We start from the raw sequence: 55,727 nt of genomic DNA, 5'->3' as shown, positions 1-55,727 counted from the left end.
GGCTTCAAGAACAAGCAGATAGCCAGCATCGGAGTCTCTCCGCTGAGGTGGTTATCAGGCTTGAATCAACCCGCCCCCAAGCGCCAGAAGCGCAGAAAGGAACCCCATGAAAGTGACAACAGATAGCACCGTGACCCCGCAGATCACGGTCGATACCGAGCGAGACGATGCCTTCAAGCTCGGCGAAGAGACGGCCCACGAAACTTGGATTCAGCACTGCGAGGGCGACACCGTGGATGAAGCCTCGTTTCACATGGCCACCACTGTCATGGAGCAATTCGTGATGGAAGACCGGGAGAACGCGACCGCTTACGCCTATGGCCTGATCCGCGAGCTGCTGCGCAAGTCCCGCAAGCCAGAAGGCACCCCCGCAAACCTGGAAGGAGCACCGCAATGAGCAATATCGTCAAGATCAACGACACGGACCTGCAGGTGATCGAGTACCGGGGCCAGCGCGTGGCCACCCTCGCACAGATTGATGAGGTGCATGCCCGTCCGGAGGGGACAGCCCGTCGCACATTCAATGAGCACAAACATCGTCTCGTGGAAGGTGAGGACTACTTCGTACGTAATACGTCCGAAGCCCGCGAGATGGGCTTTACCGCACCTAACGGACTGATCCTCATCAGCGAGCAGGGCTACACCATGCTGGTCAAGCCCTTCACGGACGACCTGGCCTGGCAGGTTCAACGCCAGGTGGTTACCGGCTACTTCCGCGCCAAGGAATTGGCAGCCCCGTCAAAGCCTGCCCGCATTCGCGGCCGCACCGCCCTGGAGCAGGTGAAGCTCATCAACTTCGTAGGCGATGCCATCAAGAACGTACCTGGCATCCGTCTTGGCCGACTGGCGGCCGCCAAGCTCAAAGCATTCTCCGAGCAGACGGGCCTGGACTTCAGCGACTTTCGCCGCGCCCTCCCCGCACTGCCGCTGGATCAGATGGTTCACTTGAACCCTACCCAGATCGGGCAGCGCATTGAAAAGCAGACAGGCAGGGCCAAGGTGAGCGGCCAAGCAGTCAACAAGGTGCTGCTGGCACTGGGTCTGCAGCGCAAGGTAGAGGACGGCTACGTTCTGACCGCGGCCGGCACCAAATATGGCGAGATCCACGACTACAAAGCCGAGAACGATCATTCCGGCCTGCAGATCGACTGGTATGAGTCTGTCGTCAACGTGGTGCGCGACAACCTGCCCGCCGAGACAACCAAGCGCAAGACCTCCAGCAGCCCCGCACAGTCTGGACCGCACGGCTCTGCAGCGTGACCCACCAAAGCGAAACCCCTGAGCGCTCTGACCTGCTCAAGGGTTTCTAGATCCGAAGCTTCTCACAAGGAACGAATCATGTCCGAGATTATGACGCCTCCCAAGGTGGAGGCCAAGCGGAGCCCTGCGCGCCAGCAGGCGAAGCACAGCGATCCAGTGCCAGCGCGCCCAACTGAGGCCGAGCGCCTGCAGACTGAAGCACTTCAGATCCTCCACTATCTCTGCACCGAGTTGTCGCAGGCTGAACTGCGGGACATGCCACAAGCGCAGGCAGAGGCAATTGAGTGCGATACGGTGCTGTTCAACTTGCTCAACCCGGAAGAATCGGACTGCCCTCAGATGGGCACCTTGGCAAGCCTCGTGATGTTGCGCCAGTGCGTGCAGAACACCTTCGCTTGCCTCGAAGCTGCTTCTGGCCCAACCGTGCCGGTGGCAATCGCCTCTGCGGCACTGCTGGAGCACATTGACGGGTTCGCCGCTCACCTGCACCAAGCAATTGCAGGCCTGCCAGGCACTATCGAAGATCTCCGCACTTTGACCACCTTTGCAGGCATCAAGACTTTCCGCGACCGGCCGACACCGCCGATCCGTCGTATAGAGCAAGCACCACCACCAGGCAAGACCCATGCGCAGCTGCGTCGAATTCTCGAGTTTGTCGCCCAGCAGGCTGGCACGGTGAACGAGCTGCTCATGCAGATGCAGACCGACTCCCAGATCAGATATGAAAGCCAGGTGCTGTTGGGTGGTGCCCAGGCCGTCACCCAATACATTGGCGCAGCTGCAGATGATGCATTGGGCGGCTATGTCGTAGGCGGCTTTGAACGCTGGACCTATGGACCTAACTTCGCGGACGCGGACAAAGGAGCATCAGCATGAACGCAGTTCTTGAAAAGCCTCCAGCAAAAGCTCGCGGCCGCAAGGCGGCGCCATCCGCACCAGCCCCTGTGCCAGTTCCACTTGCTTCTACTGATGCGACCCTGTTCGCAGAAGTGGGCGACTTCCTGGCTCAAGCCAGTGGCACCGATGAACCGCATGGTTTCAGTGGCGACTCAGATCGTCTGCTGAGCATTGGAGCAATGATCGCGCTTGATGCCGCAAAAGCTAAGTACTCGAACACGAACGCAGAGAACACAGCTTATGACGTAGCGGCATGCATCAACGCTGCTCGCCTTGTGCCTGACGATACTGAGTCAGTCGAACGGACCATAAACATCTACTGTGCATCCGAGCGTTTAGCAGCCATAACAGGAAGTGCTATTCATCAAATCATCTTCACCGATGTGCCGCGCCCTGCTCGAGATCCTGCGCTAACACCTCCAGCTGAGCCTGCAATCAGCCACAAACGGTTCACCGAAGACCAGTTGAACGATTTGTACTTCAGGGCCTATGTACACATGGATTGCGCCCGGATGGTGATCTTCCAGTACGCGGAGCATGCGAACTCTGAGGAAGTATTCGCCTTGCGTGATCTGCTGGACACATATTGCGAAGCTGCGAAGACTTCCCTGGACACGAAGGACGCCGGAACGCTCTTTTCGGGTCCACTGCCCGACCTGTCTGCGGACCTTAGCAAGATCATCCACCTGTTCCACGCGGTCAACCACGACGAACGCAGCGACCAAGTCCTGCATAGCGTCAACTACTTGCTGATGAGCGCAAAAAGAATCGTGGATGGTGACCTGGGGGTGCTTGATGAGTAGGCACTACAGCCCACCACCCCCACCACCGGCGCCACGCAGCGGCTCGCCCTTCGACATCCTCAAAGAGATTGCGGAGCGCCGGGCGAAGCTGCACAGCCCCGCCTGCTGGTGTGAAACCTGCGATACCGCTGCCAACAACGGGCTGCGCTCACGCATGAGCCTGTGCCCTGATTGCGGCAACAAGCGCTGCCCAAAAACCACCCACCACGACAACGCTTGCACCAGCAGCAATGCGCCAGGGCAGCCTGGTTCGAGCTGGGAGCATATGAAAGGTCCGTCAAATGAATAACCGAGCGCTAGCGCCTATGCTCCTCACAGGAGATGCAAACATTCCAGCCATGCCGATGACTGAAGGCCAGGTGAACCATCTGCGCCGGCTGCTGGCCTGGCTGCGCTGCGCCTACATGCTGGATGAGCACATGCAACGCGGCTTCATGCAAGGCGCGGCGCTATCCGTGCAGCACGGTGCGGCAACACCCGAGCGAGCCGGCGAGATCCTGCAGCAGCAGGCCGACAAGATCAACCAGGTGCCCGCATACGTGCGTCAGGCCCACAAGATGCTGAGTAAGGCCCTGCAGGAGCACGATAGACAAGCAGGTGTGGTGGAAACGCGCAGGCCAGACGAAAACCTGCAGGCCATGCCGGTGAGCGAGAAACCTGCAGGTGCTGCAGGTGCAAGGAAAGCGAAGGAGAAACGACCATGACAGCCCGCTGGGTCACATTGAAGAAGGCTGCAGAGCTCACCGGCCTACCGGTGACGTTCTTTGACGAGCGCACCGGCAAATCTGGCCGCTGGCCAGAAGGTGTGGTGTGGAAGTGGTTCGAGAAGCGCAAGATGATCGACATCATTGCCCTTGATGAGTTCATTGACGAAGAAGAAAGCGCGCCCAGCGCACGCGGGCGCAGGAAGGCTGAGCAATGCCCGGCGTGATCAAAAAGGATCAGCATATTCAGATTGACCTGCGGACCGAGGGCTATGGCAGGGAGCGGCTGGAGTTGAAGCCAACCCCTGCCAATCTGCGCTATGCCGAGAAGCTGCGCAACGAAATATTGGGGAAGATTGAACGAGGGACATTTGCGCTCGCCGAATACTTCCCGGACAGTCCACGGGCGAAGGATGATGCGCAGAGCATGACTTTCGGTGCGTTGTTCGATGAATGGCTGGCGACCAAACGACTTGAGCTGCAGCACAGCACGGTTCACCACTATGAGCAGACGCTCAACAGCTACCACTTTGACGGCCTGCGCACCACACTGGTAAATGAATTCGGCTTCAGAGAATTGAAGCGGCTGATTGGCGCGATGCCAAAGAACCCCAAGACCTTCAACAACGTAGCCAGCCCGCTACGCATGGTGCTGGAATATGCGTACAAGGGGAAAATATTAAAAGAGAAACTCCACGAGGAAATAGGTTCCAGAAAAAACCAGAAACCCGAACCTGATCCGTTTCAGATGGATGAGATCGAGCACCTGTTAACGTGCTTCAAATCTACTGCGGCAAGAGACTATTACGAGTTCGCATTCTTTTCAGGTTTGCGCCCCTCCGAACAAATATCTCTCCGCTGGCAAAAGGTGGATCTGCGATCTGGGAAGGTGCTCATTGATGTCGCCCTGACCCGAGGCGAACTCAAGGGCACCAAGACGGGGAAGGCGCGCCAGGTGGAGCTGACCAGCCGCGCACTGGCGGTGCTGGAGCGCCAGCGCGGAGTCTCTCAGCTGGCAGGCGGCCCAGTGTTCCTAGACCCTCATGGCGAGGCCATTGCCAACTCTGACATTCCACTGGATGGATGGTGGAAGCCTGCGGCCAAACGCTCGGGCATTCGCTACAGGGATGCTCGGCAAACCCGGCATACCTTTGCCACCATCTGCCTGATGGCCGGGGTAAATCCGGCATGGGTAGCGCGCCAGCTGGGCCACTCAGTGGAGATGTTCTACCGGGTCTATAGCCGTTGGATTGATGGTGCTGACAAGGGGGTGGAGCGCCGCAAGCTGGACGCCTTCCTGGGGTCGGAGGCTAATGGTGAGAACGGGACAAAAAACGGGACAAAAGGGCAGATTTAGGCGGAATTTAACGGGTGTCCTACAGTGAAAACTGTATGTATCCTCAGTGGAATTCTGTCTAAATCGGCCTGTATCAGGTTCGATTCCTGTCGGGGGGACCATTTTTTCCTTAATGAAATCAATTGGCTCTCTTTTAAAGTCGCCCCCGGGGACATTGCGGGACATCGACAGCCGATTTCATTCTGATTCTTGAGGCTCCTTTTGGGGGCCTTTTTTGCGTTCCGGAGACCACTCTTCTGTCGCTTCTTCCAGGCCGCAGCGCGAGGCACCTACAGCCTTAACCCGGCGAACCCCCTACCCTTAACCGGGATGATGCCGCCAGCGGCGCGATGCGAGCTCGCCGGGCCTTCTGCAAGTTGGCGGTCAAGGGATGCGGCGTTATCTGCAAGGCGGCTGCTGGCAGCCGCGTTGGCTTGGGCTTGCGCAGCAGGATCGAGGTGTACAACGCGCCCTCACCTTTGTAGCGGATGAAGCCGATGAATACAGCCTGCTGCAACGGCATAAAGGTGGTCCAAAGGCGAAACATAGCCATGGCGAGGCGCTTGGTCGCCAAGTAGCGGCTGCCTTCGAGACCGCAGCAGTCGGTCAGCGGCTGGCCCTTCGTAGGCTTGTCCACCTAAGGCGCGCCAGTGGCGCGGTAGCGGCTCTAGTGGTAGCTGCCCATCAACATGGCGGCTTTGAACGCTTGGAATGTGCCGGTCTCGGCGGCCACAGCCTGGACATACTCGCTGTGCTTTGCAAGCGTATGGGCTGCTGCCTCGCCGCGCTCGGCTACCATGTAGCCGTCACGACCACGAGGGGCATCGGGTTTGCGCGTAGTACGCCTGGAATCTTGCGCACGTTAGGTCACCCCTTCGTTTCTCTCATCTCGCGGTACTCGTCAAACATGATGATGCGCGACCTCGTCGTGGTTTGCTCTAGCCCCAGCGGTTAAAAGCCAACCGTCATTGCTTTTCCAAAGCTAGCCATAGGCGATGAGTTCCGTATAGACAACGCCACGGTAGAAGCGTTGGGTCCTGGCTTGCGCGGCCATGGCTACCGTCACCGCAATCACTGCCTTTGCAATCGGCTTTCTGATATCTATGCTCTGCATCGAGAGCCTCCTTCAGAAATGAGAAAACCCGCCAAAGCGGGTTGGTATCGAGGCCGGAATCCAAGCCGAATAAGATTTATCAGTTCGTTGGGCAAAGTCCACTAGGGCTGATGACAGCCTGACAGAATCCCAGCAACCTCCGAGAACTGGTGAGTTCCATTTCTTGGCCGCCGATATACCAGAATTCAACATAATGGTTTTTATTGTCTATCAGCGATGGATCCACTTGCCAGCTGGCATCAAATCCATGAATGGTTCCGCCACCACATGCATTGCTAACTGCGGCTTCACGCGCCACATTGATTTGCGCGGTACCCACCCACTGACCATCGTCACGGTACATCATCACTTGCCCTTGGTAGAGCGGAGAGTTTGGGTCGCACGCCCAACCGCGCATATGGTTCATAGAAGCACTTTCGACATTACCGGCCGCCTGGGCACCTTGGGTAACACCAGCCAGTCCGCATGTGATAGCTACGGCCGCAAAAAACTTTTTCATTAAATCTCCCTGTCTATATGCAGCGATTTGCTGCAAAATCATTTTTACCGCTCTGTAAGACATGCGAATCATCGGAAACCCTTGATATGAAAAGTGTGCACACTTACTTATACATTACTAATTGTTAATAATGCTACACGGAAACCATTGTCGATCCCCCGATGACAGCAGACGAGGAACTAGCGCATGCTGAGTCCTAGGTTTGTTATTGGCGCGCGGATTGCATCCAGAGCAGCACTGCGGAGCGTTCCTTTCGCCACGACATAGTGAGAGCCGTACGAAGCCTACCCCAATAATCCCGCCCGCGCTTGGCAAGCGTTCAACCAGTTGCCCGCATGCCCCACTTTCTGCAAAGCTGCATTGACTGGCTATTTTTGCTGCGCCACTTTATGTGAATTGACTGGCTCGCCCGTCCATTTTCAGCAACTGCTGGCCACGCAGCAATTGCAGCAATACTAGGAAAAGGGCCTGGGAAAAACACCGAGAAATTTTGACATCCAAGGCCCGCCCGAATCGCTTCAAGAAGTGTCTCTGTTTGCCTGTTCTTGCTGCGCCGCGCGCTACTACACCGCCCAGTTCAGCTGAGCCCGCTTGTGTGCAAAGAGAGCACATCTGGGCAGCAAAACTATGAATGCGCCGGCAGGCGCTTGGAGCGGGTACCCAGCGGCTGCATGCAACGGACCAGATAACCATCCGGATCCGCGACGATCATTTGCCGCTGCCCCACTTCATGATCCCCTTGCCGGTACCAGCGCTCCTCCATCGGCCAGAAGAGCGCAATGCCCTGCCGGGCGCAGCGGTTGGCGATCTCGTCCACCGATGGCACCGCCAACTGGAAATTGATGCCACGGCCAAAGGGTTGCGCCAGCGCACCATTGACAAAGCTGCGGTCGCCCGGGCAATGCTGCTCCAACATGATCTGCGCCTCCCCCCAAGCTAAGGTAGGCAAAGTGTTCTTCCGGGCGGTCATACCACACAGAAAACCCCACAACACCACACCAAAACTGAAGACTGGCGTTGATGTCCGTCACCACCAACTCTGGCACCAATGCAGAGAACCCCATCTGACCTCCCCGGTATGCTGCAGCTCACCGTTCACGGAGGCATCTCCGCACCGTCCAAGCCGCAGCGATTGCTGATCGGGGCGCCCGTCGCTCACTGCTAGCTCAGCAGCATGGCCAGCAAGACCCCGCACAGCAATGCAATATAGACCTTGGCATGGAGGCCATCGGGGATCTTCCCGATCCACCGGGAGGCCATGTGGATACCGAACCAGGAGCCAAGCACCAGCACGGCGCAGGCGCGCAGATCGATAAAGCCCAGATGCCAGGCGCCCAGAGACGCGGTGTTCCAGGCCATCAGCGCATAGGTGGCGGTGCCTGCGATCGCCATCGGCAATGACAGCGGGTTGGCTGCCGCTGTCGCCGCTGTCATGCTCGCGCCGCGCCGCCGCATCAGCGGCACCGTCATCACACTGCCGCCCACGCCCAGAAAGGCGGCAATAGCGCCTATCGACAGGCCTGCCGCAGCCGCAGCGGGTTGGGCCATGGCGCGCATCTCGCTGCGATGGCTTTGGGTAAAGCCAGAGCGCAGCAGGCTGTCCAGAATCGTCAAGCCCAGATAGACGATAAAGGCCCAGCGGATCCAGCTGCCGTTCAGCATCAGCGCCGCGATTGCGCCGGGTATCGCGCCTACAGCGACATAGCCCAGCAGCGGCCGCACCTGGCGCCAGGGCAAGGTTCCGGCCCGGTGGTGGCGCCAGCTGGCCATGCCCGCGCCAAAGATCATCACGCAGGTAGAGGTGGCGACCGCGATATGCATCGCAGCGCGCCCCATCTCGCTATCGGCACCGTAGACCCCTAGGAGCACCGCGTACAGCAGCGGCACGACCACAAAGCCCCCGCCAAAACCAAACAGCACGGTGGTCACACCGGCAAGAACACCAAAACACAGCAGCAGCAAATACATGAGAAGCGCAGTTCCAAGGTTGCAAAGCGCCACGATAGAAAAATATGCAGCGGCTGACCTTCAACAAATAGCCAAACATCCTCGCATTTGGGCCAAGATGCCGGGATGCACAACATTGCCCTCGATGCGGTGGACACCGTGCCCCGCCCTCTGCTGGCCATCAGCACCGATTACCGCCCCGGCACCCTGCTGGACACCCACACCCACCGCCGTGCGCAGGTGCTGTACGGCATGAGCGGTTTGATGGAGGTGGAGACCGACGATGGCGCCTGGGTCATTCCGCCGTTCAGCGGGGTGTGGATTCCGGCAGGTAAACGGCACAGGGTGCGCATGCAAGGCGTCAGCACGCGCAGTTTGTATATAGAGCCCGCAGCCGCGCCGCGCGAAGGCGAGCACTGCGAAGCGCTCGTGGTCAGCCCGCTGCTGCACCAGCTGCTGCTGGCATCCATCGCGCTGCCCGCGCTCTACGACGAACAAGGCCGCGACGGTGCGCTGGCGCAATTGCTGCTGCATGAAGTGCGCCTGGCCCAGACCATGCCCTTGTTTGCGCCCATCCCGCAAGACGCGACGCTGGCAGCGTTGTGCAAGGCGTTCCTGAAGGCGCCCCAGCTGCAGGACGCGCCGGAGGACTGGGCCGAACAACTGCACAAAAGCCTGCGCAGCTTCAACCGCTTCTTTCGCCAGCAAACCGGCATGAGCTTTGGCGCCTGGCGGCAGCAGGCCTGTTTGCTCGCGGCCCTCCCCAGGCTGTCGGGCGGGCAGTCGGTCACGCAGGTGGCGCTGGACCTGGGTTATGACAGCCCCAGTGCCTTTTCAACCATGTTCCGCAAGCGCTTGGGCAGGGTGCCCAGTGCATTCAGGCAACGGCACGGCGCAAAGAAAATATGAGGCCTGACCGGCAATGCCAGAGAAAAGGCTGCAGCCTGCGACAAAATAATGCAGGCCCTCAATTCCATAACAACTGATGAAAAATTCCGTCTTCGTCTCGCTCGGTTTTCTGCTGCTGGCACATACCCCCTGGTCACAGGCAGAGAACAGCAATGGCAAAAATATCTTTGTGCAGCGCTGTGCCATGTGCCATGGCGCCGATATCAAAGGCACAGGGCCGTTGGCGAACAAAAGCAATCCGCCCACCCCCGACCTCACGACCGCCGCGTTCAAGAGGCGCTTGAATGACTACCCGGGCGTCATCGTCTCATCGGTGGTGCTGAGGCCCAATGGCGATTTGATTCCCAGAACCCTGCGCGAGAACGGCGTCAAGCTGCCAGCTTTTACGTGGCGGGTGAAGGATTTGCGCGACCTCAACGAGTACATGAGCGCCGAGATCTCGAAAAAGCGCTGACACGCATAGAGCAAGATGGCCAGGGAGTGCCCTGCCTTGTGCCTGCATTGCCCCACCTCCAGTACCAGCGCGCGGCGCCTGCTCGCGCGTCGTGGGGCCATCATCCCTACCGCCATGTCCGGTAGGTTCACCACCGCCCGTGTAGCGCGGCAGATTCCGTTCTCAGCTATGGGCCTCCGCTACAAAAGCCTGAGCTTTATGGTCGCGCGCAACGATGGCAATGACCCGTCACATCCAAACTGACTAGACTGAACGCCTCACTCCACGAGGGCGCAATGCAGCAAGAACCCGATTTCGTACAGAACCTGAGACAAGAATTCGGGGAGGGCTGGCGCTGGGTGGAGCGTGGCATTGTGCTGGCCTATGCCGCCGCTGCGGGTTTGTGTGTCGTGGGTTTCACGATGGTGGCCGAGAAGGCGTTTGACTGGTTCATGCACATCTACCACTGGCAAGGTGGCTGGGCCGTGCTGCTCTGGACCCCCTGCCTGACGGCAGCGATCGTCTGGGCCACACGGCGCTGGGCCCCGGGGGCTGCGGGCTCGGGGATTCCTCAGGTCATGGCTGCACAAGAGACGGCGCTCCATGACCAAGAGCGCAGTCGCTTCGTATCGCTGTGGTTGTCCGCGTCCAAGATAACGCTGGCAGGCTTCGGGTTTCTGGCCGGGCTGTCCATCGGCCGCGAAGGACCATCGGTTCAGGTGGCCGCTGGTGTCATGCACCACGCCAAGCGCTGGTTCGGTCCGCGCTCGGGCATCACCGGCCACGCGCTGCTGGTGGCGGGCGGCGCAGCGGGTATTGCGGCGGCCTTCAACGCGCCACTGGCGGGGATCGTGTTTGCAATTGAAGAGCTGTCCCGCAAGCTGGAGTCGCGCGCCAGCGGGTTGATCATTGCGGCGATCGTGCTCGCCGGTCTCATGGGGGTGTCAGCCTTTGGCAACCTGAATTACTTCGGGCGCATCCAGGTGCCGAGCCTGGATTGGCACGCGCTGCTACCTGGCATCTGTGTGGCCTTGAGTTGCGGCGCGCTGGGGGGTCTGTTTGCCAAACTGATGGCCGCATCACTGACAGGAGCCCCAGAGCGCCTGAACCGCATTCGCGCGCAATACCCTATCCGCTTTGCAGCAGCGGGGGGTCTGCTGATCGCGGTCATCGGCCTGGTCACCAGCGGCGCAACCTTCGGTGCCGGTTCTGAGGAAGTCAAGCACATGCTCGCCGGCGAAGCGGAAATGCCGACGCTCTACGTGACGCTCAAATTCATCGCGACCTGGCTGTCCGCCTGGGTGGGTGTGCCGGGCGGAATTTTTGCGCCGTCCTTGTCCATTGGCGCGGGTGTCGGTCACAACGTGTCGCTGATGATGGGCAGCGATATTGCACCCGCGTTGATCGCGATGGGCATGGCTGCCTTCCTCGCTGCCGTCACGCAAGCGCCTCTTACCGCCTTCATCATCGTGATGGAAATGGTAGATGGGCACTCGATGGTGCTGAGCCTGATGGCGGCCGCGATGCTGGCCAGTCTGGTCTCGCGGATGATCGCCCGACCGCTGTATGAAACCTTGGCGAACTACATGCTGGCACAGGTACGGCCAGCGGAGCCTGCCAGCACGCAAGCGGCAGTGCAGCCACCTGCGTCTTCGCCGTAGATCTGCCCCAATTCGAGGCTGCGGCTACCCCCCATGGCCCTGCACCAGGCCGCCGCATGCCTACCGCTCTCCGTGCAGGGCTGCACGGCATGACCTGGGGGCCGAGGCCGCCATCCTGCAAAACTACAATTCAAAATAGCTTTATTTTCTTTTTAAAGCCTGCAATCGCTGTTTCAGCCCTCGCCGCAACATCGCCCAACGCATCACATCGTCGTTTCGGAGGTTCAATAATGGTCCCGACGAAGCCTCAACAGCGCCGCGTGAATACCGGAAGGCACCATAAAGATATTCCCTCGGTCTCCATCCATGGCACTTCAAACATCGATAGCCACCAAATGCATCGATGACACCTCCTTCCGATGGAACCACCGGACAGCCGAGAATATCAGCCACCTGCCATCGCCAAAAAGCTTGCGCACCACACTATTTACCAGCTTGCTGCCAAGCGCTGAAATAATCATCAAAAACTAAGACCATGCATTGGTAGTTGCTACTGACTATCCATCCGCTACTTTGGTTTTTACGGCAAATGTCAACAATATAAACACCCGCCTCGATTCTGGAAAATCACCCAGCACATTTGCATAAAAGCAAATATCTTTGCAAAAAACCAAAGCATCGAACATTTAGACACGCTGTATATTTTCTGCATACCTCTCCACCTGCCTGGGTATCACCCGGCTCGCGGCCGTTATCCAGCCCGTTCACCCGTGCCTGTGTTAGCGAGCTTGTCTCAGGTCGGCGGTGATCCGCAGATCCACGGCAATGGGAGACGGTTCAGCACTCCAACGGAGGCGGAGCGGTGCCTCAGTACAGCAAATGGAAAATACGATGCGAACACAGATTCTGACCCTTGCCGCCATGCTTGCGATGGCCGTGCCCGGCTTGTCCAGCGCCGCGGCCATATCCGGCCCGGTGACTTACGCCGGAAGCGGAATCTATTCAGGCACCTCTACATCGCTGGCTTATGATCCCGATGGACCACTTTATAGCGATGACGAAGTGCTGCTGATTTGTATTGATCACCGCACGAATCCGCCTTTTACCTATGCCACACCCAAAGCGCAGTTTGAGACGGAAGCGGGGGCGACGGCGATCCGGGGCCCATCGGGTGCTGCAGGGGAAGCGGCCATCTATTGGCTGCTCGACCAGTATTATCTGACTTTCTACAAAACAGGCACTATTGAGCAGCGGCGCGCACTGCAGTATGCCTTGTGGGAAATCGGTAATGATTATGACGGCAGCGCCGCCAGTATCAATACCAGCACAGGTTCCTCGCGCCCCGCGCTGGAAAACGTCATTGACTATGGTGGCACGGACCAGGCGGCATTCGTCACCGCCTATACCACCTTGTACGACGCGATGAAGGCCAACCTGCCCACACTGCGCACGTCCTACCGCTCCACCACCTACACGATGGACCTGTTCCGCAACCTGGATCCTGCCTACCAGCACATGGTGGCCCTCATCGAGCGCGCCCCTCCCAATACCGTGCCGGTGGCCGAGCCTGCCATCACCGGCACGCCCCAGGTCGGCTCCACCGTCACTGGCAGCTATACCTATACCGACAACAATGGCGATGTCGAAGACCCCAGCGGCACCGGCACCAGCTATCAGTTTGTCACCAGTCCCAACCCCAGCATCGCAAGCGCCAGCGAAGGCACCGTCGTCGCCAGTGGCACAACCGGTGGTGCGGGCCAGACGGTCAGCTACACCTTGCAAGCCACGGATCTGAACCAGTACGTGTTCTTCTGCGTCAAGCCGGCCGCCCAAACCGGCGCCAGTCCTGGTGCAGAGGTCTGCACCAGCCCGGTGGGACCTGTCACCGCCCGTGTGGTGCAGCAGGCCCCTACGCCGGTGCCAGGTCTGGGCCTGTGGGCGCTGCTCGGACTGACACCGCTGATCGCATGGCTCGGAATCGGCCGTCAGCGCCGCGCCTGACACCCGAGCGCCGTCAACGGGCAAGCCACCGCAGGGTGGCTTTTTTATGTCTCGGTGCCAGGGCCTTACGGATACCGCTCCGAGGCGGCAGTCCTGCCGGGCATGGACGGCAGCGCAACCACTGCCGCACTGGGTCCGGGCCAGTTCGGCAAAAGCGCCGCAGCTGCGATGGACAGCAACGGCGCTCAGCGTGGAACAGCGGGTGGGCGCGCGGGCGCCAGGGCTTAGACGGTGGCCTTCGGATAGACAAACTGGGGCAAGCCCTGCAGGGTCTCCTTGCTGGCATCGGGGAGCAGCAGTCCGTATTTGCCGAGCTTGAAGCGGGAAAACTCAATCGCAACATCATAGGTCCCCAGCCCCATGAAGCCGCCGATGCCGACGATGGCAAAGATCAGGTTGTCTTCTCTGCCAACGATCACATCGTCGACCGTGCCAATTTCCTGGCCGTTGGCATCGTGCACCGGCTCGCCGATGAACTCTTTTCTGACACTCCAGCCGGTGGCCAGCACTTCGGCGCCACGCGGAGAGATGGCAAAAGGGGTGTGAATCGTGACTTTGTCTTGGTTATCCATACACTCACCACAAAAAAAATTTGGAGCAAAAGCAAATGTATCAAGATATTTGCCCATTGCAGCGGCTCCGCAATGGCAAGCATCCAAAGAGCGCCGCGTCTGACAGACTACCACCAGAGCAGGAGTGCACCGCAAGCGGCAGCGATTGCGCCAGCGCAACTGGAGATTGGGATACATTTGTTTGCATTCAAACCCCTTTGGAAAATGACGATGAGCAAACTTCTATGTGCAGGCGCCCTTGCCCTGGCCTTTGCTGGCTTTACCTCAGCCTCCCATGCAGCACTGGTGCAATGGACATTGACCGATGTCAGGTTTGCGGATGGCGGCACCGCCAGCGGCTCTTATGTGTTTGACGCGTCCACCGGCAGCTACAGCCGCATCGGCATTGCCACCACGGCGCCGGATGGCTCTGCGGCAGCCAGCTTCAGCAGTACCTGTGATGGCGCCAACTGTGCCGAAGCGTCGCCCGACCCTGCGCAGTTCATTATTTTTGCACCGCCGGACACCAGCGATATGACCGGCAAGCAGGTGCTGCTGATCGACCTGCAAAGCCCGATGACCGATGCGGGCGGCACCATCCCGATCAATCCGATGGCGCAGCCCGTCCTGGCCCTGCGCAGCAAGGCATTCTCCACGGTTTGCCCCGATGCACGTTGCACCATCCCGGGCGACCTGCGTCTGATCGAATCAGGAGAGGTCGTGGGCCAAGCCTATGTGCCTCCTGCCGCGACGCCGGTGGCGGTACCCGCGATGTCCCCCTGGGGCCTGGCCCTGCTGTCGTTGCTGCTGGCCCCACTCGCCTGGTTGCCCAAGCGCCGCCAGCGCTGAAAGGCAGCGCCGGCTCGCCGGCCACAGGCGCGCCGGCAACTTCTGTGGCCCACCGCCGCGCGCAGCGGGGTGGGGCTTTGCAAGCGAGCACAGGCGCCGCGGTGCGCACTGCGCCGGGCGCTCCAGCCCTTACCCTGCGTTGCGGCTCGATTCGAACAGGAACCAGGTGCGGCGCTCGGTTTCGTCGATCCAGTTTTCCAGCAGGCTCGACGACGCAATGTCTCGGTGCTCGTCGGTGACGTTGTGTGCCTCGCGCAGCCGGGCGGCCATCTGCTGGTTGTCCTCGCGCAGTTCCGCCAGCATGTCCAGCGGTTCGACATAGTCGGCGTCGTTGTCGCTGATGCGCTGCAGCCGGGCGATATGGCCAATGGAACGCAAGGTCGTGCCACCGACCTTGCGGATACGCTCTGCAATGGCGTCCGTCATCGCATAGAGCTGGTCAGCCTGTTCGTCGAGCAGCAGGTGGTAATCACGGAAGTGCGGTCCGCTCATGTGCCAGTGGAAATTCTTGGTCTTGAGGTAGAGCGCAAAGACATCGGCCAGCACGCCGTTGAGGGCCGCGCTGATGTCCTTGGTAGCCGCCGAATCGAGGTCACTGGGGGTGACCAGCGGCGCCTTGCGGCGCGCCTTGATATCCGTTTTGGTGCTGCGGTCAGATTTGGCCATGGAATACCTTTCAAACAAAGCGTCGAAGACAAACGAAGCGAAAGCGGCTGAACCTGCAAGTATCGGGCGCCAGCATGGCAGCCAGATGGCAGCGGTCCATCCGCTCTAACAGACTCTGCTATTCAGAGGCTGTCTAGCTTCATACCAAAGCAGAAATATTGCAAACAAATCCCTGTCAGCCAGTGTTGATGATGTACGGGAAAGCACCGGATGTTGACGCACCTCAGTGATCGCCGGAAGCAACCGCCCACGGGCATTCAGGACCCGTCGCGGCGGTAGGGGTTGGCAAAGATCGCCTCCACCGGCAAGCCAAACACCATACTGATGCGGTAGGCCAGATCGAGTGAAGGATCGTGCTTGCCCGTCTCGAGCGCATTGACCGCCTGGCGCGATACGCCCAGGCGCAGGGCCAGATCGGCCTGCGTCCACTGGGCCTTGGCACGCAGGGCGCGCAGATGGTTATCCATCAGCCCCGCACCCGCATCACTGCGCTCACCAGCGCCCACACCAGCCAGAACAGCGGCACCACCAGCCAGACAGGCAAATGCGGTGCGGCGGCATAGCTCTCGCCAAAGCCCCAGACCGTGCATAGCATCAGCAACAGCCCACAGGCCATCACCACACTGCGGATGGCCTGCGCACGCTGGTATTCGTCGGCCGCCTGGATCCACAGCAGCGATGCGCGCAACTGCGCTGCAATCGGCATTGCGACGGCCAGTGCCAGCAACCAGGCGCTGGGCGTACCGAGGATGGCGTCGAACCAACCCAGGATGACCCCCAGATGAAGGGCGCAATAAATGCCCATCCATACCGCTGTGCGGATCAGGTAGCGGCGCAGCGAGGCGGACGGCGGATGCGAAGAGAGCGCGTGGTGCACGGTGAAGTCTCCAGAAATGTAAAGTAAACCTGACTTTAGCAATGTCAGGTTTACTTGTCAATCGCGGCAGGATTCCTGCTTCCGGAATGCCGGCAGCAAGCATCTTTCCAGCCTGGCCCTCATCGATATCTCTGCCCGTAAAACAATCTCGGCTGCGACGCAGACGCATGGAAATGTCACAGCTTTGTGGACAATTTTCAACGGCTATAAATGTTTCGCTGTACTCAACAGATTTTTCTATTGAATTTGAAATAATGAAAATTCAATTGATTTATTGAATACATCGACCATGTCCCATCGACAAAAACACCCGGCACGCCACTGGGCGGCCAGCGCCCTTCTTGCCGCCAGCTGGGGCGTATGGAGCCTGGCACAGGCCCAAACCTCCGTCACGATCGATTGCAGCCCCAACTCGCTGGCCCAACTCAATACCGGCCAGCCCAGCCCCGGCAACGCACAGGTCGACAGCCGTTGGCGCTTTCAGTACCTGTCTGCCTATGCGGGCAGCGATCCGGCCAACTGGCGCAGCTTTGGGGATGCCACGATCGTCACCAGCCGCGTGTCGAGCTGGACCAGCACACCAGCGGCCAGCAGCACTGCGCAATGGATCGCTGCCAATGCCTGGGGCGGCCAGCCCTATGTCGACGGCGCGAACTTCGGCAATATCGATGCCCTGTTCCAGGTGCAATTCAGCATCGACCCGGCAGTATCTCTGGGCAGCTTTGCGCCTTCGATGACCTACAGCGCCGACAACTCGGTGGTCGATATCTTCATCAACGGCAAATCGCAGGTGGCAAGGGGCCTGGGCACCTGGGGCCTGCCGCAGGCAGGCAGCACCAACCAGTTCAACTACAACGGTTTTGGCACCAACCGCTGGCTCTCCATCGCCAGCATGGCCTCGCCCGACTGGCAGGCCGGTGCAAACACCATGACCGTCTATGTCAAAAGCGGAAACCCTTACATGGGTTTCGCAGCGGCTATCTCAGGCAGCAATGCCTGCCTGCCCAATGATGCACCGGCCGCCACCCCTGCCGTCAGCGGCCAGCCTGACGTCGGCCAGACCCTGACGGGGACCTATGGCTACGCCGATACCGAATCCGACCCCGAAGACAGCAGCGCCACCGGTACCCGCTACCAATGGGTGCGCAGTGACAACGCCAGCCTGACCCAGGCCGCCCAGGGCACCGTGCTGCAGTCGGGCAACACGCTGGGCGCCGCAGGCACGGTGACCTACACCACCCAGGCTGCCGATGACAAAGCCTATCTGTACTACTGTGTCACTCCCGTGGCCGTCCGGGGCACCTTGGTGGGTCCCGAGGTGTGCAGTGCGGCCTTCGGCCCGGTCAAGACGACCACCACACCGCCACAACCTGCGACGCCCCAAGCGGTTCCCGTGTTCGGCATCTGGGCGTTGCTGGGCATGTCGGGCCTGGTGGCAGGCTGGGGCCTGGCGCGTTCACGCAAACGGGTCCGGGCCTGATGGCTTCCTGGTCTGGTACAAGCCACCTGCGGGTGGCTTTTTTTGGGGTCTGCTGCGGATCGGCGCTTCACAGCTGGAAGGCAACGCCCCGCACCAGACCCTCTCCGACATCCCGCCACCACCCCGGTGCACGGTAGGCATAGGTCGTGCTTTCTGCCATCTGCTGCCCGCACCAATGCTGGAGCCAGGCGATCTCCCGGGCGCTGTAGAACGCGGTCATCGCCTCGTAGTTCAAGAACAGGCTGCGCCCGTCGAGGTTCGCCGAACCGCACAAGGCCATGCGGTCATCGACCACCACCACCTTCGCATGCACCATGTGGGGTGAGCAATACACCTGGGCACCGGCAAGCACCAGCGCCCGCAATGCGCGCTCACGGGCCCAATCGGCCAGGCGGTGGTTGGAGCACTGGGGCACCACCACGCGCAGGTGCACGCCGCGCCGGCAGGCCAGGCACCAGGCCTCCAGCAGCGCGTCATCGGGCACAAAATACGGGCTCACCAAGGTGATCGATGTCTGCGCATGGAAGGCGCTGGCCAGGTAGAGCGCATGCAAGGTGTCATCGGCATGGTCGGGGCCGCTGGGCAGCCACTGGGCCCAGCCCTGGTCGCCACCCCCCAGCGCCATCGCTGGCGACAGCCACATAGGGCGGCGCCGGCCTCTGGCCGCGCGCCAATCGGCCTCGAACTGCGCAGCCACCACGCCGGCCAGGGCCCCTTGCACGTTGAAGCTCAGGTCGACCCAGGCCGGGTGCCCGGCACTGCTGGGCAGAAAGTACTCATCGGCCAGATTGCGCCCGCCGCTCCAGACATGCACGCCGTCAGCCACTGCGAGCTTGCGGTGGTTGCGCAGATTGCTGCCACCGCGAATCGGCTGGAGCATCGGCACCATGAAGCGACGCACCAGCACGCCCGAGCGCCGCAACTGGCGCAGCCGCATGGGCAGCAGGCGCCAGCAGCCCACGCCATCGAGCAGCAGCCGCACCTTGACACCGCGCTGCGCAGCCTGCTGCAGCGCCGTGCCGATCTGACGACCGACGACATCGTCGGCAAACACATAGGTGCAGACATCCAGGCTGCGCTGCGCCTGCTCGATCAACCGCAGCAGCTGCTGCAAGGCCTGCAGGCCATCTTCATGGAACACCACTTCCGCATTGGGCTGGGCCGGATCGAGCTCCATGCTGGCCAGCAACTGGCCTGCCCAGCCCGGCACCTGAGGGGGCACCGTGCTGCGGCGCTGGCCGGCGGGGGGGAGAACGGCATGCGCTGGCGGCCGCACCGCCTTGCGCGGCCCGAACACCAGAAAAAGAGGCAGGAAGAGATAGGGAAAGGTGACCATGCCCAGCACCCAGCCGATGGCGGACGCGGGATGGCGGCGCTGGTGCCCGGCACGCGTGACCAAGGTGTAGACCAGCAGCGCCACCACCACCGCAATCGTGTGGCCCAGGCCCGAGAGGACGGTCACGCGCAGCATGGCCTACTGCCCGTCAGCGTGCGCGGGACGGCGGCTGGGCGCGCAAGCGGCCGGGCCCATCAGAGCAGGTCAAGCACCCGCTCAGGCGGGCGGCACAGACGCGCGCCCTTGGCGCTCACGACGATGGGCCGGTTGAGCAGCTCGGGATGGGCGGCGATCTGCGCAATCAGTTCGGCATCGCTCAAGCCCGCACGGCCCAGATCCAGCGCCTCATAAATGGCCTCCTTGCTGCGCATCACCTCGCGCACCGGCAGCCCCAGCTGCGCGATCAGCGCCGCGAGTTGCGCGCTGTCCAGCGGCGCACGCAGGTAGTCCACAATCCGGGGCTCGATGCCCCGGGCCTCCATCAGCGCCAGCGCGCCGCGTGAGTTGCTGCAGCGAGCGTTGTGGTAGATGGTGATCGTGTCTTGGGCCATGCCCCCGATCTTATTACAGAGAGGCTTCGAGCTCGGGCATGATGATGCGCGCCTTGGTCAGCGCCATACCCAGGTTGGCGGTGCGCCGGCAGACCAGCACGGCCACATACTCGGGGTTGGCCTTGCCGCGCATGAAGATATGGATCAGGTTGTCGCTGTTGACGATGATTTCCTGGAAATAGTGGTGGCCATCGTCCTGCAGACCGCGCGACTTCTTGAACATGCGCTCGATCATCGACACATTGGGACCATTGAAGAGGTCGGCGGTGGCCGCGGCCACCAGGTCGATCACCTCGCGCGGGTGCGAATCGACCGTGCGAATGGCCAGCAGCATGCCGGTAGCCACATCGACATAGCCGGCAGCCAGGCATTCGGGCACAAATGTAGCGACCTTCTGCAAAACGGTATCCATGGACATGTGTTGGGTTCCTTCAAAAATGGGGGGATGAGGGCTGGCACGCCGGTGGCGGTCAGCCCATTTTTTCGAGCAGCATGGCTTCGTAGGCCAGCAGCGCCTGCTCCTGCCGCTCCGACTGCACGTACTGCGGTTCAATCTCGCGCACACGGCGCAGCGCTTCTTCGGCGGTAATGCCCTCGAACACCAGCCAGGCCGCCAGCACGGTGCCGGTGCGGCCCAGGCCCGCCAGGCAGTGCACCGCCAGCACTTCGCCGGCCAGCAGCAGGCGCTTCATCTTCAGCATCAGCATCTGCAGCTGTGACACCGATGGCGGTTCCCGGTCATGCACCGGCAGATGCACATTGCGCAGGCCGTTGCGCGCCAGCGCCGCCTGGTCGATATCGGTCTCGGTCAACGACACCAGCACGGTGATGCCGCAACGCCTCAGCGCCTGCATGTCCACATCGGTGTCGTTGACCACACCCGGCAGCGGCGTGCCGGCCAGCTTGCCCGGCACCAGCCAGGCAAAACCGCGCGGCCCGCGCGCGCCGGGCACATAGTGTTCGGCCGCCAGCACCGGGTTGGCCAGCGCCAGATCGGGCAATACCGCGCGCTGGCTTTGGCGGGCCGCCTGCGCAGCGGTGCGGGCGGGGGCCTGCAGCGCTGCAGGTGCAGGTTCGGCCTGCATGGCCTCTTGCACCGTCTGCTGCGGCACCACCACGGCACAGCTGCCGCTGCGTACAAACTGCTGGCCTGCCGGAGAATACGGCGCGGAGAAAAAGTGGTCAGCGCGGCTCGTCTCCTGCACCGCACCACCGGCCAGCAGCAGCACATGGTCGGCCACGCGCTGGGCATGGCGCTGGTTGTGGGTCACCAGCAGCACAGCGCGCTCATGGGCAATGCGTTTGAGCAGTTCCAGCAGCAGATAGGCGTCGTAGTCCTGCAAGTCGGCAGTGGGCTCATCGCACATCAGCAGCAAGGGTTGGGCAGCGGCTTCGCGCAGAATGGCTACCGCACGCTGGTGCATCGCAGACAGCTCCACCGTTGTTTGCGCCAGCAGCGGTTTGATATCGGCAAAGCCCATGCGGTCCAGATAGGCCTCGCACCAGGCACGGCGGTCCAAACCGGAGAGCAGATGGGCCTGCGGCAGCAACTCGCTGAGCGAATCCTGCACGCTCGACTGCATCAGGCGCACATGCTGGCGCACCAGGTGGGGGCGGTGGACGCCCGCCAGCGGCTGGCCGGCATAGCGCAACTGTCCCCATTGCGCAAAGCGCGGGTTTTCGTCATTGAGGCCCGCCAGACTGCGCAACACCGTGGACTTGCCCCCTCCGACCGGCCCCATCAGGACTGTGATGGCGCAAGGGGCGATCTGCAGTTGCAGGCTGGAGAGGATGACCTTGTCGCCATAGGCCACGCCCCAGTTGTCTGTTTCCAGAACGGGAGTTGGTGTTTGCACGCGATGGGAGCCGCTGCGCGGCATTGGGAGGTGGACGGGAAGCCAAGCCTGGCACCACCTCGGCGCGCCAGCCATCCAATCACGCGGACGGCAAGCATCTCGGTGATTCAAAAAATGAAACACCAATAGTCAATTAATGTTTCAAAAATTCAGTTTAAGGGAAAACCCGAGATGGTTGTTTGATCCAGATCAAAGGCGATATAGGTCACCTATCGATAGGGCAATAACACCACGGAGATCCAAATTAGGGGGAGCGTGCAGCCGCTGTGGTGATTCAGCTTGCAGAATGCGCCGATGGAATGTGCGCGGCCAGCCTGCTGAACCGCCAGCTAGGCAACGAGGATGAGCGGTATCAGCGCGATGCCGAGCTGCGCATCGTGCGGATCAGCAAGATGACCGGCACCAGCCCCACCAGCACCAGCGCCAGCGACGGCAGCGCCGCCTCGCCCAGGCGCTCGTCGCGTGCCAGCTGGTAGGCCACCACGGCCAGCGTGTCACTGTTGAAGGGCCGCAGCACCATCGTGGCGGGCAGCTCCTTCATCACATCCACAAAGACCAGCAACGCGGCGGTCAGGGCCGAGCGCCGCAGCAGCGGGCCATGCACGCGGGCCAGAAGGCCGGCGCTGCCCACACCCAGCATGCGTGCCGATTCATCCAGACTTCTGGGAATGCGGGTGTAGCCGCTCTGCAGGGACTGCAGCGCAATGGCAGTGAAGCGCACCAGATAGGCCCAGATGATGCCGGCTGAGGTCGCGGTGATCAGCGCTGGAAAGGCCCATTGCGGAAACGCCTGCTGCACCCAGCCCACTGGCAGCAGCAGGCCCACGACGATCACCGCGCCGGGCACCGCATAGCCCAGGCTGATGAGGCCCACCGTGCTGCGCGTGACCCAGTCCTGGCTGCGGCGGGCCGCATAGGCGGCCAGCAAGGCAATGGCCACGGCCAGCACGGCAGTGATGGCCCCAAAGCGGATGCTGTTGCCGGCCCACTGCACAAAGCGGTCCAACGGAATCACCGACCAATCGGCCGCCAAGGGCCGCAGCATGAACATGACGGGCAGCACAAAGCCCAGCAGCACCGGCAACGCACAGAGCAACCAGGCCGCCAGGCAGCGCGCACCCTGCAGGCGATACGGCTGGGCCTCGGCCGATGAGGCGCGCCCCACCCCGCTGGTGACAAAGCGCATGCGCCGCTGCGCGCGCAGCTCCAGCTGCAGCACCACCAGCACCAAAACCAGCAGCATCGTGGCCAGCTGGGCTGCGGCACTGCGGTTCTCCATCGACAGCCAGGCCTTGTAGATGCCGGTGGTGAAGGTCTGAATGCCAAAGTAGCTCACCACCCCGAAATCGGCCAGGGTCTCCATCATCACCAGTGCCACACCGGCCACCACCGCTGGCCGGGCCATCGGCAAGGCCACCGCCCAGATCCGGCGCGGCATCGACGCGCCCAGCAGGCGCGCCGCCTCCATCAGGTGGGCGGCGCGCTCGCTCAGCGCCGTGCGCGCCAGCAGGTAGACATAAGGGTAGAGCGAGACCACAAACACCAGCACGGCGCCGCCGAGCGACCGCACCTCCGGCAGCAGCCGCCCTTGCAGCCCGAAGCTGGCACGCATCCACACCTGCAGCGGCCCGCTGAACTGCAGAAAATCGGTATAGGCATAGGCCGTCACATAGGCGGGCATCGCCAGCGGCAGCAGCAGCAGCCATTCCAAGGTCTTGCGGCCGCGAAAGTCGAACAGGGTCACCACCGCCGCGCACAGGGTGCCCACGACCGCCGAACCCAACGCCACCATCAGCCCCAGCGCCACCGTGGTACGGATGTAGCCCGGCAGCACCGTCGCAAACATTTCGCGCACCACGGCAAACGCACCGAGGTCATTGCCCGCCCCGGGCAACCAGGCGCTAAAGACGGTGAGCACCGGCAATACCAGCACCAGGGCAATGGCTACCAGCAGCAGCTGACGACGGAAGCGGGCGAGATTTTGCAAATGCGAATCACTGACGGGCCAAAAGCTGGCGATTCTACCTGCCAGGCACCTAAGCCCTTTGCCCGGGAGAGCCCTCTACAATGCGGCCATGTTTCTAGAGGTCTCCCAACTGAATGTGCGCTATGCCGGGCGCCCCAAGCCTGCGGTGGCGCAGGTGTCTTTGCAGCTGCAGGCAGGCGATATCGGCGTGCTGATTGGCCCCTCGGGCTGCGGTAAGACCACCTTGCTGCGTGCAGTGGCCGGGCTCGAGCCGATCGCCAGCGGCGAGATCCGCCTGCAAGGCCAGGTCGTCAGCAGCAGCAGCGCTAATCTGCCGCCCGAGAAACGCCGCATCGGCATGGTGTTCCAGGATTACGCCCTTTTTCCGCATCTGACGGTGGGCAAGAATGTGGCCTTCGGCATCCACCAGTTGCCCCGGTCGGAGCAGCAGCAGCGCGTGCAGGAGGTGCTGCGCCTCGTGGGGCTGGAGAACAGCGCTGGGCGCTACCCGCATGAGCTGTCAGGCGGCCAGCAGCAGCGGGTGGCGCTGGCCCGGGCGCTGGCGCCCCGGCCGCAGCTGATGCTGCTGGATGAGCCCTTCTCCAACCTCGATGTGGATCTGCGTGAACGCCTGGCCCATGAGCTGCGCGACATCCTCAAGGCCGCGCAGGCGACCGCGCTGTTCGTCACGCACGACCAGCTGGAGGCCTTTGCGATTGGCGACCAGATTGGCGTGATGGAAAGCGGCCACCTGCACCAATGGGCCGATGCCAGCACCTTGTTCCAGCAACCCGCCAGCCGCTTTGTGGCCAACTTCATCGGCCACGGCAGTCTGCTGCCGGCCACCCCGGTGTCGTCTGCGCAAGGCTGGCAGCTCGACACCCCGCTCGGTGCCATCGCCGCGCCGGAAGCATCACAGGCCTGCGATGTGCTGCTGCGCGCCAGCGAGGTGGTGTTTGACCCTGCCTCGCCGTACCGCGCCACCTTGCTGCGCAAATCCTTCCGGGGATCGCAGTATCTCTACACCTTGCAGCTGCCCAGCCAGCAGCTGGTCTATGCGCAGGTCTCCAGCCAGCTGCAGCACGCGGTGGGCGACAGCATCGGCCTGCGTGCCCAGCCCGAGCATCTGGTCTGCTTCGCGCCCGGGCAATGAGCCTCAGGCCAGCAGCCCTCGGTCCTCGTCAGCGCTGCACCTGGCGCAGCTGGTCCACCGCCGCCTGCAGGTCGGCCGACCAGTCGCGCCGGTTGCGGCCTGCGCTGGCCTGCGGCTGGCCATAGTTCAGCTGCGCCACCAACGGCGGTGCCGTCACGGTGCGCCAGATGGATCCCAGCAGGCTCTCGTCGCCTATATAGCTCGGGGCACTGCTCATGCGGCCACTTAGCTTGTCGTAAAAGCACAGCCCCAAGGGCAGCACCGGCGCCTCGGCCGCAATCGCCGATTGCAGCAGGTTGGCATGGAAAGGCAGCAGCTGCCGGCCATCGCCCGTCGTCCCCTCGGGGAAGACCGCAACGATATCCCCGTGGCGCATTGCATCCTCCATGCGGCTGACGGTGCGCATCGCATCGCGCCGGGAGTTGCGCTCAATGAACAAGGTGCCTGCGGCGCTGGCTAGGCCGCCGATGACGGGCCAGGCCTTGACGTCGGATTTGGAAACAAAGCGGCAGTGCCCGGCCGCATGGATGGCCGGAATGTCGAGCCAGGACAGATGGTTGGCAACGATCAGCAAGGGGCCGTGCGCAGGCACCGCACCCAGCACCCGTAGCTCGATGCCGCTCAGCCGGAGCAGTTGAGCGGCCCAGCGCTCCACCGCCCGGTTGCGCTCGGCATGGCCCAGGCGGCCAAACGTCAGCCAGATCGTGATGACACCCACCACGATATGCAGACCCATGCGCGCCAGGCGCCACAGGCCAATCAGGGAACGGGTCAGCGCTTGCATGGCGGGCCAGCGGGGTTTCAGGCCGTGCCGCCCAGATCGGGCACATCCAGGCTGCGCATGAACTGCTCGAGAATGATGCAGGCCGAGGCCGCATCGGCATCGCGCGCGCCGTTGGCCAGCGCCTCGGTGGTGCTGTAGCGCTCATCCACCTCGAACACCAGCAGTCCAAAGCGCCCCCGCAGCTGGCGCGCAAAGCGCAGCGCCAGCGCGGTATTTTCATGGGCCGCGCCGTCGGGGTGGTAGGGAATGCCGACGACCAGCGCGTCGGGCTGCCACTGGCTGATCAGGCTCTCCATCGGCGTGAAACGGGCCTTGCCTTCGGCATGGATCGTCGGCAGCGGCCGGGCCGTGCCCAGCATCCGGGTGCCAAAGGCAGCGCCGGTACGCTTCATGCCAAAGTCAAAGGCGATGAAGCTCTGCATGCGCGCCGCTTCTGCCAGCGAAGGCTTGGTGGCAGCGTCCGTCATGCGCGGCCAGCAGCGGCAGACAGCGCCCAGGGCTGCACGCCCAGCAGCGCCAGCGCCGTGTTGTAGCGCTCGGCCACCGGTGTATCAAAAATCACGCCTGCATCGGCATGCACGGTCAGCCAGGCGTTTTCGGTGATCTCCGACTCCAGCTGGCCCTCGCCCCAGGTCGAATAGCCCAGCGATACCAGCACCCGGTGCGGACCGGCGCCGGTGGACAGCGCTTCAAGAACATCGCGCGAGGTGGTCATCTCCAGGCCGCCCGGAATGGTCAAGGTGGCCGAGTACGCGGACTCGTCGGCGGCGCCCGATTCGATGACGATCCGGTCGTGCAGCACAAAGCCGCGCTCGGTATGCACCGGGCCGCCCTGGAACACGGGTTCGAGCTCCAGGTCCTCGCGGCGCAGTGGCAGATCGACCTTGTCAAACAGCTTGCCCATCGTGATGTCCGAGGGCTTGTTGATGATGATGCCCAGCGCGCCTTTTTCGCTGTGCTCGCACACATAGACCACGCTGCGGCCAAACATCTCGTCTTGCATGCCAGGCATCGCAATCAGAAAATGGTGTGTCAGGTTCATGGTCCCGGAAGTGTCGATCTCAGCGCTCATGGGGAACCATTGTACGGGCAGCCCGGCGCCCTTTTGGGTGCACAGCACGCAGCAAGGGCTGCCGGGCGCGCATAAAAAAAGGGCTGCCCGCAGGCAGCCCTTGGGACTGGAGCCATCGGCCCGATCAGTGCAGCGGGGCGGCGTCGGCCGCCTTGATCTCATTGTCCAGCACACACTGGCGAACCAGCGACAGCAGTACTTCGTCGGCATAGGGCTTGCCCAGGTAATGGTCCACGCCCAGGCTGGCCGCGTGCTCGCGGTGCTTGTCGGCAATGCGCGAGGTGATCATCACCACCGGCAGGTCCTTCATCGCCGCATCGGCACGGATTTCGCGCACCAGCTCGAAGCCGTCCATGCGCGGCATCTCGATGTCCGACAGCACCATGACCGGGCGCTCCTCGCGCAGACGGTCCAGCGCCTGCAGGCCATCGGCGGCCAGCGCTACGCGGTAGCCTTCGCGCTGCAGCAAACGCTGGGTCACGCGGCGCACGGTGATGGAGTCGTCGACCACCAGCACCAAAGGCGTCTGCACCACCTGCTCGGCCAACTCACGCACCGGTGCCTTGGCCACTTCAGGGCGCACCGCCGCTTCGGCAATGCGGTCGGCAATCTGCTGGCCATACACGGTGTACAAGGCCACCGGGTTGTAGATCAGCACAATCGCACCGGATGCCAGCACCGACATGCCGGCCAGACCTGGCAGGCGCGCCAGTTGCGGGCCCAGGTTCTTGACCACGACTTCCTGGTTGCCCAGCACTTCATCGACGTGCACGGCCAGGCGCTTGGTGGCCGAGCGCAAGATCACGACCGCGCTGGTCTTCTCCGGCTCTTCCTGGCTGCGCAGGTGGCCCTGCAGCAGCGCACCGGCAAAGTAATACGGCAGCTCCTGCTCGTTGTCGGTGTAGACACCGTTGGCATGGGCCTGCTCGATCAGCGCCTTGGGCACGCGCCGCACGTATTCCACCAGATTGGCGGGAACGCCGAACTTGAGATCGCCGGCGCGCATCATCACCACCTGGGTCACCGCCGTGGTCAGCGGCATCACCATCTGGAAGCGCGTGCCCTTGCCGGTCTCCGACGTGGTCACGATGTGGCCACCCAGCGACTGGATCTCGGTACGCACCACGTCCATGCCGATACCGCGCCCCGACAGCTCGGAGACCTCGGTGGCTGTGGAGAAGCCGGGGGCAAAGATCAGCTGCGCCGCCTTGTCCACATCGAGCGGCTCGTCGGCCGTGATCAGACCCGACTGCATGGCCTTGCGGCGAATGGCCTCAAGCTGCAGGCCCGCGCCGTCGTCGTGGATGGACACGGCGATATCATTGCCTTCCTGGCGCACATCGATGGCGATCGTGCCCACCGGCTGCTTGCCTTGCGCCTTGCGCTCCTCCGGCGTTTCGATACCGTGCGCCACGCTGTTGCGCAGCAAGTGCTCGAAGGCCGGGGTGACCCGGTCCAGCACACCCCGGTCGATCTCGATCGAGGCACCGGTGATGTCCAGCTTGACCTGTTTGCCCAGCTCCTTGGAGATCTGGCGCACGATGGCGTAAAGACGCTCGGAGATGGAGTCGAACTCCACCATGCGCGTGCGCAGCAGGTCCCGCTGCAGCTCGCGCGCCTGGCGGCCCTGGGCAATCAGATCGTCTTCGGCGCCTTCGGCGGTGCGCTGCAGATTGCGCTGCACCGTGCCCACGTCGTTGACCGACTCGGCCATCATGCGGGTGAGTTCCTGCACGCGGGTGAAGCGGTCGAACTCCAGCGGATCGAAGCCCGAATCCGAATCCTTGGCCAGCGCCATGCGCGACTGCATCTGCGACTCGGCCTGCATCTCCACATCGCGCAGCAAGGTGCGCAAGCGCTCCAGGTTGCTCGACATGTCCTTGATCGACGAGCGGATGTTGCTCAGGCGCATGTCCAGACGCGAGCGGGCAATCAGCACCTCGCCTGCCTCATTGACCAGGCGGTCGAGCAACTGCGAGCGCACACGCACCGATTGACCGGCAGCGGCACGCACCGGCGCCATGCGCAGCATCAGCGGCTTGTGCTGTACGCCAGCGCTGGCGTCAGCGGCATCGGCTGCTTGCAGCGCCTGCTCTGCACTGGCGCTTTCCTGTGCAGCGGGCGTGCTGGCCGCCACTTCGGCCACCACTTCGCCCATCTCGGTGGCTGCAGGGGCCTGCTGGGGCAAGGCACCCTCTGCCAGCACCTGGTTGCCCCGCTCCTGCAGACCGACAAATTCCTGCTGCAGGCCGTCGTAACGCGCCAGCAGAATCTCGATGTCCTGGCCGGTCAGGTTTTCGGTGCCGATGTCCTCGACCTCGGACTCCATGCGGTGGGACATTTCGCCCAGGCGCATCGCGCCTGCCAGCCGCGCACTGCCCTTGAGCGTGTGCAGATGGCGCAGCACTTCGCCGCGCGGCGGCAGGTACTGCGGGTCGGAAGACCACTCGCGCAGCGCCCCACCCAGCTTGGGCAGCAGCTCCTGCGCTTCTTCTTCGAAAATCAGGAACAGGTCGGGGTCAATGACGTCGACGACTTCGATCGCATCGTCATTGCGCAACTCCAGCAGATCGGGCAACGCAGCGGCCGGCACGGCGGCTGCAGCTGCAAAGGCGCGGGCCGGCTCGGCTGCGCGGGCCGGATGCTCGCGCAACTCGCCCAGGCCAGAGGGCTCGAGGTCGAACTCGGCCATGCCATAAGGCGGATGCAATTGCGAGTTGATTTCCTGGTTCGCAATGTCTTCGAGGTCCTGCACCACGATCTCGCTGGCCGGTTTGACAAAACCGGCTGCCAGCTGGTGCAGCAGCTTGCGGATCTCCGAGCCCGCTGCCTGGCAGGTATTGAGCCAGGACACCTCCGGGTTGGAGAAGTTGTGGATGTGCGAGAGCGCATGCTCCAGCGACCGGGCCAGCTCGGACAACGAACTGAAACCGACCGTGGACGAGCTGCCTGCCAATGAATGGGCGTAGGCGATGGCGTCTTCGGGGAAATTGCGGTTGGGCGCCTGGGCCCAGGCGTACAGCACCTTCTCCAGGTTGTGCGACCAGTTCTCGGCTTCCGCAAGGTAGACATTGAACAGCGCCGGGCTTACGCCCAGCACATTGGCCACCTCGGCCGGCTCCTGAGCATCGGCCGGCGGCTCGGTGTCAGACGGCGCTGGCACGGGAGCCAGCGCCTCTGCTTGCACGTCGGCGGGGGCTTCCGGATGGGCCTGCGTTTCCGCGTGGACGGGTAGCTCGGCCGCTGCCTCAGCCTCAGCCTCAGCCTCAGCCTCAGCCTCAGCCTCAGCCTCAGCCTCTGCGGCAGCGGCGGGCTGCAGCGCGGGTTCGACTGCCTGCTGCTCGGCAGCCGACACGAACGCCTCGTTCAGATCCGCTGCCGGGATGTCTGGATGCGGCTGCAGTAGTTCAGCCGGCTCCGTCACTTCCAACGCCTGCGGAACCGGCTCGGGGAACGCCAGATCATCGGGCACCACGAGCAGGGTCTGGGGCTCGGCCACCGGCTCCTCTGGCAGCGCTTCGAGCGCGGGCAGCATGGTGTCCGCGAACTCGATGGCATCGAATCCAGTCGGGGGGGCCGGCTCCAGCGAGGCGGGCACGTCGGTCAGATCCAGCGATGGCAGCTCCAGCGGCAAGCGGGTTGGCGCCGGTTCCAGCTTGGCAGCCTCGAGGTCGGCCACAAATTCCAAACCCGCGTCCATCGATACAAAGTCCAGCGCGCTGTCGTGCGGCTGCAGCGTCTCGGGATCCTGCACAGCGGGTGCCTTGGCCTCGGCACTGGCCATCGCCTGGGCAAACTCCGAGAAATCGACCTCCTCGGCGCTTTCCGGCGCCATCGCCAGCGGCACCAGGCCCGAAGGCGTGGTCAAGGCAGGCTCGGGCTCCAGCGCAGCGGGCGGGTCCAGCTCCAGGTCGAGGCCGTCGAGCGGCCAGGCCAGCGCCGGCGCCGGCTCGGCCGGCGCATCCGGTGCGGCAGCAGGCGCTGGCGGAGTCAGCTCCAACGCCGCCCCTTCTTCTGCAGCGTCGGCTGCGGCAGCCGCATCGGACTCCAGCGCCGAAGGCTCGGTACCGTGCGGCCACTGCTCCGTCTGCGGCACCTGGCCAGGCGCGGCAGGCACCACCAGGGGCAGGTGCACGCCATCCAGACGCATGGCATCGGCGGAGATGCGGAAGATCTCCGGGTTCCAGGTGGACTGGCGCTGCGCGCCAATGTCCTCGGCCCAGCGGCCAAAACCGGTCAGTGCCTCGGCGCTCAGCGCCAGCAGCGGCGCATCGGCCGGTTTGTGTTCGGCCAGCCAGCTGTTGAGTACCTGTTCCATCGACCAGGCCGCATCGCCATACTGCACCAGCCCGACCATGCGGGAGCTGCCCTTGAGCGTGTGGAAGGCGCGGCGCAAGGTCGTCAGCGCCTCGGCATCGGCCGCATCGCGGCGCAGGGATTGCAGTGCCTGGCCGCCTGTCTGCACGACCGACTGGGCCTCTTCCAAAAAGATGTCCAGCAGCTCCTGGTCCAGTGCCTCCTCGGAGACCTGCGGCTGCGCCGGGGTTGCCGCCACAGGGGATGGTTCTGGTGCTGGTGCCGATACCGGTGCCGGGGCAGGCGCAAAAAACTGCAGATCCGGTGCGAGCACCGCAGGCGCCTTGGGCGCCGGGGCCGGGCTGGCCTCGAACAGGGGCGCCGGAATGGTCGGCGCGAAGTAGACGGAATCGTCTTCCGGTTCCTCGGGCGCATCGGGCGCTGCGGCCGGCGCGGGTGCCACCGGGGCAGGCGCGACATCGCCGGCCCTTTGGGTGCCCATCACAATGCGCAGCTCGCCACTGGTCGCATCAAACACAAACAGCTTGCGCGCCAAGGTACGCTGGTAGCCCAGCATGTCGAGCAGAAAGCCCAGCGCGCCGAGGCTGTTGCCCAGCTTCTCAAAAACCACGGGCTTGTCGTCGTCGGCCACCTGGCCGGCGGCCAGCTGGTCCACTACCAAACGCAGGTGCTGCGTGGCAGCGACAGCCTGGTCCAGACCCAGCACCGACAGCACGCCGCGCATCTGCGACAGCGATCCGGTGACGGTGCCCAGCATCGAGACATCCTCGGGGTTGCGGAAATACTGGTCGAGGTGCTTTTCTGCCTCTGCCAGCGTGGAGTGGAGCTCATCGACCACGCTGCCCATGGTCTGGTGGTCGCTGACGCGGCGGTACAGCTCTTCGACCCAGGTCTCCAGAGGCTCGGGCGGCTGGTCGGCCAGCACATGGTCGAGGCGCTGCGCCAGGCGGTCCGCACGCTCGCGCATCAGCGCAGGCTTGACATCCAGCGACTCCAGGTTGGCCTGCAGGTACAGCACGGCGGTGGCGACTTCCATCGCCATCGGGGTCGAGGGCGGGGTGCCGGTGCTCACCAGGCGTTCGGTCACCCGGCCCAGCGCTGCGCCCAGCTCGTCGGCACCAATATGCAGCTTGTGCAGCGATTCGCGGATCAGGTGGAACTGGTCGGCGACCGGCTTGATCTTGTAGCGGTCACCATCGGCCAGCGACGACCACAGCTCGGCAGCTGACTCCAGGCGCTTGCGCGCCTGCGCGAGCACAGCCGGGTCATACAGGCCAAAGCGCTCCTGGCCGTAGTTCACGCCTTGCAGCGCCTCGGTCTGCAGACTGGCACGGACCGCTTGCAGCACCGTGGCCTTGGCCTCATCAGCGCCTTGGGCGACGGCACAGAAAAAATTCAGCTCATGCTGCAGGCTCTGGTCCACATCGCTGCCACCCTTGGCATGCGCGGCGAACTGCATGATCACCCGCGACGCCGAGCGCTTCACATAGAGGTCGGGGTCGAGCAACTTGTACGCCAGCGCGTCGAAGAAGCCTGCGGCCACCTTCCAGAACAGTTTCAAAGGGGCTTGCGTCTGGCCCTGGGCCAGGCCCAGGCAGACGGCGGTCAAATCCTGCGCTGCACGCGCGTCGGCAGATTTGATGATCTGCAGCATGTCCGCATCGAGGCGCTCACGGGCGCCGCGGTCCAGCGGCAGTGCGGCCACTGGCGGCGTCTTCGGTTCCTGTTGCGCCTGGTCGCCCTGCCAGAGATCGGCCGGGTGGACACGCTCCACACCGGTGAAGGCCTGCATTTCCTTGTACTGCGGAAACAGCGCTACGAAGGAGACGTTGCGCCCCTTGAGCACATGGCTCAGGTACTCCAGCAGCGCAAACGACGTGCGCTCCATCAGCGCGACCGATTTCTCGGTGCACAGGTGGGGCTTGGCCGCAAAACGCTGCGCCGCCACTTCCATCAGGCCCACCAGCTCGGCCGCCTGGCCCACACCCACCATCTGCAACGCACCCTTGACCTGGTGCAGGTACTGCTTGGCCACCCGGATACCGGTGGTGTCGATCGCCTCCAAGTCCGATACCTTGGCCGCTTCCACATCCCGGCTGTAACGAAGCAATGCCTTGACCGTGGATTCCAGTGACCGGCGAACCTCGTCATTGATCCACGCCAATGGCCCGAGATCCCTCTCTTCTGTTGGCTGTGCGTTTTCCGCTTTATTTTCGATAGCTATAGACATGCAACAGTCCCCGATTGCGGGTCAAAATGAAACAGCAGGCATGGGTCAGGCAATCTTGAACCGAGACACCGACTGGCGCAGTTCCTCGGCCATTTGCGACAGCTCACGCACCTGCTGCGCTGTGGTACGGGTGCCATCACTGGTCTGCTCCGTCACCGCAAAGATATGCTGGATATTCTCTGCCACATCGTTGGCCTGAACTGCTTCGTCGGACGCAGAACGGGAAATCTGCTGAATCAGATCTGCCAGCTCACGCGAAACGCGGTCAATTTCCGCCAGTGCCGTACCGGCGCTGTCCGACAGACGGGCGCCTTCCACCACACCCTGGGTCGAGCGCTCCATAGCGGCCACCGCGTCCTGGGTATCGGTCTGAATCGCCTTCACCAGCACCGAGATCTGGCGCGTTGCATCGGCCGAGCGTTCAGCCAGACGCTGCACTTCCTCGGCCACCACCGAGAAGCCGCGGCCGGCTTCACCGGCGGAGGCCGCCTGAATGGCCGCATTCAATGCCAGCACGTTGGTCTGTTCGGTAATGTCCGAGATCAGGTCGGTAATTTCACCAATCTCCTGCGAGGACTCACCCAGGCGCTTGATGCGCTTGGAGGTGTCCTGGATCTGGTCCCGGATCGAGTTCATACCACCGATCGCGTTTTCCACCGCCTGCAGGCCCGACTCGGCCGCCATCAGCGACTTGCGCGCCACCGAAGCCGATTCCTGCGCCTGTGACGACACGAGGTTAATACGGGTCGCCATGTCGAGAATCGACTTGCCGGTTTCGCGAATCTCACGCAGTTGCTCGGTCGACGCAGCCAGCAGCTCAGTCGACGTGGAGTCCACGGTCGACGTGGTCTGTGCCACGCGGGTCGCCGTGTTCTGCACGCTGCCCACCAGCATGCGCAGCTCTTCCACCGTGTAGTTCACCGAGTCGGCAATCGCGCCGGTGATGTCTTCCGTCACGGTCGCTTCCTGGGTCAGATCCCCTTCAGCGACGGACTGCAACTCGTTCATCAGCCGCAAAATGGCAGCCTGGTTGGCGTCATTGAGACGCTTGGCCTCCTGCTCCTGGCGGGTCGCTTCCTGTTGCAGCGATTCTGCAGCGCGGCGGCGGTTCAAGCTGTCTGCCAGCTGCAGGCGCACCAGGCCCCACACACCCAGGCCCACCAGCAACGCTGCCAGCACGATGCCCACCAGGTACAGCCAGATGCGGTCGGACCAGCTGTTCAGGTCCGCCTGCAGTGCTTCCAGGCCCTTGCGCAGCGGATCGCTGGCCGACTGGATCGAGACTTCGGCCTCACGGGCTTCCGAGATGCCCTTGAGGTTGCTCAGCACCGCCGAGCCATCCTTCAACGTGATGTCGTACTGGGACGAGAGTTCCTGCAGCTTGTCGCGCACGGCGCCATCGCGGGCGGGGCTCAGGCGCAGCTCGGCGCTGCCGTTGAGCAGACCGGCGACGATTTCCTTGAAGGTGTTCAAGTCCTTGCCCAGCAGAAACACCGCCTCGGCATTGGCACCCGAGGCGCTCTGGAAGTCGTTGGCCGACTTGCCGATACGCTGGGTCAGCATCGCCAGCTGGCTGGCTGCGGCGATTTCAGCGGGCGGAGCCGCTTGCTGGAGCTTCAGGCTGACCACCGCCTCGCTCAGCTCGAGCAGGGTCTGCGTGTTCTTGTGAATCGCCTGCAAGTCCTTGTTCATCGCGACCAGCGAGGCTTTTTGCTTGACCACGGCATCGCTCTTGCTCGCGGTGCGGTCCGAGGCTTCCACCAGCGGCGCCAGCACCTCGGCGTAGGAACTGCCCAGCGCCTTGATCGCCGGGTCTTCCGAGCCGGAGTTCAGGCCATCGATGTTCTTCTTCAGAATCGACGAGGCTTCTGCCACTTCGGCAAATGCCTGCTCATTGCCGTTGACCGCCTGACCCACCGATTTGGCCAGACGCTGCGACTGGGTCAAGGCCTGGCCGGTGGCTGCCAGTTGGCCGCCTGTGGTGCGCGACTGCAAGATCGCCCACACCGCCAGCGCAAAGAACACCACCAGACCCACGATGACGATGGTCAGCAGGGTCTTTTGGTGTTTGGCAGCCGGTGCCGCACCCAGCACCGGCAGCGTCACCAGATCGTCGGCGGCGGTCTCGCCCTCGACCAGCTGGGCCATGTAATCGTCCTGCACCGCAGCGCCGGATACATTGGCCGACGTCTTGGCGGGGGACACGCCGTCACCGGTCGAGCCTTCGGAGAGCATCACCTGGTCACCATCTGGGAAGATGCTGACGCCTGGGTCTGCCACGTCTTCTTTGCGTTTGAATAGTTTGTTGAACATACAAATACCGAAAGGGATGAAGCCGCGGAAGCCCCGCACTAAACCGTGATATCGAGAAAATCGGGCGCATTGGCCAGCAGCTGCAGGTTGAGTTCCTGCCACTGCTCGCCACTGGCGGATGTATAGAGCGCACCAAAAAATTCCGGCGCATCGGCCGGCTTGTCTTTGGAATGCGCGAAGTCATTGCTGCCGCGCAAGCCTTCCAGCTGCTCGACAAACAGGGCGGCATTGACGCCCATCATGGGGTTGAGCGCGACGACCGAGGCCCCGGCAAACACCTGTTCGCTGCGTGCGACAGGCAGGCCCAGCATGCGGGCCAGATCCATCACCGTCAACAAAATACCCCGGATGCTGGTCACACCGAGCATCCAGGGTTTGGTGTAGGGCACAGGCTCCACCCCGCTCCAGCCCAGCACTTCGCCGGACTGGCTCAAAGGCAGCAGAAAGTTCCTGCCACTGATCTTGACTGCCAGCCACGAGGCACCGACCGCCGTCTGGTTGCGTGCCTGGCTCAGACGATCGGCCAGCCGGGTTTGCAGCTCTCGCAAGTCTTCGCGCTGTGCCATGCCTTATCCCAGTGCCTCGATCTTGGCCTTGAGTTCGGCCGGATCCACCGGCTTGGTCACATAGCCACGTGCGCCCTGGCGCATGCCCCAGACCCGGTCGGTTTCCTGGTTCTTGCTGGTGCACATGATGATCGGGATATCCGCATACTCCGGGCTGCGGGTGATCAGGCGGGTCAGCTGAAAGCCGTTTTGCCCGGGCATCACGACGTCCATCAGGATCAGGTCGGGCCGGTCTTCCGCCAGGCGCAGCATCGCCTCGTCCGAATTTTGCGCAGTGCGCACCACCATACCCTGGCGTACAAGCAGATCGCTCAAAAACATCAATTCGGTTTTTGAGTCATCAACGATAAGAACTTTTTGAATAGGCACGACCCCTCCTTAACGTTCGGCAACGAAACGTCCGACGGTTTCCAGTAATTGATCTTTGGTAAATGGCTTGGTGAGGTAGTCTTCACATCCCACCATGCGTCCCCGGGCCTTGTCGAAAACGCCGTCCTTGGACGACAACATGACCACGGGTGTAGATGCGAAAGCATCATTGCGCTTGACGATGGCGCAGGTTTGGTAGCCGTCCAGTTTGGGCATCAGGATGTCGCAAAACACCATGTCCGGCTTGAAATCGTTGATTTTGGAGAGGGCATCGAAGCCGTCTTCAGCGAGCAGCACCTCGTAGCCGCCTTGCTTCAGAAAAATCTCAGCACTTCTGCGAATGGTATTGCTATCGTCAACCACCAATACCTTGAAGTTGTCTGCGGAAACTGTCACCGGCCACCCTCCTCATTGCATGTCATGAAATGCGAATGCACGCGGCAGCCAAGGCTGACATAGCCCCTCCCACCCGTTTGCATTGAACACATACGCCCTATGGCAATTTTTCTTCGACGAATCCGCATGTGCTGGAGGTGCATTTTGCACCACAGCGCGTACACTGCATCCGTCGTCCCTGCTCCTAATTTTGAAAAGCTTACAGAGGCTTTACATAGAATGCAACGATTGTAGCTTTTCAACACAGATTTAACGGTGATTCCTGCATCAATGTGCTTTATCTCGTTGACCTATGACATCCTCCTTGACAAACCAGCCAGAATCCAGCCCGAGTGAAAGCACGTTGGCCGCGACGATTGATACCGCCAGCATCCTCTGCATCAACGCCAATGACCCCAGCGGCGCAGGCGGCACCAATGCCGATGCGCTGGCCGTGGCGTCGATGGGAGGACACCCCTGCACCGTCGTCACGGGTGCGTTGATCCGCGATACGCTCGACACCATCGACTTTTATGCGCTGTCCGATGATGCAGTTCAGCAACAGGCGCAGACCGTATTGCAGGACATTCCCATCCGCGCGATCAAACTGGGCTTTCTGGGATCGATTGAAAATGTACGCGTGTGTGCGGAAGTAACCAATGACTACCCCGATGTACCGGTCGTCGCCTATGTCGCCGGCATGGCCTGGTGGGACAGCGAGCTGATCGACGACTACCTCGACGCGTACCAGGAGTTGCTGCTGCCCCAGGTGACGGTGCTGGTCGGTGCCTATGGCCTGCTATGGCGCTGGCTGCTGCCCGACCGCACCTCCGAGCACCGCCCCAGCCCCCGTGACCTGGCCAAGGCCGCCGCCGACCATGGTGTGCCCTTTGTACTGGTGACCGGCATCCCCGCCCATGACCAGCATGTGGAAAACGTGCTCGCCTCGGCCGACACCGTGTACGGCAGCGGCGAGTTCGAGCTTTTCGAGACCGAGTACATCGGCGCAGGCGACACCTTGAGCGCGGCGCTCACGGCCTTGCTGGCCACCGAGGTGCCGCTGAGCGACGCGACCGCCGAAGCGATGACCTACCTCGACAAATGCCTGGAGGGAGGCCTGCGCCCCGGCATGGGCAAGACCGTGCCTGACCGTCTTTTCTGGGTGCATGCCGATGACGAAGACGTAGAGGATGACGGTAGCGCGGATGGGGATGAGAGCGACGCGCTCCACACCCGCCCGCTCTGAGTTCAAAGCCTGCCTGTTCCAGTGCAGTGAATACCGGATTGACAGCCCCAAGCACCCGCTTGGCCGACAATCCAAGGCCAGAGTAGATGTGAGCCCTTATGACGATGGATAAAAACGCCCAATTGTTTGAACGTGCCCGCCAGGTGATCCCCGGCGGCGTGAATTCGCCCGTGCGGGCTTTCAATGCCGTAGGCGGCACGCCGGCCTTCATCGCCCGCGCGCAAGGCGCGCACCTGTTTGATGCCAATGACAAACGCTATGTGGACTACATCGGCTCCTGGGGCCCGATGATCCTGGGCCATGGCCACCCGCAGGTGCTGAGCGCCGTGCAGGCTGCGCTGCTCGAAGGCTTTTCCTTCGGTGCTCCCACCGAGCGCGAGATCGCACTGTCTGAAGCCATCCTGAAGCTCATGCCGTCGATGGACATGGTGCGCCTGGTCAGCTCCGGCACCGAGGCGGGCATGAGCGCGATTCGCCTGGCGCGCGGCTATACCGGCCGCAACAAGATCATCAAGTTCAACGGCTGCTACCACGGCCATGCCGATGCGCTGCTGGTCAAGGCCGGCTCGGGCCTGGCGACCTTTGGCGCCTCGTCTTCGGCAGGGGTGCCCGCCCAGGTGGTGCAGGACACCATCGTTCTGGAATACAACGACATCGGCCAGCTCGAAGAAGCCTTTGCCAAGTACGACGGCCAGATCGCCTGCGTGATCATGGAGCCGATTGCCGGCAACATGAACTTTGTGCGCGCCAGCACCGCCTTTACCCGCCGCATCAGCGAGCTGACCCAGGAACATGGCGCCTTGCTGATCTACGACGAGGTGATGACCGGTTTCCGTGTCGCACTGGGCAGCGCGCAAAGCCTGTATGCGCAGCAGATCCCCGGCTTCAAGCCCGACATCACCGTGCTGGGCAAGGTGATTGGCGGCGGCATGCCGATGGCCGCCTTTGGCGCGCGCCGCGAGATCATGGAAAAGCTCTCGCCGCTGGGCCCGGTCTACCAGGCCGGCACCTTGTCGGGCAACCCGATTGCCACGGCCTGTGGTCTGCAGACCCTGTCGCTGATCAGCCAGCCGGGCTTCCATGAAGCGCTGCATGCGAAGACCGGCCAGCTGATGGCCGGCCTCAAGGCCGAGGCCGATGCCGCAGGCGTTCCCTTCAGCGTGGACCACCAGGGCGGTCTGTTCGGCTTCTTCCTGCTGCCCGAGCTGCCCAGCCACTACGAAGCGGTGATGAAGAGCGACAAGCCGCTGTTCAACAAGTTCTTCCACGGCATGCTCGCGCGCGGCCACTACTTTGCGCCGGCGCTGTACGAAGCGGGCTTTGTCAGCAGCGCCCATACCGATGCCGACATCCAGGCGACGATCGAAGCAGCCCGCGACGTCTTCAAGACCTTGTAAACGCCCTCCGCTGCCTGGCCGCCCGTCTCTGGCGGGCATAAAAAAACCTCGGCATGCCGAGGTTTTTTGTTGTCGGTCGCAGGCGATCAGTCGTCGCTGCCACCCAGTTGCATGATCAGGCGCAGCACATACCAGAACAGCAGCGCCACCGATGCGAACAGGTGCAGGGCCGCGCCAGCGGGGCGGTCTGCCGGGTAGTGGCGCATGATCTGCGAGGTGTCATACAGCACGCAAGCGCCGGCAAACAGCACCATCGCGCCGGAGAACCAGATGCCCAGCTTGAAGCCGAACACGACACCGGCCAAGATGATACCGATGGCCACCAGGCCACCGATCTTCAGGAAGCCGCCCAGAAAGGAGAAGTCCCTCTTGCTGGTAAAGGCCGTGAAGGTCAGGCCCGCCACCAACGCCAGGGTCGCAATCGAGGCCGCCTGGATCGAGCCGGGGGCAATGATGCTGGCCATGGCCAGCATCGGGGCGAAGATCAGCGATTCGGCAAACACAAAGCCGCCCAGCGCCAGGTACTGCACGCCAGTGCTTTCCGAATTGTCGGCGGCATTGGTCGCCAGCCAGCCGACCACCATGAAGGCGCCCATGACCGCCAGCCAGCCCCACTTGCTTACGCCCAGCATCTTGAGCATCGCAAACGATGCACCGCTGGCGTACAGGCCAAACGACAGCACGGCAAAAGCCAAGATGGCGACAGCCAGATGGCTGTAGGCCGCCTTGATGAATTGGCCTCGGCTGTTCGCCTCGGTCAGGCCACCGCCGTGTCCGGCGTATTCGGGAAAGTTCATGCATCCTCCTTCAGGTCTATGTCGCTGCAGTATCGCAGATTTGCTTTACAAAGCATGGCCTTTCCAGACCCTGTCTACGGACATTGCCGCCGGACGCAAAAAAGCCCGCTGCAGCAGCGGGCTCGTGCGGCTGGTCCGACAGGCGCTCAAGGCGGACTGGCGGCAGGCGCGTTGGCGGGGCGCAGGGCCATCAGCCAGCCGGCCATCAGTTCGGCCTGCTCCTGCGTGACCTGCGGATGGCGTGGCATCACGATACGGCCCCACTCGCCGACGCTTCCCTCGCGGATCTTGCGCGCCAGATAGGGGACGGCATCGTCACGGTCGGCATAGCGCTTGGCGATGTTGCGAAAACCCGGGCCCACGACATCCAGCTCCATCGTGTGGCAGCGCATGCAGTCGCTGCTGCGGGTGACCAGCTCGCGGCCCTGCTGCAGCCGGGGGCTGGCCTCGATCAGGCGGTCCGCAGCCGTCACCTCGGGCTTGGGCCGGATGATCAAGCGCCCGATATTGAACATGCCCAGGCCCACCACCAGCGCAAATGCAACGATCAGCACACCCAGCCAGCGCGAGCGGCGCGGCGGGTCACTGTCCGGATCGGAGGCGGGAGGCGGGTCTTGGTGCTGTGGTTCGCTCATGGTGGAAGGGGCCGGGGCCCGGCGCAGAAAACAAGCCGGCGAACCCGAAGATGGCCGGCGTATCGGGGCTGCAGGCCGGATCGGCCTGCAGCCAGCGGTGGCAGCACCCTGGCGGGTACCGCCTTGCCATCAATGGCGGAAGTGGCGCACGCCAGTAAATACCATCGCCACGCCGCGCTCGTCGGCGGCGGCGATCACTTCCTGGTCGCGCATCGAGCCACCAGGCTGGGCCACGCAGGTGGCGCCGGCATCGACCACCACATCCAGGCCGTCGCGGAAGGGGAAGAAGGCATCCGACGCCACCACGGTGTTCTGCAGCGACAGCTTGGCCGCTTCCGCCTTGATCGATGCGATACGAGCCGAATCCAGGCGCGACATCTGGCCCGCGCCCACGCCCATGGTCATGCCGTTCTTGCAGAACACGATGGCATTGGACTTGACGAACTTGGCCACCTTCCACGCGAACAGCAGGTCCTGCAGTTCCCGCGGGGTGGGCTGCTTGACGGTCACGACCTTCAGATCTGCCAGTTGCAACTCATGGTTGTCGGCCGATTGCAGCAGGATGCCTGAGCCCACGCGCTTGGACTCAATGGCGTTGCGGCCCTGCTCCCAGTCGCTGTTGCCGCCAGCTGGCAGTGCAATCTTCATCAGGCGCACATTGACCTTGGACTTGAAGATCTCCAGCGCCTCGGCGCTGAAGTCGGGGGCCATCAGCACTTCGACGAACTGCTTGGACACGGCCTCTGCCGCTGCCTTGTCCACGGCGCGGTTGAAGGCGATGATGCCGCCAAAGGCGCTGGTCGGGTCGGTCTGGAAGGCCTTGGAATAGGCTTCCAACGCATCGGCACCCACGGCAACACCGCAGGGGTTGGCGTGCTTGACGATGACGCAGGCCGGCACCTCGAAGCTCTTGACGCATTCCCAGGCGGCATCGGCATCGGCGATGTTGTTGTAGCTCAGCTCCTTGCCTTGCAGCTGCACGCCCGTGGCCAGCGAGCCGGGTGCAGGGTACAGATCGCGGTACCAGGCAGCTTGCTGGTGGCTGTTTTCGCCATAGCGCAGGTCCTGGATCTTGATGAACTGGCTGTTGCTCTGGCCGGGGAAGGCGGCACGCTCGGGCACGTATTCCTCGGACAGCTTTTCGTCTTCGAACGTGACCGACGACAGGTAGTTGCTGATCGCGCCATCGTACTGGCTGATGCGGTTGAATGCCGCCACCGACAGGGCAAAGCGCAGTTGGTTGGACAGCTTGCCGCCGGCCTTGAGCTCGGCGAGGACGGCGTCGTACTGGTCGGCGGCGGTGATCACACCGACATCCTTCCAGTTCTTGGCGGCGGAGCGCACCATTGCCGGGCCGCCAATGTCGATGTTCTCGATCGCATCGGCCAGCGTGCAGCCGGCCTTGGCCACGGTCGCTTCAAACGGGTAGAGGTTGACCACCAGCAGGTCGATGGTCTCGATGCCGTGTTCCTTCAGTGCAGCCATGTGCTCGGGCAGGTCGCGGCGGGCCAGCAGGCCGCCATGCACCATCGGGTGCAGGGTCTTGACGCGGCCATCCAGCATTTCGGGGAAGCGGGTCACCTCGGCCACCTCGGTCACAGGCAGGCCCTTGTCGGCCAGCAGCTTGGCGGTGCCGCCGGTCGACAGCAGCTGCACGCCCAGCGCATGCAGGGCCTGGGCAAATTCGACAATACCGGTTTTGTCGGAAACGGAAATCAGGGCTTTCATGTCAATCACTTCAAGAATGGAAACAGGCTTGTGCCGCTTGCGCAGCGGGCGCAAGCAGCACTGAAATCAGGGCGCGGGTCAGAGCATCTTGTGCTCGACCAGCTTCTTGCGCAGCGTGTTGCGGTTCAGGCCCAGCCACTCGGCGGCCCGTGACTGGTTGTTGTCGGCGTGGTTCATCACCACTTCCAGCATCGGGCGCTCCACCATGCGCACTACCATCTCGTACACGCGGTCCGGCACCTCGCCTTCCAAATCCTGAAAATAGGTCTGCAGGCTGTCCCGCACGGACTGCTCAATCGTCGTCTTACTCATACAAGGTCATCACTCATTGTTGTTGCTGGGGCCATCGCACTCCCGCTGGCCTCTGGTGCTGCCGCGATGCCAGGCAGCCGGTCCATCTGTTGCCCCAGGGCCCCCAGATAATCGGCTACGGCCTGCCATTGCGCCGCACTGTTTTCAATCACATTCATCTCCCGCCTGAACGCATCGCCCCCCGGCAGATCGCGCACATACCAGGCAATGTGCTTGCGCGCCGAGCGCACGCCGGTGCTCTCGCCGTACAGCGCATAGTGGTCCTGCAGGTGCTCGAGCAGATGGCGGCGCAGCTCGGCCACCAGCGGAGGCGCGAGCAATTCGCCGGTCTGCAGAAAATGCACGATCTCGCGAAAAATCCAGGGGCGGCCCTGGGCCGCCCGCCCCACCATCACCGCATCCGCACCGGTGAAGGCCAGCACATCGCGGGCCTTGGCCGGGCTCGTGATATCGCCATTGGCAACCACTGGAACCGACACCGCCTGCTTGACAGCGCGGATCGTGTCGTACTCGGCCAGGCCCCGGTAGCCCTGTTCGCGCGTGCGGCCATGCACGGTGAGCATCTGGATGCCCGCCTGTTCGAACTGGCGCGCCAGCTGCACGGCATTCTTGTGGTCATCGCTCCAGCCGGTGCGCATCTTCAGCGTCACCGGCACGCCATGGGGCGCCGCAGCCTCCACCACCGCAGCGGCAATCTCGACCGCGAGGGGCTCGTTCTGCATCAGCGCCGAGCCTGCCCATTTGTTGCAGACCTTCTTGGCCGGGCAACCCATGTTGATGTCAATGATCTGCGCGCCGCGCTCAATGTTGTAGACCGCCGCCTCGGCCATCATCGGCGCGTCGGTGCCGGCGATCTGCACAGAGATCGGGCCGGGCTCGCCGGCATGGTTGGCGCGGCGGCTGGTCTTGAGGCTATCCCACAGGTCCTTGCGGCTGGTCACCATCTCGCTGACCGCATACCCCGCCCCCAGCGCCTTGCACAGCTGGCGAAAAGGCCGGTCCGTCACGCCCGCCATGGGCGCCACAAACACATTGTTGGCCAGAGTATAGGGACCGATGCGGACGGACATGGAATGCAAAAAGCGAGCACTTCGCCACCGAAGTGCTGTCTGTTGTGGTGAGGGGAAGGGGCAGATTGTACTGCTTAAAAAAGTAGCAAACATCCAATCTACCCGCTTGACATTTGGGAATGCCCATAAATCGGGCCTGCGGGCGGGCGTTGGCGACGCGCATGGGCACCCCCTGAAGGGCCCGGCGGGCCGTCCGACCCTGCCGGCGCCAGGGCTTGTGCAGCAGGTATTTTTCGGCCTCTTGGCTGACACGGCGGCGGCCCGCTGCGCCGCTGGCAGGCCGGCACCAGCCGCTACACTGGCAGCCATGGAAGCGTGGATTCAACAGTTGCTGACATGGCTGGCCCTGCCGCAGTTCGGGCTCAGCACGGTCTTTGTCGTGGCTCTGATCTCGGCCACGTTGCTGCCGCTCGGGTCCGAGCCCGCTGTGGCCGGCCTGCTACATCTGAATCCGGACCTGTTCTGGCAGGCCATTCTGGTGGCGACAGCCGGCAACACACTGGGCGGCGCGATCAGCTGGTGGACCGGCGCGCTCGCCCGTACCGCCTGGTACAAGGCCCGCAGACTGCGCCATGCCGGCGATGCGGCCGCGCCGACCAACCCCCTCATCCCCACGGCACCACCCAACAAGCAAAGCCGCCACCAGCGCATGGCCCGCATCTGGCTGCGCAAGTTCGGCGCCAAGGCCTGTTTGCTCAGTTGGTTGCCCATCGTCGGCGATCCGCTGTGCGCCGTGGCCGGCTGGCTGCGCCTGCCGTTCTGGCCCTGCGTGTTCTACATGGCGATCGGCAAGTTTTTGCGCTACCTGGTGATGACGGCCACGATTTTGCATTTCTGGCCCTCTTGAAGGCACGCGCGGTTTTCAGCGCTGCCTAATCCACCCGCAAGCCCAGCTGCTGCGCCACGGCGGCATAGCGGTCGATATCGCTGGCGATCACCTGCCCAAACTCGGCCGCACTTTGCTGCAGCGGCGTATAGCCTTGATCGTGCAGCCACTGCTGCATCGCCGGCTCGGCCAGGATCTGCGCCAGCAGCGCATGCATGCGCTGCACCACCGCATCGCTGGTGGCAGCGGGCGCCAGCAGGCCATGCCACTGCTCGACGCTGAAACCGGCCGCACCTTGTTCGGCCACGGTGGCGACCTGCGGCCACTGCGCCAGGCGCTGAGGGGCGGTGACGGCAATGGCGCGCACGCGGCCGGCCTCGATCAGCGGCGCAGCGCTGCTGGCGGTGACCATGCCCATGGCGACCTGGCCGGCCGCCACGGCGGTGATGGCCGGCCCGCAGCCCTTGTAGGGCACATGCTGCCAATGCAGCTGCGCGGCCTGGGCCAGCATCTCGCCGGCCAGGTGCTGCGGCGTGCCATTGCCGCACGAGGCAAAGGGCAGCGGTTGCAAGGGCGCCGAGGCGCGCACATCGGCCAGGCTGTGCAATTCGCTGGCCTGCGGCACCACCAGCACCGAGGCAATCGTGCCCACATTGAACACGGCCTTGAAATCGCGCCGCGGGTCAAAATCCAGCTGGCGGTAAACGGCGGGGTTGATCGCGAACGAGCTGTTCACCATCAGCCAGGTGCTGCCATCACCCGCCGCCTCTGCCACATGGCGTGCGCCGATATTGCCGCTGGCGCCGGGGCGGTTTTCCACGACCACGGTCTGGCCCGTGCGCTGCTGCAAGGCGGCGCCCAGTTTGCGCGCCAGCAAGTCGGTGCCGCCGCCCGGCGGAAAGGTCACCACAATGGTCATGGGCTTGTCAAAGCGGGCTGCCGCCATGCTGCTGCCGCCCAGCCACAGGTCGGCAGCCATGCAGGCCGCAGCGGCGGCGGCAAGCCACCACCAGGAGAAGCGTTGGAGAACGCGGGGCATCAGAGGCCTCCTTCCAGGATATGCAGGGTGCGCGGGTGGTAGAGGGCCGGATCAGGCATCCAGGCCGATGTCCAGCACCTTGGCGCTGTGGGTGAGCCAGCCGACGGCGATCTGGTCCACCCCGGTGGCGGCCACTTGCGGCGCGGTCTCGGGTGTGATGCGGCCCGATGCCTCGGTCACCGCCTTGCCCCGGCACATGGCCACCGCCGTACGCAGGGTCTCGAGGTCCATGTTGTCCAGCAGCACCACATCCACCCCCAGCTGCAATGCGGCATCGAGCTGGGCGAGCGTGTCCACTTCAAGCTCGATCTTGACCATATGGCCGACGCCAGCCCGGGCGCGGCCCACGGCGGTGGCCACATCGCCGGCCAGTGCAATATGGTTGTCCTTGATCAGCACCGCGTCATCCAGCCCAAAGCGGTGGTTGCTGCCACCGCCCACGCGCACCGCATACTTTTGCAGCGCACGCAGGCCCGGCATGGTCTTGCGTGTGCAGGTCACCCGCGTGCCATAGGGCTGGATGGCCTGGGCGATCGCGTAGGTGGCGCTGGCGACACCACTCAAATGGCAAAGGTAGTTGAGCGCCGTGCGCTCGGCCGTGAGGATTGCCCGGCTCTTGCCGCGGATGCGGGCGATCTCCATGCCCGGCGCCAGCACGGTGCCATCACCGCACAGCGGCTCAAACACCAGGCCGCTGTCCAGCAGATGAAAGGCCAGCCGCGCCAGATCCAGCCCTGCCAGCACACCCGCTTGCCGCGCCACCAGGCGCAGGCTGTCTCTGGCATCTGCGGGCACGATGGTGTCGGTCGTCAGGTCCCCGGCGCGGCCCAGGTCTTCCAGCAGGGCCATGCGCACCAGCGGCTCCAGCATCACATCAGGCAGAGGAGGAACCGGCAGCGCCGTGGTTTGATTAATGCTCATTTTGAGTATTTAAAGGGTAAAAAAAGAGGCGCACCAGCGCTTAACCGGTCACGCGCACACTTATGCTAATTATGAGTATAAATATTGTCAAGTCCTGACGCTGCCATGATGCCGCCTCCGTTGCGGCCTGCAAGAACGGATCAGCACGATCAGCCGCGCGCCAGCGGCAGCTTATTGCCCGCGAGCGCGCGTTCCACCAGTACATTGCGGCGAAAACGGAACAGCTTGGCCGGGCGGCCTGCGCCCTGGCTGCTGATCTCGCCGGTCTCTTCCACCAGCGCCTGCTGCTCGATCAGGCGTCGAAAGTTCTGCTTGTGCAGGCTGCGCCCGGCCAGCGCCTCGACAGTCTGCTGCAGCTGCAGCAGCGAGAAGCTGTCGGCCATCAGCTCGAACACCACAGGGCGGTACTTGATCTTGGCGCGCAGCCGCGCCATGCCGGTCGCCAGAATGCGGCGGTGGTCATTGCGCATTGCCGTGCCCAGCAAGGTCTGGCCTGTCGGGGCCGCCCTGCCATCGCGCCAGGCTTCTGCGACCAGACCCGCTTCGAACAGCAGCTCGTAGCGCTGCAGCACCAGCTCCTCGTTCCAATCGCTGCCCTCGAGGCCAAAGCTCACTCGGGCCCGCTCCCAGCGCGCGCTGGCCGCTGCCTTGCCCGTTGCCTGCGCACTCCAGGCCTGCAACGCTGGCGCAATGCGCTGGTCCAGGATCTCGGGCGCGCCGCTGCGCCAGTCCTCCCAGGGGAAGTAGTGGTACCAGTCCTGCCAGCCCGGCTGGGCCAGGCCGGCATCGTCGAGCTCGCGCGTCAGTGCCAGGTAGCTGATGGAGATGGCGCGCATGCCCAGCTCCTGCGAGCGGTCGCCATCGGCAAAGGTGTAGAGCTGCTCGACAAAGCCCAGCGGGTGGTGGGTCTGCGTCTCGACCCAGGCGCGCAGGCTGGCCTGCAGCGAGCGGTGGTTGGCGGTAAAGGGCCCCGCTGGCAGGGTCTCACCGGCCTGCGTGGTCAGTATGCGCGGCTGCCCGCCCGTCACCGCCACCAGCACCGCGACCAGATCGGCCTGCACCGAATGCTGCTCGCGCTCGGCGGCGCTCGGCGCACGGGGGGCATCCGCAGCAGTGGTTTTGGTATTGGCGGCAGGTGGGGTCACCAAATGGGGGCTTTCAAGAATCGGTGGACGGGACTGCGCTTGCAGCAACCGCCAACGGAGCCGCTGTCTGGCAAGCAGCGGCTATCTTATAACGGCTGGCCGCCCTGCTCTGCCATCCCGCTGCCACATGCGCATGACCGCAACGCCCCACGAAAAAGCCCGCTGACGCGCAGCGGGCTTGGAGGTTATGACTGCCAGCACGCAGCGAATGCCTGCGGGCAGGGTCGCCGCCGAAACGGTCAGACGTTGAACAGAAAGTTCAGCACATCGCCATCCTTGACGATGTATTCCTTGCCTTCGGCGCGCATCTTGCCCGCTTCCTTCGCGCCTTGCTCACCCTTGTACTGGATGAAGTCGTCAAAGGCGATGGTCTGGGCGCGGATAAAGCCACGCTCGAAGTCGCCGTGGATGACGCCTGCCGCCTGGGGCGCGGTGGCACCCACGGGCACGGTCCAGGCGCGCACTTCCTTCACACCGGCGGTGAAGTAGGTCTGCAGACCCAGCAGCGAGAAGCCGGCGCGGATCAGGCGGTTCAGGCCCGGCTCTTCCAGACCCATTTCCTGCAGGAACATGTCGCGGTCTTCGTCGCCCATCTCGGACATTTCTGCCTCGATCTTGGCGCAGATGGCGACCACGGGCGCGCCTTGTGCTGCGGCATAGGCCTTCAGGCTGTCGAGCAGCGGGTTGTTCTCGAAGCCGTCTTCGCTGACGTTGCCAACAAACATTGCGGGCTTGGCAGTAATCAGGCAGAACTGCTTGAGCAGCGGCGCGTCTTCCTTGGATACGGGCACGATGCGGGCAGGCTTGCCCTGGTCCAGCACGGCCTGGATGGGGGTCAGCAACGAGACCAGCTTGGCGGCTTCCTTGTCGTTGCCCGACTTCGCCGCCTTGCTGTAGCGGTTGAGCGCCTTCTCCACGGTGGCCAAGTCGGCCAGGCACAGTTCGGTCTGGATGACCTCGATATCGGCAATCGGGTCGACCTTGTTGGCCACGTGGATCACGTTGGGGTCTTCGAAGCAGCGCACCACGTTCACGATGGCGTCGGTTTCGCGGATATGGGCCAGGAACTGGTTGCCCAGGCCTTCACCCTTGGAGGCGCCGGCCACCAGGCCGGCGATGTCCACAAACTCGACGATGGCCGGAACAATGCGCTCGGGCTCGACGATCTTGGACAGCTGGTCCAGACGCGGATCGGGCACTTCCACGACGCCGGTATTGGGTTCGATCGTGCAGAAAGGATAGTTTTCGGCGGCAATACCTGCCTTGGTCAACGCATTAAAAAGGGTGGACTTGCCAACATTGGGCAAACCGACGATGCCGCATTTGAGGCTCATGGCAGTGCTTTCTCTATTCTTTCGGACAAACCCGGCATTTTAAGCGGACTGCATGGCAGTCGCGAATCCAGGCGTATTAACAGGGAAGCTTCGGGCTGCTCACCCGGCCCCGCACACCGCAGGTTGGCGGTTGCGGCTGGGCGCCCCCGACTGGGCGTCCCCGACTGGGCGTCCCCGACTGGGCGTCCCCGACTAGGCGTCCCCGACTGGGCATCGAACCGCAGGCAGAACATGCGTGCGGCCAGGCGTGGCGCGGCCGGCGGGGCAACGACGTATCCAGGGTGCTGTTTGCGCCGCTCAGTCAAACTGCAGCGCGCCGCCGACGGCATCACCCACCCGCAGCACCCCACCGGTGCCTGCGGGCACATAGGCATTCATGCCAAAGGTCACAGCTCCATCCAGGCGGTCGTCGTGGCGGTAGGTCTGCAGGGTATCGGTGACGCTGGTGCCGCTCGCAGCCGTGGCCGGGTCGATATCGGGGATCGGGCAACGCGCACAGGGCTTGACCAGTGGCAGATCCACCCATTGCTGGCTGCCCGGCCCGCCCTGCTGCACCGACAGGCTCTCGATACGGTCCTCGTCGTGGGACTGGAAGCCCTCGACCACAATATTGGCGCGAAAGCGCTCTGCCACCACCGGCGCTTCGCCTGCCTGGGTCAGGCGCTCATTGAGCTCATGGACCGAGGCCCGGCTGACCACCAGCACCGGAAAGCCATCGGCAAATTGCGTGGGGGCGTCGGCGCCGCCGGTCCATTTCTTGCTGGCCAGCCGCAGCGCCTGCGGGGCCATGCGCACCAGCGTGCACGCGGTCTGCAAGAACGCGCTGAACCAGGCATTGACTGCATCGGGCGCCTGCAGGGCCGGAACCTGGTCGTCCCAGACGCGCACTGCACGCTCGGGGCCGGTAAAAGCCATATCGACTGCAAGCGGCTCCATGCCCGGAGCAGTCACCGTCATCACGCCATCGGCAATGGCCGGTTGCACCAGCACCATACGGGCGATCTCGCGCTGCGAGATGAATTCGCCCTGCCCATCGACCAGCATGAAGGCCCGGTCATGCTCCAGGCCCGTCGGCAACAGTCGCGCGCTTTGCACGGCGATGCCGGCGCAGGATTTGATGGGAAAAACCCACAATTGGCCGATATGGCCGGTGACATCAAAAAAATCGCTATTTGCCATGCTGGTCTGCGCCTGGGTTGGTTCTGGGCAAACCACACTGTAACGAGTAAAAGGCTGCGTTGCATCTACGCGGCGCCAAACGGTAGCCAGACCCCTGCAGCAAGTCGTACAGGCGCCCGGCGCTGCCACAGTGCCCCACTACAATAGGTCGCTTATGGCTTCTGAATTCGACGTTTGTATCCGTGGCGCGGGCATTGTGGGCCGCAGCTTGGCATTGTTGCTGGCGCGGGAGCGCATGCGCGTGGCGCTGGTGGATACCGCCCCGGCGCCCAGCAACAGCGGCCATGGTGATGTGCGCGCCTATGCCCTCAACCAGCTCTCGCGGGAGGTGCTGCAATCGGTGCGCAGCTGGCCCGAGGCCCAGTACGCCACGCCGGTGACCCGCATGGACGTCTATGGCGACCAGGGCGGCGAGGTGCATTTTGATGCGGCGCAGCAGCACACCGAGGCACTGAACTGGATCGTCGATGTGCCCGCGCTGGAGGCCCAGCTGGCCGCCGCCGTGCGCTACCAGCCGATGGTGGAGACGGTGACCCGCCCGGTCGATGCCCGCCTGACGGTGGTCTGCGAAGGCAAGCACAGTCGCACGCGCGAGGAATTCGGCGTGGAATTCACCACCATCCCCTACCACCAGACCGCCGTCGCTACGCGTCTGCGCTGCGAGCGCCCGCACGGCCAGGCCGCACGCCAGTGGTTTTCTGCCGCGGGCGATATTCTGGCCTTTCTGCCGCTGGGCGGCCCCGGCGCCCATGAGGTGGCCGTCGTGTGGTCGCTGCCGGTCAGCCAGGTTGAAGGGGTCAAGGCGCTGGACGATGCAGGCCTGGCGATGGCACTGGAGTCGGCCAGCCAGGGCATGCTGGGCCAGCTGACCGTGTGCGCCGAGCGCGCCGCCTGGCCGCTGCAGCAGTCAGTGGCGCGCCAGTGGTGCGGCCCGATGCCGGGCAGCGCCTTGCAAGATACTGCCCGGGCCCAAAGCTGGGTGCTGGCCGGCGACAGCGCCCACGCCGTGCACCCGCTGGCCGGCCAGGGACTGAACCTGGGCATGGCCGATATCGCCGCACTGGCGCGTTTGCTGACCAGCGAAGATGCGCGCTGGCGCCGCCTGTCGGACCTGCGCCTGCTGCGCCGCTATGAGCGTGAGCGCAAGGCGCGCCTGGCCCCCATCGGCTTGGCGATGGACAGCATTCAACAATTGTTTACCAGGCCCGAGACGCCTTTGCAGAGCCTGAGAAACTGGGGCATGCGCGGCTTTGAAAGCAGCGGTCCGCTGAAATCGTGGGTGACCCGCCAGGCCATGGGAGTGAACTTTTAGCGCCCATCTGGTACAAACCGTCGTTCGGCCAAAAGCCGCTTGCGGTACCAAAATGTTAATAGTTGCGGGGGTTTAGCGTTCAGGCACACTTCCCGCCCAGACGGACATCGGTGCACCGCCAGGCGGCTTTCACTGCGTTGGGGCCCCTCCCGCGCGCTGGCTTTTTACTATCAAGATCAAAGAAGGTTTCCCATGCGAATTCTCTCTACCGTACTGGCCAGTGCTGCCATCGCGGCCAGTTTCTCTGCCAGTGCGCAAGAAGACGCGATCCGCAAGGCGCTGGCAGAGCGTATCCCCCAGCTGCAAAAGATTGACGAAGTCAGTGCCACCCCGATGCAGGGCCTGTATGAGGTGCGCGTCGGCACCGACCTGTTCTACAGCGATGCCAAGGGCAACTACCTGATCCAGGGCGAGCTGATCGACACCCAGGCGCACCGCAACCTGACCGAAGACCGCATCAACAAGCTGACGGCCGTGGATTTCAACAGCCTCAACCTGAAGGACGCGATCAAGACCGTCAAGGGCAATGGCTCGCGCAAGATCGCCGTGTTCGAAGACCCCAACTGCGGCTACTGCAAGCGCTTCGAGAAAGACCTGCAAAACGTCAAGGACGTGACGGTCTACACCTTCCTCTACCCGATCCTGAGCCCCGATTCGGTCGAGAAGTCGCGCAACATCTGGTGCGCCAAGGACCCGGCCAAGGAATGGGCCAGCCACATGCTCAAGGGCACGGATGCGCCCGCCGCTCCATCGAGCTGCGACGTGACCGCCTTGCAGCGCAATATGGAATTTGGCCGCAAGTACAAGATCACCGGCACGCCCACGATCTTCTTTGCAGACGGCTCGCGCGTGCCGGGCGCCATTGGCTCGGACGACCTGGAAAAGCGCCTCAAGGCAGTCAAGTAAACCAGGCGCGTTGCCGCCCTCTTTCCTCAGGCCCTTCGGGGCCTTTTTTGCGCCGGTGAATTCCTGGGTCGGCACGCGCCCATGCAATTGGGGCTACGCTTGCAGGCTATGACCCAAAGCGCACCCGCCCTGGCACCGCACGCCATCCAGTACACCATCACGCCCATCGATCTGCATGCCCACCTCTACCAGGTGGTGCTCAACATCCCCCGGCCCAAGGCGATGCAGACCGTGTCACTGCCGGTCTGGATCCCCGGCAGCTACCTCGTGCGTGAGTTCTCCAAATCGCTGCAGGGCCTGAGTGCCAGCCAGGGCGGGCAGCTGGTCGACGTCCAGCAGCAGAACAAGAACACCTGGGTGGTGGACAGCAGCGCGGCCGAGCCATTGACCCTGAGCTACCAGATCTGCGCCTACGACAGCTCGGTGCGCACCGCCTGGCTCGACAGCCAGCGCGGCTTTTTCAATGGCACCAGCGTGTTTTTGCGTGTGCATGGCAGCGAGCCGCTGCTGCAGGTGCTGCACATCGAGCCGCCGGCCCAGCAGCCCCATTGGCAGGTGGCCACCGGCCTGATGGCCGCGCAGACCAACCCCCAGGGCTTTGGCCGCTACCACGCCAGCAGCTACGACGAGCTGGTGGACTGCCCGGTCGAGATGGGGGCGTTCTGGAGTGCCGAGTTCAGTGCCCACGGCGTGGCGCACCGCTTTGTCGTCGCCGGTGCACCGCCCAGCTTTGATGGCGCGCGCCTGGTGGCCGACACGCAAAAGATCTGCGAGACCGAAATCCGCCTCTGGCATCCCCGGGGCAAGCCGCCCTTCGAGCGCTATGTGTTCATGCTCAACGCCATGGACGACAACTATGGCGGCCTGGAACACAAGAACTCCACCGCCCTGATCTGCAGCCGGCGCGACCTGCCCCGCAAGGGCGAGGCCCAGCCCAGCAGTGGCTACATCACCTTGCTGGGCCTGATCAGCCATGAGTATTTCCACACCTGGAACGTCAAGCGCCTGCGCCCGATGGAGCTGGCCAGCTATGACTACGAACGCGAGAACTACACCGAGCTGCTGTGGTTCTTCGAAGGCTTCACCAGCTACTACGACGACCTGGTCCTGCGCCGCGCGGGCCTGCTGGACAACGCGCAGTACCTCAAGCTGCTCAACAAGACCTTGAACCAGGTACTGCAGACGCCGGGCCGGCATGTGCAAAGCGTGGCCGAGTCGAGCTTTGACGCCTGGGTCAAGTACTACCGCCAGGACGAGAACACGCCCAACGCGACCGTCAGCTACTACACCAAGGGATCGCTGGTGGCGCTGTGCCTGGACCTGAGCCTGCGCCGTGCAGGCCACAGCGGGCTGGATGCGGTGATGCGGGCGCTGTACCGGCGCTGCAAGGCCGGCCCCATGCGCGAGCAGGACCTGATCGATGTGCTGAACGAGCTGACCGGCCGCAGCTGGGCCGCCGACATCAGCGCCTGGGTGCACGGCAAGCTGGACCTGCCGGTAGCCGCGCTGCTGCAGGCCCATGGCGTGGACTGCCAGCCCGACAAGCCCCAGATCGCCCAGCAGCTGGGCCTGCGGGTGGCCGAGGGCGCAGCGGGTATCAGCATCAAGGTGGTGCTGCGCGGTGGCGCGGCCGAGGCCGCCGGCATGATGGCGGGCGACGAATGGATCGGCATCGAGCCACTGCAGGCCAGCACCGACAGCATCGGCTGGCGCCTGCACAAACTCGACGACCTGCCGCTGTATGCCGGTGACGCCCAGCAGGTGCTGGCGCTGGTGGCGCGCGACAAGCGCCTGCTGCGCCTGCCACTGGCCTTGCCGGCCCGCGCCGCCAGCGCCCCGGGCAAAGGCCGCAAGAAGGCTCCAAAAACTGCCAGCCAGAGCGATACCGTCACCTTGGCTGTCACCGATGTGAATCTGGTCAACCTTTGGCTGGACGGGCGCTGATCACGGGTGGCGGCACGCCCACCAGCACCCAAAAAGCGCCATCTTGTGCAGGCTGCTGCGCCGCAACAGCCTGCTTGGTGTAGGATGCCTGTCGACCATGCGGGCGCCAGCAGGCCGCTGCTGCCCCACAAACCCAAGGAGACAGACCGTGGCCTATGAAATGATCGAAGTGCGCGTCGAAGCCGAAAAGGTGGGCATCATCACGCTGAACCGCCCCAAGGCGCTGAACGCGCTGAACGACCAGCTGATGAACGAGCTGGGTGAGGCGCTCAAGGCCTTTGATGCCGACAAGAACATTGGCTGCATGATCATCACCGGCAGCGAAAAAGCCTTTGCCGCCGGTGCCGACATTGGCGCGATGGCCAAGTACAGCTTTGCCGATGCCTATGGCGGCGACTACATCACCCGCAACTGGGAGGCGATCCGCAGCATCCGCAAGCCGGTGATTGCCGCCGTCAGTGGCTATGCACTGGGTGGTGGCTGCGAGCTGGCGATGATGTGCGACTTCATCATCGCCGCCGACAACGCCCGCTTTGGCCAGCCCGAGATCAAGCTGGGCGTCATCCCCGGCGCCGGCGGCACGCAGCGCCTGCCGCGCGCCGTGGGCAAGGCCAAGGCCATGGACCTGGCCCTCACCGGCCGCATGATGAACGCCGACGAGGCCGAACGAGCCAGCCTGGTCAGCCGCGTGGTGCCGGTCGACAAGCTGATGGAAGAAGCACTGGGCGCGGCCATCATCATCAGCGGCTTCTCGCAACTGGCCGTGATGGCCGCCAAGGAATCGGTGAACCGTGCGTTTGAAGGCAGCCTCAACGACGGCGTGATGTTCGAGCGCCGCCTGTTCCATGCGCTGTTCGCCACCAACGACCAGAAGGAAGGCATGGACGCCTTCGTCAACAAGCGCCAGGCCCAGTTCAGCAACAGCTGATCGACGTGACGGTGCCGTGGAGGCCAGACCAACGGGACTGGGCATGCCCGGCACCTGCCACGCCCCATCACCCCATTTTGACAAAAGCTGGTGACATTGATCGCCAGGCCAAATTTTCGGTATATAATTTCGTTCTGCCGGTCGTATAGCTCAGTTGGTTAGAGCGCAGCATTCATAATGCTGATGTCGTAGG

At 63.3% G+C, this 55,727-nt stretch carries 54 protein-coding genes (1 of these 54 running past the window's edge); 22 read left to right on the top strand and 32 right to left on the bottom strand.

The window, feature by feature from the left end:
• The 8 genes from ACCQ08_RS23455 to ACCQ08_RS23420 all read left to right on the top strand — a co-directional run.
• Positions 1-110, top strand: partial view of an Arc family DNA-binding protein gene (locus ACCQ08_RS23455; protein WP_373451175.1) — the 3' portion only. The gene continues 70 nt to the left of window position 1, outside the view; only the last 110 of its 180 coding nucleotides appear in the window; its start codon lies off the left edge, out of view; its stop codon occupies positions 108-110.
• Positions 107-397: a hypothetical protein gene (locus ACCQ08_RS23450; RefSeq protein ID WP_373451174.1), complete on the top strand. Its 291-nt coding sequence runs from the start codon at positions 107-109 to the stop codon at positions 395-397. Before ACCQ08_RS23455 ends, ACCQ08_RS23450 begins: the two co-directional genes overlap by 4 nt.
• Entirely contained in the window at positions 394-1,260 is an 867-nt protein-coding gene (locus ACCQ08_RS23445) for an ORF6N domain-containing protein (RefSeq protein WP_373451173.1), read from the top strand. The genes ACCQ08_RS23450 and ACCQ08_RS23445 overlap by 4 nt, the downstream gene beginning before the upstream one ends.
• A 78-nt stretch (positions 1,261-1,338) precedes the next feature.
• The gene (locus ACCQ08_RS23440; RefSeq protein WP_373451172.1) at positions 1,339-2,136 is read left to right on the top strand and encodes a hypothetical protein; all 798 of its coding nucleotides are present in this window, start codon (positions 1,339-1,341) and stop codon (positions 2,134-2,136) included.
• The gene (locus ACCQ08_RS23435) at positions 2,133-2,960 is read left to right on the top strand and encodes a hypothetical protein (RefSeq protein WP_373451171.1); all 828 of its coding nucleotides are present in this window, start codon (positions 2,133-2,135) and stop codon (positions 2,958-2,960) included. The genes ACCQ08_RS23440 and ACCQ08_RS23435 overlap by 4 nt, the downstream gene beginning before the upstream one ends.
• Before the next feature lie 281 nt (positions 2,961-3,241).
• Entirely contained in the window at positions 3,242-3,664 is a 423-nt protein-coding gene (locus ACCQ08_RS23430; RefSeq protein WP_373451170.1) for a hypothetical protein, read from the top strand.
• The gene (locus tag ACCQ08_RS23425; RefSeq protein WP_373451169.1) at positions 3,661-3,891 is read left to right on the top strand and encodes a hypothetical protein; all 231 of its coding nucleotides are present in this window, start codon (positions 3,661-3,663) and stop codon (positions 3,889-3,891) included. Before ACCQ08_RS23430 ends, ACCQ08_RS23425 begins: the two co-directional genes overlap by 4 nt.
• Complete coding sequence (locus ACCQ08_RS23420) at positions 3,879-5,021, top strand: Arm DNA-binding domain-containing protein (RefSeq protein WP_373451168.1); 1,143 nt, start codon at positions 3,879-3,881, stop codon at positions 5,019-5,021. The genes ACCQ08_RS23425 and ACCQ08_RS23420 overlap by 13 nt, the downstream gene beginning before the upstream one ends.
• 277 nt (positions 5,022-5,298) lie before the next feature.
• On the opposite strand, the gene ACCQ08_RS23415 is transcribed toward ACCQ08_RS23420, so the two are convergent.
• The 5 genes from ACCQ08_RS23415 to ACCQ08_RS23395 all read right to left on the bottom strand — a co-directional run bounded on the left by ACCQ08_RS23415 (position 5,299) and on the right by ACCQ08_RS23395 (position 8,581).
• Positions 5,299-5,637, bottom strand: a complete 339-nt coding sequence (locus ACCQ08_RS23415; protein WP_373451167.1) for a hypothetical protein — start codon at positions 5,635-5,637, stop codon at positions 5,299-5,301.
• 345 nt (positions 5,638-5,982) lie between these two features.
• Complete coding sequence (locus ACCQ08_RS23410; protein ID WP_373451166.1) at positions 5,983-6,114, bottom strand: hypothetical protein; 132 nt, start codon at positions 6,112-6,114, stop codon at positions 5,983-5,985.
• Between the two features lie 79 nt (positions 6,115-6,193).
• Positions 6,194-6,685, bottom strand: a complete 492-nt coding sequence (locus tag ACCQ08_RS23405) for a hypothetical protein (protein WP_373451165.1) — start codon at positions 6,683-6,685, stop codon at positions 6,194-6,196.
• A 553-nt stretch (positions 6,686-7,238) separates the two neighbouring features.
• Entirely contained in the window at positions 7,239-7,529 is a 291-nt protein-coding gene (locus tag ACCQ08_RS23400) for a hypothetical protein (RefSeq protein ID WP_373451164.1), read from the bottom strand.
• Between the two features lie 245 nt (positions 7,530-7,774).
• Positions 7,775-8,581, bottom strand: a complete 807-nt coding sequence (locus ACCQ08_RS23395; protein ID WP_373451163.1) for a sulfite exporter TauE/SafE family protein — start codon at positions 8,579-8,581, stop codon at positions 7,775-7,777.
• A 105-nt stretch (positions 8,582-8,686) separates the two neighbouring features.
• Here ACCQ08_RS23395 and ACCQ08_RS23390 point away from each other — a divergent pair, with 105 nt between their 5' ends.
• The 4 genes from ACCQ08_RS23390 to ACCQ08_RS23375 all read left to right on the top strand — a co-directional run bounded on the left by ACCQ08_RS23390 (position 8,687) and on the right by ACCQ08_RS23375 (position 13,504).
• Positions 8,687-9,469, top strand: a complete 783-nt coding sequence (locus tag ACCQ08_RS23390; RefSeq protein ID WP_373451162.1) for a helix-turn-helix domain-containing protein — start codon at positions 8,687-8,689, stop codon at positions 9,467-9,469.
• 76 nt (positions 9,470-9,545) lie between these two features.
• Positions 9,546-9,923 carry a c-type cytochrome gene (locus ACCQ08_RS23385; RefSeq protein WP_373451161.1) on the top strand — a complete coding sequence of 126 codons (378 nt, stop codon included), beginning with the start codon at positions 9,546-9,548 and terminating at the stop codon, positions 9,921-9,923.
• A gap of 275 nt (positions 9,924-10,198) precedes the next feature.
• Positions 10,199-11,563 carry a chloride channel protein gene (locus ACCQ08_RS23380; RefSeq protein WP_312412585.1) on the top strand — a complete coding sequence of 455 codons (1,365 nt, stop codon included), beginning with the start codon at positions 10,199-10,201 and terminating at the stop codon, positions 11,561-11,563.
• Between the two features lie 831 nt (positions 11,564-12,394).
• Positions 12,395-13,504, top strand: a complete 1,110-nt coding sequence (locus ACCQ08_RS23375; RefSeq protein WP_373451160.1) for a hypothetical protein — start codon at positions 12,395-12,397, stop codon at positions 13,502-13,504.
• Positions 13,505-13,728: 224 nt separating this feature from the next.
• Here the strand turns inward: ACCQ08_RS23375 and ACCQ08_RS23370 are convergent, their stop codons facing one another.
• Positions 13,729-14,076 carry a PRC-barrel domain-containing protein gene (locus ACCQ08_RS23370; protein ID WP_239809303.1) on the bottom strand — a complete coding sequence of 116 codons (348 nt, stop codon included), beginning with the start codon at positions 14,074-14,076 and terminating at the stop codon, positions 13,729-13,731.
• Positions 14,077-14,286: 210 nt separating this feature from the next.
• Here ACCQ08_RS23370 and ACCQ08_RS23365 point away from each other — a divergent pair, with 210 nt between their 5' ends.
• Positions 14,287-14,904 (top strand): IPTL-CTERM sorting domain-containing protein, encoded by a 618-nt coding sequence (locus tag ACCQ08_RS23365; RefSeq protein WP_373451159.1) that lies wholly within the window; start codon positions 14,287-14,289, stop codon positions 14,902-14,904.
• 129 nt (positions 14,905-15,033) lie between these two features.
• Here the strand turns inward: ACCQ08_RS23365 and ACCQ08_RS23360 are convergent, their stop codons facing one another.
• The 3 genes from ACCQ08_RS23360 to ACCQ08_RS23350 form a co-directional block, all read right to left on the bottom strand.
• On the bottom strand, positions 15,034-15,570 hold the full coding sequence (locus ACCQ08_RS23360; RefSeq protein ID WP_239809305.1) for a Dps family protein: 537 nt from the start codon (positions 15,568-15,570) through the stop codon (positions 15,034-15,036).
• Between the two features lie 257 nt (positions 15,571-15,827).
• A complete protein-coding gene (locus ACCQ08_RS23355) occupies positions 15,828-16,037 on the bottom strand; it encodes a helix-turn-helix transcriptional regulator (RefSeq protein WP_373451158.1) in 210 nt (69 codons plus the stop codon).
• On the bottom strand, positions 16,037-16,447 hold the full coding sequence (locus tag ACCQ08_RS23350; protein WP_373451157.1) for a hypothetical protein: 411 nt from the start codon (positions 16,445-16,447) through the stop codon (positions 16,037-16,039). The genes ACCQ08_RS23355 and ACCQ08_RS23350 overlap by 1 nt, the downstream gene beginning before the upstream one ends.
• Positions 16,448-16,736: 289 nt before the next feature.
• Here ACCQ08_RS23350 and ACCQ08_RS23345 point away from each other — a divergent pair, with 289 nt between their 5' ends.
• Positions 16,737-17,927, top strand: a complete 1,191-nt coding sequence (locus ACCQ08_RS23345) for a hypothetical protein (RefSeq protein WP_373451156.1) — start codon at positions 16,737-16,739, stop codon at positions 17,925-17,927.
• A gap of 67 nt (positions 17,928-17,994) precedes the next feature.
• Here the strand turns inward: ACCQ08_RS23345 and ACCQ08_RS23340 are convergent, their stop codons facing one another.
• From ACCQ08_RS23340 to ACCQ08_RS23320, 5 genes are all read right to left on the bottom strand, one after another.
• Positions 17,995-19,398 (bottom strand): phosphatidylserine/phosphatidylglycerophosphate/cardiolipin synthase family protein, encoded by a 1,404-nt coding sequence (locus ACCQ08_RS23340; RefSeq protein WP_373451155.1) that lies wholly within the window; start codon positions 19,396-19,398, stop codon positions 17,995-17,997.
• Positions 19,399-19,457: 59 nt separating this feature from the next.
• On the bottom strand, positions 19,458-19,814 hold the full coding sequence (gene arsC, locus ACCQ08_RS23335; protein WP_239809310.1) for an arsenate reductase (glutaredoxin): 357 nt from the start codon (positions 19,812-19,814) through the stop codon (positions 19,458-19,460).
• A 13-nt stretch (positions 19,815-19,827) separates the two neighbouring features.
• The gene (locus ACCQ08_RS23330) at positions 19,828-20,232 is read right to left on the bottom strand and encodes a hypothetical protein (RefSeq protein WP_133855284.1); all 405 of its coding nucleotides are present in this window, start codon (positions 20,230-20,232) and stop codon (positions 19,828-19,830) included.
• 52 nt (positions 20,233-20,284) lie between these two features.
• Entirely contained in the window at positions 20,285-21,670 is a 1,386-nt protein-coding gene (locus tag ACCQ08_RS23325) for an ATP-binding cassette domain-containing protein (RefSeq protein WP_373451154.1), read from the bottom strand.
• A gap of 352 nt (positions 21,671-22,022) precedes the next feature.
• Positions 22,023-23,657, bottom strand: a complete 1,635-nt coding sequence (locus ACCQ08_RS23320) for an ABC transporter permease (RefSeq protein WP_373451153.1) — start codon at positions 23,655-23,657, stop codon at positions 22,023-22,025.
• 88 nt (positions 23,658-23,745) lie between these two features.
• Here ACCQ08_RS23320 and ACCQ08_RS23315 point away from each other — a divergent pair, with 88 nt between their 5' ends.
• Positions 23,746-24,789, top strand: a complete 1,044-nt coding sequence (locus tag ACCQ08_RS23315) for an ABC transporter ATP-binding protein (protein WP_373451152.1) — start codon at positions 23,746-23,748, stop codon at positions 24,787-24,789.
• 28 nt (positions 24,790-24,817) lie between these two features.
• Here ACCQ08_RS23315 and ACCQ08_RS23310 read toward each other — a convergent pair whose 3' ends face one another.
• The 8 genes from ACCQ08_RS23310 to ACCQ08_RS23275 form a co-directional block, all read right to left on the bottom strand.
• Positions 24,818-25,573: a lysophospholipid acyltransferase family protein gene (locus ACCQ08_RS23310; protein ID WP_373451151.1), complete on the bottom strand. Its 756-nt coding sequence runs from the start codon at positions 25,571-25,573 to the stop codon at positions 24,818-24,820.
• 17 nt (positions 25,574-25,590) lie between these two features.
• The gene (ruvX, locus tag ACCQ08_RS23305) at positions 25,591-26,040 is read right to left on the bottom strand and encodes a Holliday junction resolvase RuvX (protein ID WP_312412554.1); all 450 of its coding nucleotides are present in this window, start codon (positions 26,038-26,040) and stop codon (positions 25,591-25,593) included.
• A complete protein-coding gene (locus tag ACCQ08_RS23300; protein ID WP_239809316.1) occupies positions 26,037-26,645 on the bottom strand; it encodes a YqgE/AlgH family protein in 609 nt (202 codons plus the stop codon). The genes ruvX and ACCQ08_RS23300 overlap by 4 nt, the downstream gene beginning before the upstream one ends.
• A gap of 124 nt (positions 26,646-26,769) precedes the next feature.
• The gene (locus ACCQ08_RS23295) at positions 26,770-33,126 is read right to left on the bottom strand and encodes an Hpt domain-containing protein (RefSeq protein WP_373451150.1); all 6,357 of its coding nucleotides are present in this window, start codon (positions 33,124-33,126) and stop codon (positions 26,770-26,772) included.
• A gap of 111 nt (positions 33,127-33,237) precedes the next feature.
• Positions 33,238-35,505 (bottom strand): methyl-accepting chemotaxis protein, encoded by a 2,268-nt coding sequence (locus ACCQ08_RS23290; protein ID WP_373451149.1) that lies wholly within the window; start codon positions 35,503-35,505, stop codon positions 33,238-33,240.
• Positions 35,506-35,543: 38 nt separating this feature from the next.
• Positions 35,544-36,071, bottom strand: coding sequence for a chemotaxis protein CheW (locus tag ACCQ08_RS23285; protein WP_373451148.1), 528 nt, complete (start codon positions 36,069-36,071; stop codon positions 35,544-35,546).
• A gap of 3 nt (positions 36,072-36,074) precedes the next feature.
• Positions 36,075-36,440 (bottom strand): PleD family two-component system response regulator, encoded by a 366-nt coding sequence (locus tag ACCQ08_RS23280; RefSeq protein WP_256460938.1) that lies wholly within the window; start codon positions 36,438-36,440, stop codon positions 36,075-36,077.
• 9 nt (positions 36,441-36,449) lie between these two features.
• Positions 36,450-36,836, bottom strand: coding sequence for a PleD family two-component system response regulator (locus ACCQ08_RS23275; RefSeq protein ID WP_021027286.1), 387 nt, complete (start codon positions 36,834-36,836; stop codon positions 36,450-36,452).
• Between the two features lie 292 nt (positions 36,837-37,128).
• Here ACCQ08_RS23275 and ACCQ08_RS23270 point away from each other — a divergent pair, with 292 nt between their 5' ends.
• Together ACCQ08_RS23270 and hemL are read left to right on the top strand one after the other, a co-directional pair.
• On the top strand, positions 37,129-38,061 hold the full coding sequence (locus ACCQ08_RS23270) for a hydroxymethylpyrimidine/phosphomethylpyrimidine kinase (RefSeq protein WP_373451147.1): 933 nt from the start codon (positions 37,129-37,131) through the stop codon (positions 38,059-38,061).
• Positions 38,062-38,159: 98 nt separating this feature from the next.
• Positions 38,160-39,458, top strand: a complete 1,299-nt coding sequence (gene hemL, locus ACCQ08_RS23265; RefSeq protein WP_239809321.1) for a glutamate-1-semialdehyde 2,1-aminomutase — start codon at positions 38,160-38,162, stop codon at positions 39,456-39,458.
• Positions 39,459-39,544: 86 nt separating this feature from the next.
• Here the strand turns inward: hemL and ACCQ08_RS23260 are convergent, their stop codons facing one another.
• From ACCQ08_RS23260 to dusB, 5 genes are all read right to left on the bottom strand, one after another.
• A complete protein-coding gene (locus ACCQ08_RS23260) occupies positions 39,545-40,255 on the bottom strand; it encodes a Bax inhibitor-1 family protein (protein ID WP_239809322.1) in 711 nt (236 codons plus the stop codon).
• A gap of 146 nt (positions 40,256-40,401) precedes the next feature.
• On the bottom strand, positions 40,402-40,890 hold the full coding sequence (locus ACCQ08_RS23255) for a c-type cytochrome (RefSeq protein ID WP_239809323.1): 489 nt from the start codon (positions 40,888-40,890) through the stop codon (positions 40,402-40,404).
• Between the two features lie 129 nt (positions 40,891-41,019).
• A complete protein-coding gene (purH, locus tag ACCQ08_RS23250; RefSeq protein WP_373451146.1) occupies positions 41,020-42,618 on the bottom strand; it encodes a bifunctional phosphoribosylaminoimidazolecarboxamide formyltransferase/IMP cyclohydrolase in 1,599 nt (532 codons plus the stop codon).
• 78 nt (positions 42,619-42,696) lie between these two features.
• Positions 42,697-42,930: a Fis family transcriptional regulator gene (locus ACCQ08_RS23245; RefSeq protein WP_021027292.1), complete on the bottom strand. Its 234-nt coding sequence runs from the start codon at positions 42,928-42,930 to the stop codon at positions 42,697-42,699.
• Positions 42,927-44,000 carry a tRNA dihydrouridine synthase DusB gene (dusB, locus tag ACCQ08_RS23240; RefSeq protein WP_312412514.1) on the bottom strand — a complete coding sequence of 358 codons (1,074 nt, stop codon included), beginning with the start codon at positions 43,998-44,000 and terminating at the stop codon, positions 42,927-42,929. Before dusB ends, ACCQ08_RS23245 begins: the two co-directional genes overlap by 4 nt.
• A 307-nt stretch (positions 44,001-44,307) precedes the next feature.
• On the opposite strand from dusB, the gene ACCQ08_RS23235 reads away from it, so the two are divergent.
• Positions 44,308-44,847, top strand: coding sequence for a YqaA family protein (locus ACCQ08_RS23235; protein ID WP_369460729.1), 540 nt, complete (start codon positions 44,308-44,310; stop codon positions 44,845-44,847).
• Between the two features lie 25 nt (positions 44,848-44,872).
• On the opposite strand, the gene ACCQ08_RS23230 is transcribed toward ACCQ08_RS23235, so the two are convergent.
• The 5 genes from ACCQ08_RS23230 to ACCQ08_RS23210 form a co-directional block, all read right to left on the bottom strand.
• A complete protein-coding gene (locus tag ACCQ08_RS23230; RefSeq protein ID WP_373451145.1) occupies positions 44,873-45,865 on the bottom strand; it encodes a tripartite tricarboxylate transporter substrate binding protein in 993 nt (330 codons plus the stop codon).
• Between the two features lie 51 nt (positions 45,866-45,916).
• Positions 45,917-46,786, bottom strand: a complete 870-nt coding sequence (gene nadC / locus ACCQ08_RS23225) for a carboxylating nicotinate-nucleotide diphosphorylase (protein ID WP_373451144.1) — start codon at positions 46,784-46,786, stop codon at positions 45,917-45,919.
• A gap of 149 nt (positions 46,787-46,935) precedes the next feature.
• Positions 46,936-47,847, bottom strand: a complete 912-nt coding sequence (locus tag ACCQ08_RS23220; protein WP_373451180.1) for a hypothetical protein — start codon at positions 47,845-47,847, stop codon at positions 46,936-46,938.
• A 323-nt stretch (positions 47,848-48,170) separates the two neighbouring features.
• The gene (gene ychF / locus ACCQ08_RS23215; protein ID WP_239809328.1) at positions 48,171-49,265 is read right to left on the bottom strand and encodes a redox-regulated ATPase YchF; all 1,095 of its coding nucleotides are present in this window, start codon (positions 49,263-49,265) and stop codon (positions 48,171-48,173) included.
• 297 nt (positions 49,266-49,562) lie between these two features.
• A complete protein-coding gene (locus ACCQ08_RS23210) occupies positions 49,563-50,444 on the bottom strand; it encodes an MOSC N-terminal beta barrel domain-containing protein (protein WP_312452201.1) in 882 nt (293 codons plus the stop codon).
• A 154-nt stretch (positions 50,445-50,598) separates the two neighbouring features.
• Between ACCQ08_RS23210 and ACCQ08_RS23205 the strand changes: the two genes are divergently transcribed.
• The 4 genes from ACCQ08_RS23205 (at position 50,599) to ACCQ08_RS23190 (ending at position 55,534) form a co-directional block, all read left to right on the top strand.
• Positions 50,599-51,756 (top strand): FAD-dependent monooxygenase, encoded by a 1,158-nt coding sequence (locus ACCQ08_RS23205; RefSeq protein WP_373451143.1) that lies wholly within the window; start codon positions 50,599-50,601, stop codon positions 51,754-51,756.
• Between the two features lie 192 nt (positions 51,757-51,948).
• The gene (locus ACCQ08_RS23200; protein WP_312412499.1) at positions 51,949-52,662 is read left to right on the top strand and encodes a DsbC family protein; all 714 of its coding nucleotides are present in this window, start codon (positions 51,949-51,951) and stop codon (positions 52,660-52,662) included.
• Positions 52,663-52,770: 108 nt separating this feature from the next.
• The gene (locus ACCQ08_RS23195; protein WP_373451142.1) at positions 52,771-54,606 is read left to right on the top strand and encodes a M61 family metallopeptidase; all 1,836 of its coding nucleotides are present in this window, start codon (positions 52,771-52,773) and stop codon (positions 54,604-54,606) included.
• Positions 54,607-54,754: 148 nt separating this feature from the next.
• A complete protein-coding gene (locus ACCQ08_RS23190) occupies positions 54,755-55,534 on the top strand; it encodes an enoyl-CoA hydratase (protein ID WP_230778938.1) in 780 nt (259 codons plus the stop codon).
• Positions 55,535-55,727 lie beyond the last annotated feature (193 nt).

The sequence above is a fragment of the Comamonas sp. SY3 genome (assembly GCF_041730275.1).
Classification (GTDB): domain Bacteria; phylum Pseudomonadota; class Gammaproteobacteria; order Burkholderiales; family Burkholderiaceae_C; genus Comamonas; species Comamonas sediminis.
This window is presented reverse-complemented; position numbering and strand designations above follow the sequence as displayed.

Bases quoted from the DNA above. Each gene is read 5' to 3' on its own strand.
- ACCQ08_RS23450 (WP_373451174.1), top strand. From the start codon at position 107: ATGAAAGTGACAACAGATAGCACCGTGACCCCGCAGATCACGGTCGAT.
- ACCQ08_RS23445 (WP_373451173.1), top strand. From the start codon at position 394: ATGAGCAATATCGTCAAGATCAACGACACGGACCTGCAGGTGATCGAG.
- ACCQ08_RS23440 (WP_373451172.1), top strand. From the start codon at position 1,339: ATGTCCGAGATTATGACGCCTCCCAAGGTGGAGGCCAAGCGGAGCCCT.
- ACCQ08_RS23435 (WP_373451171.1), top strand. From the start codon at position 2,133: ATGAACGCAGTTCTTGAAAAGCCTCCAGCAAAAGCTCGCGGCCGCAAG.
- ACCQ08_RS23430 (WP_373451170.1), top strand. From the start codon at position 3,242: ATGAATAACCGAGCGCTAGCGCCTATGCTCCTCACAGGAGATGCAAAC.
- ACCQ08_RS23425 (WP_373451169.1), top strand. From the start codon at position 3,661: ATGACAGCCCGCTGGGTCACATTGAAGAAGGCTGCAGAGCTCACCGGC.
- ACCQ08_RS23420 (WP_373451168.1), top strand. From the start codon at position 3,879: ATGCCCGGCGTGATCAAAAAGGATCAGCATATTCAGATTGACCTGCGG.
- ACCQ08_RS23410 (WP_373451166.1), bottom strand. From the start codon at position 6,114: ATGCAGAGCATAGATATCAGAAAGCCGATTGCAAAGGCAGTGATTGCG.
- ACCQ08_RS23405 (WP_373451165.1), bottom strand. From the start codon at position 6,685: ATGATTCGCATGTCTTACAGAGCGGTAAAAATGATTTTGCAGCAAATC.
- ACCQ08_RS23400 (WP_373451164.1), bottom strand. From the start codon at position 7,529: ATGTTGGAGCAGCATTGCCCGGGCGACCGCAGCTTTGTCAATGGTGCG.
- ACCQ08_RS23395 (WP_373451163.1), bottom strand. From the start codon at position 8,581: ATGTATTTGCTGCTGCTGTGTTTTGGTGTTCTTGCCGGTGTGACCACC.
- ACCQ08_RS23390 (WP_373451162.1), top strand. From the start codon at position 8,687: ATGCACAACATTGCCCTCGATGCGGTGGACACCGTGCCCCGCCCTCTG.
- ACCQ08_RS23385 (WP_373451161.1), top strand. From the start codon at position 9,546: ATGAAAAATTCCGTCTTCGTCTCGCTCGGTTTTCTGCTGCTGGCACAT.
- ACCQ08_RS23380 (WP_312412585.1), top strand. From the start codon at position 10,199: ATGCAGCAAGAACCCGATTTCGTACAGAACCTGAGACAAGAATTCGGG.
- ACCQ08_RS23375 (WP_373451160.1), top strand. From the start codon at position 12,395: ATGCGAACACAGATTCTGACCCTTGCCGCCATGCTTGCGATGGCCGTG.
- ACCQ08_RS23370 (WP_239809303.1), bottom strand. From the start codon at position 14,076: ATGGATAACCAAGACAAAGTCACGATTCACACCCCTTTTGCCATCTCT.
- ACCQ08_RS23365 (WP_373451159.1), top strand. From the start codon at position 14,287: ATGAGCAAACTTCTATGTGCAGGCGCCCTTGCCCTGGCCTTTGCTGGC.
- ACCQ08_RS23360 (WP_239809305.1), bottom strand. From the start codon at position 15,570: ATGGCCAAATCTGACCGCAGCACCAAAACGGATATCAAGGCGCGCCGC.
- ACCQ08_RS23355 (WP_373451158.1), bottom strand. From the start codon at position 16,037: ATGGATAACCATCTGCGCGCCCTGCGTGCCAAGGCCCAGTGGACGCAG.
- ACCQ08_RS23345 (WP_373451156.1), top strand. From the start codon at position 16,737: ATGTCCCATCGACAAAAACACCCGGCACGCCACTGGGCGGCCAGCGCC.
- ACCQ08_RS23340 (WP_373451155.1), bottom strand. From the start codon at position 19,398: ATGCTGCGCGTGACCGTCCTCTCGGGCCTGGGCCACACGATTGCGGTG.
- arsC (WP_239809310.1), bottom strand. From the start codon at position 19,814: ATGGCCCAAGACACGATCACCATCTACCACAACGCTCGCTGCAGCAAC.
- ACCQ08_RS23330 (WP_133855284.1), bottom strand. From the start codon at position 20,232: ATGTCCATGGATACCGTTTTGCAGAAGGTCGCTACATTTGTGCCCGAA.
- ACCQ08_RS23315 (WP_373451152.1), top strand. From the start codon at position 23,746: ATGTTTCTAGAGGTCTCCCAACTGAATGTGCGCTATGCCGGGCGCCCC.
- ACCQ08_RS23310 (WP_373451151.1), bottom strand. From the start codon at position 25,573: ATGCAAGCGCTGACCCGTTCCCTGATTGGCCTGTGGCGCCTGGCGCGC.
- ruvX (WP_312412554.1), bottom strand. From the start codon at position 26,040: ATGACGGACGCTGCCACCAAGCCTTCGCTGGCAGAAGCGGCGCGCATG.
- ACCQ08_RS23300 (WP_239809316.1), bottom strand. From the start codon at position 26,645: ATGAGCGCTGAGATCGACACTTCCGGGACCATGAACCTGACACACCAT.
- ACCQ08_RS23290 (WP_373451149.1), bottom strand. From the start codon at position 35,505: ATGTTCAACAAACTATTCAAACGCAAAGAAGACGTGGCAGACCCAGGC.
- ACCQ08_RS23285 (WP_373451148.1), bottom strand. From the start codon at position 36,071: ATGGCACAGCGCGAAGACTTGCGAGAGCTGCAAACCCGGCTGGCCGAT.
- ACCQ08_RS23270 (WP_373451147.1), top strand. From the start codon at position 37,129: ATGACATCCTCCTTGACAAACCAGCCAGAATCCAGCCCGAGTGAAAGC.
- hemL (WP_239809321.1), top strand. From the start codon at position 38,160: ATGACGATGGATAAAAACGCCCAATTGTTTGAACGTGCCCGCCAGGTG.
- ACCQ08_RS23260 (WP_239809322.1), bottom strand. From the start codon at position 40,255: ATGAACTTTCCCGAATACGCCGGACACGGCGGTGGCCTGACCGAGGCG.
- ACCQ08_RS23255 (WP_239809323.1), bottom strand. From the start codon at position 40,890: ATGAGCGAACCACAGCACCAAGACCCGCCTCCCGCCTCCGATCCGGAC.
- purH (WP_373451146.1), bottom strand. From the start codon at position 42,618: ATGAAAGCCCTGATTTCCGTTTCCGACAAAACCGGTATTGTCGAATTT.
- ACCQ08_RS23245 (WP_021027292.1), bottom strand. From the start codon at position 42,930: ATGAGTAAGACGACGATTGAGCAGTCCGTGCGGGACAGCCTGCAGACC.
- dusB (WP_312412514.1), bottom strand. From the start codon at position 44,000: ATGTCCGTCCGCATCGGTCCCTATACTCTGGCCAACAATGTGTTTGTG.
- ACCQ08_RS23235 (WP_369460729.1), top strand. From the start codon at position 44,308: ATGGAAGCGTGGATTCAACAGTTGCTGACATGGCTGGCCCTGCCGCAG.
- ACCQ08_RS23230 (WP_373451145.1), bottom strand. From the start codon at position 45,865: ATGCCCCGCGTTCTCCAACGCTTCTCCTGGTGGTGGCTTGCCGCCGCC.
- nadC (WP_373451144.1), bottom strand. From the start codon at position 46,786: ATGAGCATTAATCAAACCACGGCGCTGCCGGTTCCTCCTCTGCCTGAT.
- ychF (WP_239809328.1), bottom strand. From the start codon at position 49,265: ATGAGCCTCAAATGCGGCATCGTCGGTTTGCCCAATGTTGGCAAGTCC.
- ACCQ08_RS23210 (WP_312452201.1), bottom strand. From the start codon at position 50,444: ATGGCAAATAGCGATTTTTTTGATGTCACCGGCCATATCGGCCAATTG.
- ACCQ08_RS23205 (WP_373451143.1), top strand. From the start codon at position 50,599: ATGGCTTCTGAATTCGACGTTTGTATCCGTGGCGCGGGCATTGTGGGC.
- ACCQ08_RS23200 (WP_312412499.1), top strand. From the start codon at position 51,949: ATGCGAATTCTCTCTACCGTACTGGCCAGTGCTGCCATCGCGGCCAGT.
- ACCQ08_RS23195 (WP_373451142.1), top strand. From the start codon at position 52,771: ATGACCCAAAGCGCACCCGCCCTGGCACCGCACGCCATCCAGTACACC.